This window comes from Chitinimonas arctica (assembly GCF_007431345.1).
GTDB lineage: Bacteria > Pseudomonadota > Gammaproteobacteria > Burkholderiales > Chitinimonadaceae > Chitinimonas > Chitinimonas arctica.
Window position 1 is genome coordinate 5,197,515 of sequence record NZ_CP041730.1, and the last position, 57,671, is coordinate 5,255,185.

At 60.4% G+C, this 57,671-nt stretch carries 49 protein-coding genes (2 of these 49 cut by a window edge); 18 read left to right on the forward strand and 31 right to left on the reverse strand.

Features of this window, described 5'->3' with window-relative positions:
• Nucleotides 1-23: the 3' end of a methyl-accepting chemotaxis protein gene (locus FNU76_RS23505; RefSeq protein WP_144280459.1), read on the forward strand. Its footprint begins 1,846 nt before the window's first position; 23 of the gene's 1,869 nt are visible here — the last part of the coding sequence; the start codon falls outside the window, past its left edge; the stop codon is at nucleotides 21-23.
• A gap of 147 nt (nucleotides 24-170) precedes the next feature.
• Nucleotides 171-1,214, forward strand: coding sequence for a GGDEF domain-containing protein (locus tag FNU76_RS23510; protein ID WP_144280460.1), 1,044 nt, complete (start codon nucleotides 171-173; stop codon nucleotides 1,212-1,214).
• A 138-nt stretch (nucleotides 1,215-1,352) separates the two neighbouring features.
• Here FNU76_RS23510 and FNU76_RS23515 read toward each other — a convergent pair whose 3' ends face one another.
• From FNU76_RS23515 to FNU76_RS23575, 12 genes are all read right to left on the reverse strand, one after another.
• Nucleotides 1,353-2,192, reverse strand: coding sequence for a hypothetical protein (locus FNU76_RS23515; RefSeq protein WP_144280461.1), 840 nt, complete (start codon nucleotides 2,190-2,192; stop codon nucleotides 1,353-1,355).
• Between the two features lie 306 nt (nucleotides 2,193-2,498).
• On the reverse strand, nucleotides 2,499-3,134 hold the full coding sequence (locus FNU76_RS23520) for a hypothetical protein (protein ID WP_144280462.1): 636 nt from the start codon (nucleotides 3,132-3,134) through the stop codon (nucleotides 2,499-2,501).
• Between the two features lie 88 nt (nucleotides 3,135-3,222).
• A protein-coding gene (locus tag FNU76_RS23525) for an IS3 family transposase (protein WP_444542064.1) occupies nucleotides 3,223-4,394 on the reverse strand; the annotation gives its coding sequence in 2 pieces (ribosomal slippage) (nucleotides 3,223-4,127 and nucleotides 4,127-4,394; 1,173 coding nt in all).
• Between the two features lie 61 nt (nucleotides 4,395-4,455).
• Nucleotides 4,456-6,027 carry an MrfA Zn-binding domain-containing protein gene (locus FNU76_RS23530; protein ID WP_144280463.1) on the reverse strand — a complete coding sequence of 524 codons (1,572 nt, stop codon included), beginning with the start codon at nucleotides 6,025-6,027 and terminating at the stop codon, nucleotides 4,456-4,458.
• A gap of 56 nt (nucleotides 6,028-6,083) precedes the next feature.
• Nucleotides 6,084-7,255, reverse strand: a protein-coding gene (locus tag FNU76_RS23535; RefSeq protein WP_444542064.1) for an IS3 family transposase whose coding sequence is annotated in 2 segments (ribosomal slippage) — nucleotides 6,084-6,988 and nucleotides 6,988-7,255 — 1,173 coding nt in all. Because the reading frame shifts where the segments join, the coding sequence is not laid out codon by codon here.
• 21 nt (nucleotides 7,256-7,276) lie between these two features.
• A complete protein-coding gene (locus FNU76_RS23540) occupies nucleotides 7,277-10,978 on the reverse strand; it encodes a DEAD/DEAH box helicase (RefSeq protein WP_144280464.1) in 3,702 nt (1,233 codons plus the stop codon).
• The gene (locus FNU76_RS23545; RefSeq protein ID WP_144280465.1) at nucleotides 10,947-14,426 is read right to left on the reverse strand and encodes a hypothetical protein; all 3,480 of its coding nucleotides are present in this window, start codon (nucleotides 14,424-14,426) and stop codon (nucleotides 10,947-10,949) included. The genes FNU76_RS23540 and FNU76_RS23545 overlap by 32 nt, the downstream gene beginning before the upstream one ends.
• Before the next feature lie 69 nt (nucleotides 14,427-14,495).
• Nucleotides 14,496-14,705, reverse strand: coding sequence for a phosphoribulokinase (locus tag FNU76_RS23550; RefSeq protein WP_144280466.1), 210 nt, complete (start codon nucleotides 14,703-14,705; stop codon nucleotides 14,496-14,498).
• Nucleotides 14,706-15,975: 1,270 nt separating this feature from the next.
• Nucleotides 15,976-16,305 (reverse strand): copper-binding protein, encoded by a 330-nt coding sequence (locus tag FNU76_RS23560; protein WP_223879162.1) that lies wholly within the window; start codon nucleotides 16,303-16,305, stop codon nucleotides 15,976-15,978.
• Between the two features lie 20 nt (nucleotides 16,306-16,325).
• Nucleotides 16,326-16,823 (reverse strand): cupredoxin domain-containing protein, encoded by a 498-nt coding sequence (locus FNU76_RS23565; protein ID WP_223879163.1) that lies wholly within the window; start codon nucleotides 16,821-16,823, stop codon nucleotides 16,326-16,328.
• Between the two features lie 22 nt (nucleotides 16,824-16,845).
• Nucleotides 16,846-18,216: a multicopper oxidase family protein gene (locus tag FNU76_RS23570; protein ID WP_144280468.1), complete on the reverse strand. Its 1,371-nt coding sequence runs from the start codon at nucleotides 18,214-18,216 to the stop codon at nucleotides 16,846-16,848.
• 16 nt (nucleotides 18,217-18,232) lie between these two features.
• Nucleotides 18,233-19,660 carry a TolC family protein gene (locus tag FNU76_RS23575; protein ID WP_144280469.1) on the reverse strand — a complete coding sequence of 476 codons (1,428 nt, stop codon included), beginning with the start codon at nucleotides 19,658-19,660 and terminating at the stop codon, nucleotides 18,233-18,235.
• A 144-nt stretch (nucleotides 19,661-19,804) separates the two neighbouring features.
• Here FNU76_RS23575 and FNU76_RS23580 point away from each other — a divergent pair, with 144 nt between their 5' ends.
• Both FNU76_RS23580 and FNU76_RS23585 read left to right on the forward strand, forming a co-directional pair.
• Entirely contained in the window at nucleotides 19,805-20,476 is a 672-nt protein-coding gene (locus tag FNU76_RS23580) for a heavy metal response regulator transcription factor (protein ID WP_144280470.1), read from the forward strand.
• Nucleotides 20,473-21,858 carry a heavy metal sensor histidine kinase gene (locus FNU76_RS23585; RefSeq protein WP_144280471.1) on the forward strand — a complete coding sequence of 462 codons (1,386 nt, stop codon included), beginning with the start codon at nucleotides 20,473-20,475 and terminating at the stop codon, nucleotides 21,856-21,858. Before FNU76_RS23580 ends, FNU76_RS23585 begins: the two co-directional genes overlap by 4 nt.
• A 10-nt stretch (nucleotides 21,859-21,868) precedes the next feature.
• On the opposite strand, the gene chrA is transcribed toward FNU76_RS23585, so the two are convergent.
• From chrA to FNU76_RS23630, 9 genes are all read right to left on the reverse strand, one after another.
• Nucleotides 21,869-23,074, reverse strand: a complete 1,206-nt coding sequence (gene chrA / locus FNU76_RS23590; protein ID WP_144280472.1) for a chromate efflux transporter — start codon at nucleotides 23,072-23,074, stop codon at nucleotides 21,869-21,871.
• 19 nt (nucleotides 23,075-23,093) lie between these two features.
• Nucleotides 23,094-24,509, reverse strand: coding sequence for a pyruvate kinase (pyk, locus tag FNU76_RS23595; protein ID WP_144280473.1), 1,416 nt, complete (start codon nucleotides 24,507-24,509; stop codon nucleotides 23,094-23,096).
• Nucleotides 24,510-24,589: 80 nt separating this feature from the next.
• Nucleotides 24,590-25,528: a GNAT family N-acetyltransferase gene (locus tag FNU76_RS23600; RefSeq protein WP_144280474.1), complete on the reverse strand. Its 939-nt coding sequence runs from the start codon at nucleotides 25,526-25,528 to the stop codon at nucleotides 24,590-24,592.
• 44 nt (nucleotides 25,529-25,572) lie between these two features.
• The gene (gene tadA / locus FNU76_RS23605; RefSeq protein ID WP_144280475.1) at nucleotides 25,573-26,052 is read right to left on the reverse strand and encodes a tRNA adenosine(34) deaminase TadA; all 480 of its coding nucleotides are present in this window, start codon (nucleotides 26,050-26,052) and stop codon (nucleotides 25,573-25,575) included.
• Nucleotides 26,053-26,064: 12 nt separating this feature from the next.
• The gene (locus FNU76_RS23610) at nucleotides 26,065-27,066 is read right to left on the reverse strand and encodes an ABC transporter substrate-binding protein (protein WP_179958271.1); all 1,002 of its coding nucleotides are present in this window, start codon (nucleotides 27,064-27,066) and stop codon (nucleotides 26,065-26,067) included.
• Between the two features lie 101 nt (nucleotides 27,067-27,167).
• Nucleotides 27,168-28,826 (reverse strand): DNA repair protein RecN, encoded by a 1,659-nt coding sequence (recN, locus tag FNU76_RS23615; protein ID WP_144280477.1) that lies wholly within the window; start codon nucleotides 28,824-28,826, stop codon nucleotides 27,168-27,170.
• Nucleotides 28,827-28,886: 60 nt separating this feature from the next.
• Complete coding sequence (locus FNU76_RS23620; RefSeq protein ID WP_144280478.1) at nucleotides 28,887-29,765, reverse strand: NAD kinase; 879 nt, start codon at nucleotides 29,763-29,765, stop codon at nucleotides 28,887-28,889.
• 55 nt (nucleotides 29,766-29,820) lie between these two features.
• Complete coding sequence (locus FNU76_RS23625) at nucleotides 29,821-30,093, reverse strand: helix-hairpin-helix domain-containing protein (RefSeq protein ID WP_144280479.1); 273 nt, start codon at nucleotides 30,091-30,093, stop codon at nucleotides 29,821-29,823.
• Between the two features lie 11 nt (nucleotides 30,094-30,104).
• Nucleotides 30,105-30,872 carry a transporter substrate-binding domain-containing protein gene (locus FNU76_RS23630; RefSeq protein ID WP_223879164.1) on the reverse strand — a complete coding sequence of 256 codons (768 nt, stop codon included), beginning with the start codon at nucleotides 30,870-30,872 and terminating at the stop codon, nucleotides 30,105-30,107.
• Nucleotides 30,873-31,214: 342 nt separating this feature from the next.
• On the opposite strand from FNU76_RS23630, the gene hrcA reads away from it, so the two are divergent.
• The 3 genes from hrcA to FNU76_RS23645 all read left to right on the forward strand — a co-directional run bounded on the left by hrcA (nucleotide 31,215) and on the right by FNU76_RS23645 (nucleotide 34,507).
• Complete coding sequence (gene hrcA, locus FNU76_RS23635) at nucleotides 31,215-32,231, forward strand: heat-inducible transcriptional repressor HrcA (RefSeq protein WP_144280480.1); 1,017 nt, start codon at nucleotides 31,215-31,217, stop codon at nucleotides 32,229-32,231.
• A gap of 48 nt (nucleotides 32,232-32,279) precedes the next feature.
• On the forward strand, nucleotides 32,280-33,350 hold the full coding sequence (mltB, locus tag FNU76_RS23640) for a lytic murein transglycosylase B (RefSeq protein WP_223879165.1): 1,071 nt from the start codon (nucleotides 32,280-32,282) through the stop codon (nucleotides 33,348-33,350).
• A 77-nt stretch (nucleotides 33,351-33,427) separates the two neighbouring features.
• Nucleotides 33,428-34,507, forward strand: a complete 1,080-nt coding sequence (locus tag FNU76_RS23645) for an IS630 family transposase (RefSeq protein WP_144280546.1) — start codon at nucleotides 33,428-33,430, stop codon at nucleotides 34,505-34,507.
• A gap of 62 nt (nucleotides 34,508-34,569) precedes the next feature.
• Here FNU76_RS23645 and FNU76_RS23650 read toward each other — a convergent pair whose 3' ends face one another.
• The 5 genes from FNU76_RS23650 to pmbA all read right to left on the reverse strand — a co-directional run bounded on the left by FNU76_RS23650 (nucleotide 34,570) and on the right by pmbA (nucleotide 40,032).
• Complete coding sequence (locus FNU76_RS23650) at nucleotides 34,570-34,923, reverse strand: type II toxin-antitoxin system PemK/MazF family toxin (RefSeq protein ID WP_144280481.1); 354 nt, start codon at nucleotides 34,921-34,923, stop codon at nucleotides 34,570-34,572.
• Entirely contained in the window at nucleotides 34,923-35,165 is a 243-nt protein-coding gene (locus FNU76_RS23655) for an AbrB/MazE/SpoVT family DNA-binding domain-containing protein (protein WP_144280482.1), read from the reverse strand. Before FNU76_RS23655 ends, FNU76_RS23650 begins: the two co-directional genes overlap by 1 nt.
• Nucleotides 35,166-35,453: 288 nt before the next feature.
• Nucleotides 35,454-36,788 carry a DUF1501 domain-containing protein gene (locus tag FNU76_RS23660; protein ID WP_144280483.1) on the reverse strand — a complete coding sequence of 445 codons (1,335 nt, stop codon included), beginning with the start codon at nucleotides 36,786-36,788 and terminating at the stop codon, nucleotides 35,454-35,456.
• Nucleotides 36,789-36,831: 43 nt separating this feature from the next.
• Nucleotides 36,832-38,346 carry a DUF1800 domain-containing protein gene (locus FNU76_RS23665; RefSeq protein WP_179958272.1) on the reverse strand — a complete coding sequence of 505 codons (1,515 nt, stop codon included), beginning with the start codon at nucleotides 38,344-38,346 and terminating at the stop codon, nucleotides 36,832-36,834.
• A 336-nt stretch (nucleotides 38,347-38,682) separates the two neighbouring features.
• Nucleotides 38,683-40,032 (reverse strand): metalloprotease PmbA, encoded by a 1,350-nt coding sequence (pmbA, locus tag FNU76_RS23670; protein ID WP_144280485.1) that lies wholly within the window; start codon nucleotides 40,030-40,032, stop codon nucleotides 38,683-38,685.
• Between the two features lie 126 nt (nucleotides 40,033-40,158).
• On the opposite strand from pmbA, the gene yjgA reads away from it, so the two are divergent.
• Both yjgA and mog read left to right on the forward strand, forming a co-directional pair.
• Nucleotides 40,159-40,743, forward strand: coding sequence for a ribosome biogenesis factor YjgA (yjgA, locus tag FNU76_RS23675; RefSeq protein WP_144280486.1), 585 nt, complete (start codon nucleotides 40,159-40,161; stop codon nucleotides 40,741-40,743).
• Nucleotides 40,730-41,305 carry a molybdopterin adenylyltransferase gene (gene mog / locus FNU76_RS23680; RefSeq protein ID WP_223879166.1) on the forward strand — a complete coding sequence of 192 codons (576 nt, stop codon included), beginning with the start codon at nucleotides 40,730-40,732 and terminating at the stop codon, nucleotides 41,303-41,305. Before yjgA ends, mog begins: the two co-directional genes overlap by 14 nt.
• A gap of 246 nt (nucleotides 41,306-41,551) precedes the next feature.
• Here mog and FNU76_RS23685 read toward each other — a convergent pair whose 3' ends face one another.
• Nucleotides 41,552-42,397, reverse strand: coding sequence for a PLP-dependent cysteine synthase family protein (locus tag FNU76_RS23685; RefSeq protein ID WP_308418587.1), 846 nt, complete (start codon nucleotides 42,395-42,397; stop codon nucleotides 41,552-41,554).
• Nucleotides 42,398-42,755: 358 nt separating this feature from the next.
• On the opposite strand from FNU76_RS23685, the gene FNU76_RS23690 reads away from it, so the two are divergent.
• The gene (locus FNU76_RS23690) at nucleotides 42,756-44,564 is read left to right on the forward strand and encodes a DUF885 domain-containing protein (RefSeq protein ID WP_144280488.1); all 1,809 of its coding nucleotides are present in this window, start codon (nucleotides 42,756-42,758) and stop codon (nucleotides 44,562-44,564) included.
• Between the two features lie 31 nt (nucleotides 44,565-44,595).
• On the opposite strand, the gene FNU76_RS23695 is transcribed toward FNU76_RS23690, so the two are convergent.
• Both FNU76_RS23695 and FNU76_RS23700 read right to left on the reverse strand, forming a co-directional pair.
• Nucleotides 44,596-44,925: a hypothetical protein gene (locus FNU76_RS23695; protein ID WP_144280489.1), complete on the reverse strand. Its 330-nt coding sequence runs from the start codon at nucleotides 44,923-44,925 to the stop codon at nucleotides 44,596-44,598.
• A 65-nt stretch (nucleotides 44,926-44,990) separates the two neighbouring features.
• Nucleotides 44,991-45,359 (reverse strand): PEGA domain-containing protein, encoded by a 369-nt coding sequence (locus FNU76_RS23700; protein WP_144280490.1) that lies wholly within the window; start codon nucleotides 45,357-45,359, stop codon nucleotides 44,991-44,993.
• Nucleotides 45,360-45,436: 77 nt separating this feature from the next.
• On the opposite strand from FNU76_RS23700, the gene FNU76_RS23705 reads away from it, so the two are divergent.
• Together FNU76_RS23705 and FNU76_RS23710 are read left to right on the forward strand one after the other, a co-directional pair.
• A complete protein-coding gene (locus FNU76_RS23705) occupies nucleotides 45,437-47,155 on the forward strand; it encodes an Lnb N-terminal periplasmic domain-containing protein (RefSeq protein WP_144280491.1) in 1,719 nt (572 codons plus the stop codon).
• Between the two features lie 22 nt (nucleotides 47,156-47,177).
• The gene (locus FNU76_RS23710; RefSeq protein ID WP_144280492.1) at nucleotides 47,178-48,659 is read left to right on the forward strand and encodes an amidase; all 1,482 of its coding nucleotides are present in this window, start codon (nucleotides 47,178-47,180) and stop codon (nucleotides 48,657-48,659) included.
• A gap of 13 nt (nucleotides 48,660-48,672) precedes the next feature.
• Here FNU76_RS23710 and FNU76_RS23715 read toward each other — a convergent pair whose 3' ends face one another.
• Both FNU76_RS23715 and FNU76_RS23720 read right to left on the reverse strand, forming a co-directional pair.
• On the reverse strand, nucleotides 48,673-49,818 hold the full coding sequence (locus FNU76_RS23715; RefSeq protein ID WP_144280493.1) for a glycerate kinase: 1,146 nt from the start codon (nucleotides 49,816-49,818) through the stop codon (nucleotides 48,673-48,675).
• A 260-nt stretch (nucleotides 49,819-50,078) separates the two neighbouring features.
• Nucleotides 50,079-50,483, reverse strand: a complete 405-nt coding sequence (locus tag FNU76_RS23720; RefSeq protein ID WP_144280494.1) for a hypothetical protein — start codon at nucleotides 50,481-50,483, stop codon at nucleotides 50,079-50,081.
• A gap of 88 nt (nucleotides 50,484-50,571) precedes the next feature.
• Between FNU76_RS23720 and FNU76_RS23725 the strand changes: the two genes are divergently transcribed.
• From FNU76_RS23725 to FNU76_RS25110, 6 genes are all read left to right on the forward strand, one after another.
• Nucleotides 50,572-51,336: a TetR family transcriptional regulator gene (locus tag FNU76_RS23725; RefSeq protein WP_144280495.1), complete on the forward strand. Its 765-nt coding sequence runs from the start codon at nucleotides 50,572-50,574 to the stop codon at nucleotides 51,334-51,336.
• A 4-nt stretch (nucleotides 51,337-51,340) separates the two neighbouring features.
• On the forward strand, nucleotides 51,341-52,405 hold the full coding sequence (locus tag FNU76_RS23730; RefSeq protein WP_144280496.1) for an efflux RND transporter periplasmic adaptor subunit: 1,065 nt from the start codon (nucleotides 51,341-51,343) through the stop codon (nucleotides 52,403-52,405).
• Nucleotides 52,402-54,231, forward strand: coding sequence for an efflux RND transporter permease subunit (locus FNU76_RS23735; protein ID WP_144280497.1), 1,830 nt, complete (start codon nucleotides 52,402-52,404; stop codon nucleotides 54,229-54,231). The genes FNU76_RS23730 and FNU76_RS23735 overlap by 4 nt, the downstream gene beginning before the upstream one ends.
• Before the next feature lie 73 nt (nucleotides 54,232-54,304).
• Nucleotides 54,305-55,939, forward strand: coding sequence for a recombinase family protein (locus FNU76_RS23740; protein ID WP_263405640.1), 1,635 nt, complete (start codon nucleotides 54,305-54,307; stop codon nucleotides 55,937-55,939).
• A 321-nt stretch (nucleotides 55,940-56,260) separates the two neighbouring features.
• A complete protein-coding gene (locus tag FNU76_RS23745; protein WP_144280499.1) occupies nucleotides 56,261-57,187 on the forward strand; it encodes a transglutaminase family protein in 927 nt (308 codons plus the stop codon).
• Between the two features lie 3 nt (nucleotides 57,188-57,190).
• Nucleotides 57,191-57,671, forward strand: partial view of an RHS repeat-associated core domain-containing protein gene (locus FNU76_RS25110; protein ID WP_144280500.1) — the 5' portion only. 260 nt of this gene lie beyond the right edge of the window; 481 of the gene's 741 nt are visible here — the first part of the coding sequence; the start codon lies at nucleotides 57,191-57,193; its stop codon lies off the right edge, out of view.

Here is a 57,671-nt window from a genome sequence, read left to right on the forward strand (position 1 = left end):
TGTTCGCAAAGTTCAAGCTGTGAGTAACTTTTCAAGGCGGTGCTCGGCCGCAAGCCAGGCCCTGCCTGGAATGGCTTGCAGGCTGGCCTGACCGGTGGTCGCAGCAAGGAATCATTGATTGCTTTGTCATATAACTCCCCTATGCTGGAATTCAGACCAGGGGAGTTGTTATGCCCGCGATTGCCAACCAGGCTGAAGAACAGCGGCTACGCTCGTTATACCAAAGCGGTTCGCTGGATTCCCACCAGCATGCCGATTTCGATTTCATCGTGCGCGCCGCCGCCCGCTTATGCGATGTGCCGCAAGCCTTCGTCGCCTTCGTCGATCGTGGCATGGTGTGGATCAAGGCTTCGGTCGACTTCCTGCCTTTCAAGCAGCTGCCCCGCAGCAGCAGCTTTGCCGACCTCGCCTTGACCGGCGAAGCACTGATCAATATCGCCGATGTCAGCGTCGATCCCCGCACCGCCAACCACCCCCTGATCGAATCCGGCTTCGGATTCAGCATGTACGCGGCCACCCCCATCTGCGCGCCCAACGGCGATGCGATCGGCGTGCTGAGCCTGCTCGACAATCGGGTCAGGCTTCTGAATGAGGAAGAGCGCGACTGGCTACTGCAGCTGGGTAGGCAAGCTTCCGCCCTGGTGGAGTGGCGGCGGGTACGCAAGGAGCTGGAAAACGCCCTGCTCGAACAGCAGGAAACCCGCCACCTCGACCCGCGAACCGGCCTACCCGGCCGTCCCTGGTTGATGGCTCGTATCGAAGAGGAATGCCATCGCGCCCAGCGCTTCGGCCATGCCTTCTCGCTGATCCTGTTCGATCTCGATACCTTGACCGAAATCCATGCCCAACTCGGCCGCGACTGCGGCGCCAGCGCCCTGGCGCGGGTGGGCAGGCTGCTGCGCCAGACGCTGCGCGGCACCGATAGCGCCGGCCATTTGTCGGAAGACCGCTTCGGCATCGTCCTCCCCAATACTACGGCCGATGGCGCCGCTACCTTGGCCGAGATGCTGCGGGGCAGGATCGAATCCAAACCCAACCCGCTGGAACCCGCCCTGGCCGTCACCGCCAGCTTCGGCGTCGCGGCCAGCAACGAACGCGGCCTGGACAACGCCCACAGCCTGCTGGCCGCCGCCGGCGCCGCGCTGGATCAAGCCCGCGCCGAGGGTCACAACCGCGTCGCCGTGGCCTTGCCGGCCATGCCGGAGTTACGCTGATTGGCGTGCAATACCTCTGAATTCCCGGCGTAGTTGCCCCTATTTTAACAGTGACGGACACAAAAGCTGCCCCACGGCCTATGCAAAAACAGACACCTGCACCATGCACGGCCGTCCGTGTCACTGCAGCCCGCCCAGTTAAGTTTCACTTGTGCCCGGAGGCCGATGGCTTCGAAGGTGCCCACGCAACGGCCCCTCTTTTGGGAGGAAGCTCATCGCTTGTTCGAGCGGTAGTTGCGGGCTGTCCAAGCGTGTGATCGCTAGGCGACGTATCTGGACATTTGAGGCGCGATAGGCCTTTAGCTTGTGATGTCCGTCCAGAATAAACTCTGACCAGGCACCTTTGGACGAAAGTGTAATGACGGTCGGTCGAATGCCGGCCTCAATAGCCTGAACGTACTCCTCAACTCTCTTTGAGGACATAGATGGCTCGAACTGAGTTGCCACCATTGCGCCAAAGCCTGGGTAGAAATTGGTCACTTCGAGCAATGGAATTTCAGCCAGTGCGATCTCCACGACATACGAGTCCGATGGGATGTCCTCGAGCACCAACAAGTACTGGCCGGTCTCTAGTAGCAAGAGGATTTCAGAAAAGTGAGATGCCAAGGTAGACTGAGGAGGAATCTCGCTCTCCACTGACTTCCGGAATCTCTGAACTGAAGCCAGAGTGCTCGTTGCTACAGAGCGAACCAAGTTCTGCCCAACGCTTCCCGCGCAGTCGCACCAATGGTACACCGCGATCTGACCATTGACGATTAGAGCTGCTTCGAAATCACCACCTCTAACACCCAGGAAGCACTGGGATCCTGTGATGTCGATGGTTTCCGACCGAAGAGTAGTCACTTGTAAAATCCAACGCTTGAGATAAGAGGCGCCGAGCGCTTGGACAGATGGGAACTGGCCCTCCCTTTCGATAGTGCACCCACTGAAAGTAGCTCCGACAAACCTTGCGCCATTTGTTTGCTCCTTCGAGGTCAATCCTCAGTGCCTTCGCCCGGCACCGGGACTCCTTGCGTTCTCAGCGGTCCACGCCAAGCATACTACGCCACTTCGGGAATGCTGGATTCTTTGGCCAACTTCGCGACCGAGGCGTTCTCCGGCGGCATCATCCGGCGTAAAAGCGCTTCTTTTCTTTCTTGGGGATAGCGACTGGTGTTTTCTCCGCCCCCGGACCAACTCAGACAATTCAGGAGACGCGACAACTATTCTGACACCGGGGGTTTATGGCTCGCTCAGCTGGGGGCGGGTCAAATCCAACCAAATCCAGGCCAGCGAGTACATTCGCTATGGACGGCGGTAAAAAATGCGAGTCTCGCTTCTTTCATCCATGAGGTAGTCGATCCCGCCGGTTAGGAAGAAGCGATGCAGTGTTTCACACCCGTCATCAGCAATGATCGTGGCATCCACCGTCCGGTCATGAAAAGTGCGCCCGCTCTCCTTAAGACGGCGAACCTTAACATCGCTGCTTAACAATCTCAGCGAGGCTAATATGTCATCAAGATGCCTCTCAACATCCAGATGAAATTCCACGTCACCATCCTTGTCTCGATATTCCTTGCAGTGGATGGCCACATGCTCGATGTGTTTCGCTAACGCACTGATGGCATATAGGAAGGATCTGAGCTTACCCCGATTCGACTTTGCACCACAGTATGGATCCCAGATGGTCAAACACTTAATCTGACTTCCTGCGACCACGCTGAATATGCGGTCCAAGTCGCGTGCCTCACCTGCACGCAGCTCCCACATCGACATTCTCTCCCCGTCCTTCAGTACATCCTCCGGCAGCAATACCGAGCTGGACAGGAGTTGATGCAGTTCCGTGCTAAGTGTTTCGTCGACGGCTCCGATATCAGCCGGCGCAGCGATGAGCCCTTCCAGGAGGGGTTGAACGGCGAAATGCTGTCGGATGGCGGGCATGCCGATATCACTACCAACAAAGACCTTAGGGAGCTGGCTCCAATCCAGACGTGAGGTTGGGCGCGGTTTCCGGATACCAACGTAGCAACTAAGCTGCCATTTTCTGCTCTGCCATCGACTCAGCGTATCGCTGCGCCGGAGTTTGATAGCCAATGGACGAATGGCGCCGTTTGCGATTGTAAAACACCTCGATGTAATCAAAGAGGTCCTTGCGCGCTTCAATACGCGTCACGTAGCTTCGATGGAAGACGCGCTCGTTCTTCAAGCTATTGAAGAAGCTTTCCATCGGCGCGTTGTCCCAGCAATTGCCCTTCCGGCTCATCGACGCTTGCATGCCGTACTCCGCCAACAGGGCTCGGTAATCATGGCTGCAGTATTGGCTACCTCGGTCGGAATGATGAAGTAGTCCTGGCTTCGGTTTGCGTCGGAAACGCGCCATTTGCAGGGCACGGATGACCAGCTCCCGTGTCATTCGCTCGTCCATGGCCCACCCGACGATGGCCCGCGTGTGCAGATCCATGACGACCGCCAGATACAGCCAGCCCTCGCGGGTGGGAATGTAGGTAATGTCCGCATTCCACACGGTGTCCGGTGCCCTCGTGCTGAACTGTCGATCCAGCACGTTGGATGCAAACGGTAGGGAGTGCTTACTGTTGGTTGTCGCTTTATAACGCCGCTTGTGGCGCGCACGAATGCCGTGTTTTTGCATCAAGCGCTGGATGCGGGTTTTGCTGACTGGATGCCCTCGGGATTTGAGTTCCTGGAAGATGCGCGGTGAACCATAAGCCCCCTGGCATTCAGCATGCACGCTACGAATCAGCGCAAGCAACTGCATGTCAGAAAGCCAGTGGGTCGGGCCACCACAGGCCTGCCAATCGGCGAAGCCGCTCGTGCTGACGGACAGCACTTTGCAGAGCGACTGCAAGGGATAGTGTTTGCGCATCTGGTCAATCACGGCGTACTTCACTGCGACTTTTTCGCGAAATACGCCGTGGCTTTTTCCAGAATTTCGAGCTCCATCTTCAGGCGGGAATTCTCGGCACGCAGGCGTGACAATTCCATTTGCTCTGGTGTGACGGGCTTGCCGGAACCTGTCGCCATCTTCCCGGCCTTGTGGGCCTTGCGCCAGTTGGCAAGCGTCTGCTCGGATATGCCCAAGTCGCGCGCTACTTGAGCAGGGGTCTTGCCTTCGACTTCGACCAGGCGGACGGCTTCTTGCTTGAATTCGGTGGTGTAGCTTTGTCGTGGAATTTTGTACATTCGGAACCTCTGTAGACCAGTTTACCCGGCTACGGTTGGTATCCGAAATCCACACCCAAGCTCAACGGTCCTCGGCGGATATTTGATACAGGCGCAACCGTCCTTCCTGCACATAGGGATGCAGACGTCGATAGAGGGATAGTGGAGCCTGGGTCTTGGGCCTTTCTTCGAGCTTGTTGACCAAATGGACATGTACGGTCTTGCCTGCTTGCAGCCATTGCAAAAGCAGGTTGAGGCTCTCCTCGGAATAGTCCGACTGTTCCACCAGGCTGCGCGCGACCAGATGAATTTGGGCGTGATTAACCAGGCGCTCATTTAGGCCCGCCAGACTTGGCTTGGCCCAGCGCACGTAGTTTCCTATACCGATCTGCTGCGTGTTCGGGTCGAGCAGCGTGTCGATCCAGGCAAGGGAGGAGAGACGATCAAAGCTGTCCCAATAGCGTTGGTTGCCATAGTCGCAAAGGCACGCACGGCAACCGGAGTCGCACTGCGCCTTGCAATCCAGGCGATCACGGGTCCGGCGAAGCAGTTCCTCGAACGAAAAGCCCGGTTCGCCCAAGTGCGCGCAATAACCCGCTCCACCTGGCACAGCATCAAAGAGCACCAACTCCAGGGTGTTGCCCGTAACGCCGTAGAGCCGGTAAATGGCGCGGACCTCGCCGGGTTGCACCTGCAACAGGTTGATGACCGCCAGGCGCAATGCCTCGGCCAGGGTGCGCGCCAATCTTTCGTGAAAACACCGTGCAGTAATGTCAGCGCGCTCTGGTTCGGGAAGCGGCTGAAGAAATCGGAATAGGCGCACATCGGTGGCGAAGCGATGCACCAAATCCAAGCCAGGTCTAGAAAACTGTTCGTTCGGACAATGCAGCCCGGTGAGCGGATCGTGATGCGCAAGCTGAATACCGTTGCCACTCGACTCTGTCTTCTTGCCCCTCACCGCTTTCCTACCACCCGGCGGCTTGATCGTTGTAGCAAAGTTGCAGCGCGGGCATCGGTCATACCCCTCACCATAGACGCCTCTATTGGCGATGAACAAAGTGCCGCATAACCCATCCTCCTCCCGACCACGCGGTTTCAAGAGGGTGGTGCGCAGGAAGGGAAGATCGGTTTCCGAAAAGGCCTCATCTCGCGGTGATGCAATAAGACGAGCCTCGTCCGCAGACTTGACCCGTCGACGATTGTTGCCAGGGTCGCGCCCCTTACGGTCGGCATAGCTGGTCACAAAACCATGCGGCTCAATGAATCTGCGCTTGCGTCTGCCCTCGATGGAGCCACAGTTTGAGCACGCTACTGGCAATTCCTCCTTCGTGTCGCCGATGTCTACATGGAAGCACTCTGGACAGGCTATATACCAACGCTCCGGCATGAATGCTTTGGGATAGTGGGCAAGACCATAGCTGGTCCAGATGCGACCGTTCGCCACTACCTCTGCACCGGGTGCGTATTCGCTGATACCTAGACTTGCATCTCGGGTAAGTGCGACATCTGCGGCGCCTCTGGTCTGTCCTTGCTGCTGTCGGTTCTCCTGAATCACCTCTAGACTTAAGGAATGCACTGGGAAGCTATAGGTAGGAATTAGACCTCGGCCGGAAAGTTGATTGACAAGGAATTGGCCCATGTAGTCATCGCGCATATTTTCCCAGAAAGCAGCTTGAGGTTGGGCGCGGTTTCCGGATACCAACGTAGCAACTAAGCTGCCATTTTCTGCTCTGCCATCGACTCAGCGTATCGCTGCGCCGGAGTTTGATAGCCAATGGACGAATGGCGCCGTTTGCGATTGTAAAACACCTCGATGTAATCAAAGAGGTCCTTGCGCGCTTCAATACGCGTCACGTAGCTTCGATGGAAGACGCGCTCGTTCTTCAAGCTATTGAAGAAGCTTTCCATCGGCGCGTTGTCCCAGCAATTGCCCTTCCGGCTCATCGACGCTTGCATGCCGTACTCCGCCAACAGGGCTCGGTAATCATGGCTGCAGTATTGGCTACCTCGGTCGGAATGATGAAGTAGTCCTGGCTTCGGTTTGCGTCGGAAACGCGCCATTTGCAGGGCACGGATGACCAGCTCCCGTGTCATTCGCTCGTCCATGGCCCACCCGACGATGGCCCGCGTGTGCAGATCCATGACGACCGCCAGATACAGCCAGCCCTCGCGGGTGGGAATGTAGGTAATGTCCGCATTCCACACGGTGTCCGGTGCCCTCGTGCTGAACTGTCGATCCAGCACGTTGGATGCAAACGGTAGGGAGTGCTTACTGTTGGTTGTCGCTTTATAACGCCGCTTGTGGCGCGCACGAATGCCGTGTTTTTGCATCAAGCGCTGGATGCGGGTTTTGCTGACTGGATGCCCTCGGGATTTGAGTTCCTGGAAGATGCGCGGTGAACCATAAGCCCCCTGGCATTCAGCATGCACGCTACGAATCAGCGCAAGCAACTGCATGTCAGAAAGCCAGTGGGTCGGGCCACCACAGGCCTGCCAATCGGCGAAGCCGCTCGTGCTGACGGACAGCACTTTGCAGAGCGACTGCAAGGGATAGTGTTTGCGCATCTGGTCAATCACGGCGTACTTCACTGCGACTTTTTCGCGAAATACGCCGTGGCTTTTTCCAGAATTTCGAGCTCCATCTTCAGGCGGGAATTCTCGGCACGCAGGCGTGACAATTCCATTTGCTCTGGTGTGACGGGCTTGCCGGAACCTGTCGCCATCTTCCCGGCCTTGTGGGCCTTGCGCCAGTTGGCAAGCGTCTGCTCGGATATGCCCAAGTCGCGCGCTACTTGAGCAGGGGTCTTGCCTTCGACTTCGACCAGGCGGACGGCTTCTTGCTTGAATTCGGTGGTGTAGCTTTGTCGTGGAATTTTGTACATTCGGAACCTCTGTAGACCAGTTTACCCGGCTACGGTTGGTATCCGAAATCCACACCCAAGCTCAGCTTTCTTGTGGCTCAACTGAGCAGCGGCCTCTATTCTCTCTTGGTATCGCACCCAACGTTCGCTGACTTCTGCTGCGAATTCTCGCAAATTACCCACAAACCGTTGCATGAGATCAGCGCCGCTTGCTCCGATCGCGCGAAGCTTTAGCGGCAGCCGGTTGCGCAAGGCTTCGGCTTCCTGTGTCGCACGGGCGCCTTCTTCGCTTTCCATCCACTGCATGAGTTCGTCGGTGAATGCGCTTAGCGCTTCCTCTCCAAAAGCCTTGCCGAACAGGTGTTTCAGCGAGGGGGCATTGATGTCGTGATCGGTGATTTTCCGGCGCAGGAAATGCGCCAGCATAATCGACTGCTGGTGGCGCCAAAACAGGTCCGGATTGTCCAGATGAATGAACGGTGTGCCGGGCGACGACGCGAGGTAGCCGCTGAAATCGCGGAAAACGGATTGGTCATAGTTGGTATTGCGTGCCACCGTCACACAGAACGGAGCCGCCTGGGCGCGGCGCCCAGCGCGACCAGTGCGCTGCTGGTAATTGGCGATGCCCGGCGGCACATTGAGATTCACCACCGCTTCCAGGTCGCCCAGGTCTACCCCCATCTCCATCGTCGTGGTACAGGACAGGACATTGATTCGGCCTTCCGCGAAATCCTTCTCGATGGACTCGCGTAAGTCTGTCGATAGGGAAGCAGTGTGTTCCCGCGCCCGCACAGTGACATGGTTGGGTTCCTCGTAGGACACGAGGTAATGATTGCGAGCGCGCATTACTTCGCGCTCCGCCATGCAAATCTCTTCCACCTCGCCACGGCAGTGGAACGCAGTGCAACGCTCGTTCAACGCATGCGACTGACGCAGGCCACAGCTCTTACACATGTATAGCGGCTGCTGCTCACCGGAGGCAATGCGGATGCCTTCTCCATCTAAGGCGAAACCGGGGTTGTGCTCCCTCACTATGGCGATCGTAGGATTGACCATGGCTTCCCAAAACCGGCGCAGGAATTCAAGGGCTTGGTCGCGAGGTAGGCGCAACTGCTCAACTAGATACCAGGTGCGCCGGTTATGTCGCTTCGGTGCCGGAAGCCATTTAAACCTTACGTTGTCGTCACCGCCTTCAATGTCGAAACTGCGATGCTGGTTATAGTGCCCCCAAATGAATTCATTCCTCAGGTCGACGCCATAGAACATGGCCAAGGCCTTTTCCCGCCGGATGTTTTCCAGAAGAAAGTGGATCAAAGCATCCACGCTGGCTTCATTCGTAGGTAACTCCGCTGGCCAGAAGCCTTGCACCTTCTGGCGCAGCAACTCGACCCGGTTGGGCTCAAAAGTGACACGCACCACGCCAAGGGCTTCCAAGGAATTTCGCCGACCAGCAGGGGTACAGAATTCCGCACCGATTGCACCTAACAATAGGTTGATCATATCTTGACGGTCGATTCGGATATCGCCATTGGCATCCAGCAAGATGGGTTGACGTCCGTCGCGTTGCCAATGCTGGCAAACCTGCTCAGCCAACTGCCGCGCATCTAAGGGTTGGTCACGCTCCTTCAAAACCTGACGGATAGCGCTGCGCAAGGCTAGTTCGGCGGCGGTGCGCTCGAAATACGGCGCGAAAAACGCAGCGTCCTGACGGTTATCCGAGAAGCTGAGTAGGTTACGCCCCTGGGCCGGGCGCGGATCATGGTGGTCAATCTCGGCACCCGGAAGGGCTTCCAACACACGTTGTGTTACCACGCTGCCCAAGGCCTCGTTGCCAGGATGCATTCGGGTGATGACTTCCGCCTCCGCACCGCTGGCGCGACCGCCACATGCCGGACACTTGCGCACGTACCAGGCCTTTTCTTCTTCATCGTGTTCGGTCTGGATGGCAAACAGCGGTATCGCCCCTTCGCCAGCAGCCAAGGTACCGGTTACGGGATTGAGCCAGGTGACGTATGGCGAGGTCACTGCCTCCTCGCCCTCGTCCGCCTCATCATCCACATGATCGGAAGGTTTCCCTAGCCAATACACCCGTCGCTCAGCACGACTTTCGCCCTGGTCAGGTCGACGCGGATGTAGGTGATCCGCTTCTTCAAAAGCTTCCAGATAAGGCTGGCCACATTTGCGACAGACCATCAACGGGTAGAAATAGCCGGCTTGATGGTCGTGGTGGTGACGAGCTGTCTTGATGTCGCGCCATCCCTCACCCTCTCCATCGGGGCGCACGGCTATGCCTTCGATGCTGTTGACGGCGATGTGATAGCGCCCGGGCAGTAGTGGGAAACTCTCCTCGTCCGTCCGCGCCAACATACCCATGCGGATCACCGCGCTGAGCGCCTGATAGCGCTCATTGTCGCTGAAGGAATCCGAAGGGGATGGGGAATCGGAATCGAATACCAGCCGTGCCAGTGCGCGGAAGTCCTTGACTCCGGCCTGATCCAGCGACTCGGCGACAAGTCGTATTTCCCGATTGGCGGCAAAGCACGCTTCTAGGAAGGTGCCTAGGGGTAGGCCTGACTCCACCAAAATTTCGGGCCGATCCAGATTGTTGACTGCTAGGCGGTCGTTCCAGGTGTTCGTCTGACGATTCGCATCATGGGTACGGGACACATCTTCTAGCACCCCTCCCATCTTGATCCACTCCACTACGGATAGAGAAAACACAGGCGCCACGGTCTGCCGTAAACGGTCATGCACGATGCGCTTGCCGCGCACCACCACATGTATCTCCTCGGCGAAGAGGTCTCCGGCGAAGGCCTTGAGCTTTGCGTCCGCATCCGTGCCCTCGGCCAGGCTGGCACTGGTACCGAAGACTTGCAATGGAACTTCGATTCCTAGCCGGTTCTTGAGCTTGCGCAGCAGAAAGGCCACCTCGGTCGCCTGCGCCCCGCTGTAGGTGTGAATTTCATCCAACACAATGCAGCGCAAGGCGTTAGCGGAAAACAACGGTGCATTGCGCGGCAGCAAGAGCAGATGCTCGAGCATCGCGTAGTTGGTGATCAGCACCTTGGGCGGATCGTTCAGCATCTCCTCGCGCGTGAGCATCCAATTGGCCGGGATGTGGTTGTCCAAGGCACGCATGAGCTTAGGATTGTGGCGAAGACGATTTTCTTCCACGCTACGCTGGGTATTCGCCTTCACTTGGCTGGTATAGCGCCCGAAAGTGATACCACGGTCTTTCAGATGGTGCCCGAACAGCGGGGCGATACGGTAATACAGCTGGTCGTTGGCCAGCGCGTTCATAGGGTAGATGAGCAAGGCCCGCACACCTGGTTTGTCGGGTTCTGGATCAGTGAGCAGCATATGAGCGATCGGGTACAGAAAAGTCTCGGTTTTACCGCTGCCGGTACCCGTGGCAACCAGCAGGCTCTTACCGTCCCGCGCAGCGTGTTCCAAAGCACGCTGTTGATGCAAATGCAATTGCCGGCTTGCGGTGGGGAGCGCCGCAAGGGCATCGTGCAGAAAGCCGCCCTGGCCTTGGGTCAGTTCCGCTAGGCTCGCCCCCTTCTCAAAATCCGGGAGCGCTTCCACGTACGGTCCGTCTACCAGACACTGTTTCGACAATTCCGTACGAAAGCGCTCAGCCAGCAGCGGGTAGCGGCGGCTAATCGGCAGAGCCGTGGCAATGTAGCGCCCAAGTACCAACTTGAGTTCCTCAACGAGGGCAATTGGATTGGACTCGTTCATGATCTTTCTCTCTGTAGTCAGCTGTTAGGACCAGTTCCCACAAAAGCAGGTAGTAGGCGAACAACGCTTCGCCAATCTGAAGCAGGAAAGCCAGCGGCTTGTCGAGTGGGATATCGGCGCTGTCAAGCTGGTTCAGGTGACGCTGTAAGGCACCGGGCTGGCGCGCCTCCTGACGACAAGCGAAGGCAAGGCCAGCAAGGAGGTGGGCGATATTTCCCAGATTTTCCCGTTCCTGAAGGACCTGGTCGTCAACGACTTCATCGGGGCAGGCTGGCCAAGGAGTGAGATGTGGAGCTTGACCACGCCAGGCGAGTGGAACACCACGTTCCCCAAGGGTAGGCATCATCCGGTGAGCGTGTTGGGCCAGCCCGATTCCTTGCCCTCGCCAGATGTCATTGCCCACCAGCGTACGCTCGTAGGCTACTTCCAGCGCACGCCAGGCATGGCGGTAGTGCAATGGTCCCAAATAGTCCTTAGGTCCCGGCAGGAAAGCATCGTCGCTGATCTGGTAGACATATCCCAGTTCGGGCACGCCACACATGGCGTTTACATATCGTTGCGGGTCGAACCCTTTGGGCGCGGATCCCTGGCTAGAGATAGCCGCAAAATTGGCGCAACCGGCTGCCGGGGCAAAGTGAAGGAGATCAGGGAACAGCATCGGCCACTGCTCATATATGCCCCCCATCGCCCGTAGCGCACGCGAGAGTGGATGCGGCTTTTCATGCACCCGTCTGTATTCCTGCGCCGGTAGAGCGAACAACCCAGGCAATGCCGCCGTAATCACAAGCTGGGGTAGCCAACTCGCCGACGTCTCCTCCGGCGGCGGCATGGCAGCCAGGTCGGCAAGCGGAGTGAGCACTTGTGCTTCCCGCCCCCGCCATCGTTCAGTCAATGCCTTCCAGGTGGCGGCCAACCAGGTTAAGTTATCCCAAGCCTCTTGTGCATAGCAAACTAGCAGGGCGACATGGACCCGCTGCAGCAGCCGACACGCGGGCAAATCCTCTAGTCCGTTCACCAAACCCAGCCATTCCTTCTGGACCAGAATTTGGCCGCCGTTGCCTAACAGTAAACCGGCGGCGAATACATCCTGACGACTATTCTCCAGATGTCCCCACACGCCCCTTATCTGACCATCCAGCTTGAATAACCAGGCCCCAGCTGGCCAGAAGCTCAGGTTGATATAAAGCTGCGCATCATGGCCGCCTTCTTTTCCGTCCAACACCATGAGCCTGGCGCGTCCAAAGCGAGTGTTTGTCCACTCACCCGCGTTGGCGTGCAACTTGAAGAGATCGTCGTCTCCGGACAACAGTGCCGTAGCGTGTACCGACAGCGCCTCCAAGTGCTCCGATACATGAAATCCCATAACGAATTGACCGCTTTGCACCTGGGCCGAGAATCGGCTGACCGCATGAGGTTGCGCCAGCCGCAGCAGAGCGTGTTCCACGCCGGTGTTCTCGTTCACATAAACCAGCGTGTGAGACTGCGGCGTAAGGCGGCTTGCCAAGAAGGTGGCGGGCAGCACCTTAGTAGCTCGGTGAGCGAAACCCACCCGCTCCGACCATTCTCCAAGGCGCAGAATGCCGTCGTCGCTGGCGATGACCACGATCTGTTTGGTGGAGGTAAGGGAGACAACTTCCGTACTACCTAAGGTTCGTCGGAGGCGGTTGCCTATCCCTCCCTCGGCTACGTCCTCCACCTCCACAAATATGCCGGGCACGTTCCAAGTCAGGCTTTGTTGGCGTTTTTCGCCTAAGGCAAAAACCAGTCGCACGACGCGCGCGTTGCTGTTTCTGAGTATCAAGTCATCGCCGCTTCGCTCCACGTTCTCGCTAAACTCGAGTCTCAGGTTTTCGGGCCAGGATGTGCAGCGGAAGCGCATCCCCTGCCTGATCTCCTTCAAGCCTAGCCAGTACAGACTGGCACAGCGTAGCAGCACCCGTGGTTCTCCAGCGCGTCGCAGCTCAACTAAGATGTGCATTAGGCCGGGCTTCCAACCTGCGTGCAAAGCCTGGCCGGATATGCTCACCGTGTCCTGGCCCGCCGAATCCAGGTCGAGCGAGACTACCCGTGCTTCACCTCTGTCGCCGGGCAGCAGCGTGAGCTCATAGCGTGCAGTTGTGGTCAGCCAGTCGGCAGGCATTTCCACCACCAGATCGAGCGCGCCGTGACGGAACTCCATACCTTCCTTGCTAGCATGGAGATCGCCTAGCCAACGGGCCAAGGGTTGGCTGTCCGCGTGTACGTGCAGCTGCGCTGGTCCGTTGCTGATGACGCAGTGTTCGCCAGGCCGCAGAAGTAGTGAAAAGGAAACCAATCGCGGATCATCCGAAATCTCTTCGGTATCCAATCCAGTGGGTTCGAAACGAGCCAGCGCTGTATAGGCACCAGGCGGCAGCGTTAGAGGCTCCGGCTGCGCAAGTTGACCACGGCCTGCCAGACGCCCGGTGTCAGAAAATAAGAGTAGCCGGTTGGTTTTGCAGTCATCCCACAAGGAGGCTAGCAATTTTTGCCCACCAGAATGGCCGTGTACCGACAGTAGGCGCGGAAGAGACTGGCTAATGAGGAGAAATCGATCCTCGGCTCCGGTGCGGTATTGCCGGGTGGCGCCATCCACATCCACCGTCCATTCCTGCTCTTCGCCTCCGGGAAAGAACACACCCAAATAACCACTATGGAAGACCACGCGTGGCAGTGTGGCGCGGCGCAATGTGGATGCCTCGCCATTTTTGAACGCTTTTGCCATTGCCACTTCGAGCTGGTTGGTCTGGCCCTGTGGCTGCCCGCCCGCGGCATGCACCCTCAAGAAGACGCGCGTATAGAACCCGAACCGATCAAATTCCAGCGCCTTGCGCGCTGTCTGACTAAACGGCAGGTCCAACTTCGCATCTAGAGCAGCTTGCCAACTGCCGATGGCTTCGGGATCATCGTCGTCCGGCAAGCCGACCCTGCGGGCGAATGACAACATCCTCTGTGCCAGATCGTCCACGAAGGGAAGAGGCACCCCGGCTTGACGGAGATACTCATTTGCCATGTAGTGCGGGCCGGACATGCGTGACGATGGCTCAAGACCAAGATGCAGCAATGCCCGACGGAAGGCCTGCCAAAGCCGCTCGCGTTCAGCCTGACCAGGTTCCACATTCAGACGCAAAGCTGTTTGAATGTGCGGATAAAGTGAAAAACGCCCGCTTTGTCCCATCCCGCGCATCACATGCCATGCCAGATTGACCGCAAACAAAGCGGGGAATTTTTCAAGGCGATGGACGTATCCTTTCACAGTCGGCTCTTCGCCAATCGCCTTGTCCATCGCTTGGCGCATCTCCGTAGTCAGCGTCTCCCCCAGCAACCCCAAGAAAGGGATGTCACTTTTCCGGATCGCTATCAAAACCGACTTCTCTGACTGGGAGAGCCATAGCCAGAGACGGACTTCATCTGAAGATTGGATAGGCATTTCTTATTCCTAACCAAAGCAAACAAGCCGCCAAATACACAGTTTTGGCAATTTGACAACGTTGGTCGATCATATCGGCAACCCAGCCCGCAACATCTTCTCTCGCAGCTCTGTCGCTCGTACGGGGTCCAGTGTGTTGTTGAACAACGCCCTAACCTCAGCAGTCTTGGCGTCGAACTGTTCCACGAGGTCTTTGATGCGATAGCCATGCCGAGTCAGCGTCGGTTCCAGGTCGTCGATCTGGCGCGACAGCACGTTCTCGACCACTTCGGCGGGCATCCACCTGCTCTTCTTCCCAGTCCATAATCCCCTGAAAGGTGTGGTTTAGCACGATCAGCTCGGAGGACAACATCACGTTGGAGTTACCCGCATAGGCTCGCCACGCGGCATGGAAGCGTTTATTGCTACCCCCGCGAATTTCCGCAAGGTGCTCCTCCATGCGGACCAGCCAATTGCGGCTGGTTATTCCAATGTAGAAAACCTCGTCTAGGACACCCTCGTCATGATCCATGAAGACGATGCTGTGCGCGTAACCCTGATGGCCCTCGGCTACATCGCCATAGCCGACCATGAGCACCTGAAGCGGTATGCTGATAACTCGTGTCGGCCGGCCTCTTCCTTGACTTGGATATGCAATACAACCCTCTGTTGCCCCTCAGGGCGGGCGAATTGAGGGTGCTCGAAGTACGCCTTCCATTGTATGTCCGTGCGCTTGGTCTTTGCGTCATAGCTGAAGACGACGACAGCATCGATCTGTGCCATTTCGCATACGTGGAGCTTGCGCTCCTGCTGATTGTGTTCCAGCAAGCGCCAAGGGATGCTACCGACTGCGGGGGAACAGTTGCACTCGGAATTCTTCAGGAACGTCTCTAGCTGGAAGTATAAGCAGACACCGGCAATGACCCGATGCGGCCGTGCCCAATATGCCCGAGCAAATGATGCATGGCTTTGAGCTCAAGGTACTGCAAATGCGCTGAACTAGGTACCCTCTTTGCGGGGAGCAATTTCATGGATGCACCTACGTCCTTCTTGCTTTGGCATGTGTCCAAAGACAGCCTGGCGAACCATTGGCCCGACGCGCTACAGCACTGCTAAATCATTTGCAAATAGCCTGTGCCGGCTGCGGTGCAATGCAAGCTGAGACGACTGAATGCAAGCTCGTTTGCAGCGGTGTGAGTTTAGACCATTGATCAGTAGCATCTAGTCTGAGCTGGCAATTGCATCCAAAGCGAGCCGGACTGGTTTCAAACGCAAGTCGCTACAACTATGGTGGCCGTTTGGTACGTTTAAATATCGGTCTGGAAAACCCCCAAGATCTTATCGCCGACCTACAACAAGCATTCGAATTTTCTGGTGTTGGGTCCAATTGACCTCGTAGCACGGCCAATGGCGCTGCTACCTTTCCTTGGCCGAGATGCTGCGGGGCCGGATCGAATCCAAACCCAACCCGCTGGAACCCGCCCTGGCCGTCACCGCCAGCTTCGGCATCGCGGCCAGCAATGGACGCGGCCTGGACAACGCCCACAGCCTGCTGGCCGCCACCTGCCCCTCATTGCGCCGCATCGGCGGGCTGGATGCTGGTCACCACAAACCCCTCGGCCCGCTTCTCCACGCTGAAGCGTATCTTGTCGCCGGGCTTTGCCGAAGCGAGTAGCGCAGGGTCGCTCACCTTGAACACCATCGTCATCGGCGGCATACCCAAGTTTGCGATCTCACCATGCTTGATGGTGATCTTTTTCTGTTCCGGATCGACTTTCCTGACCTCGCCATCGGTCAAGGCCTGGGTGGCAGACGCGCCTGTTGCGAGCGCGGGAGCGTCGCCCGAAGCAATGGCGGCACCGGTCATCAGTAGCGCGGCGACAAAGATGGGCTTGATCATGGTAATGCTCTCCTGAGTTTTCATGGCTTGCTGGGTACGACGGTGATGCGGCCAACCATGCCTGCCTCGAAGTGGCCAGGAATCAGGCAACCGAACAGGAACTCGCCGGGTTGATTGAATTGCCAGTTGATCACCTGCTGTTTGGCCGGAGGAACGTGCGCCATATAGGGTTCGTCGTGTTCCATGTCCGGAAACTTCTTCATGACCTCGGCGTGCTCCTGGAGTTTCCGCGCGGAACCGAGGACCAGTTCATGCATAAGCTTGCCCTTGTTGGTGAGCACCAGGCGGATGGTTTCGCCCTGTTTCACGGTCAATTTGTCGGGGCTGTAGCGCATGGTGTCGTCCATGCTGATCTGGATCGTGCGGCGGACCTGCTTCGGGTCGCCTTCCCGGCCGAAGTCATGCTGGTCGTCCGAGATGGCTGCCTTCATTTTCTTGTCATGTTCTTCGCCGCCATGTGCCCAGGCCGGGACTGGCAGAAAGCTTGCGGCCAACAGTAAGGCAGATAGGGATTTCACGGTTTGCTCCGACTGGGTAAGTTCAATGGCCACCGTGGCCACTGGGTTTGATAACGGTGACGGTCTTGTCGTCCGCCTTGGCGGTGCTGGCGCGGGTGGGTTCGGCGAGCTCGCCGGTCCACTCGTAAGCCACGGTTCCCTTGGGGTATTGGTAGGGGCCGGGATCCTTGTAATCGCCGGGTTGGAGCTTGTCGCGCACTTTGAAGGTGGTGAACATCCCGCCCATCTCGATGGGGCCGAACTGCCCCATGCCGGTCATCATCGGCAGCGTATTGTCCGGCAGGGGCATCTCCATTTCCCCCATGTCCGCCATGCCGCGGTCCCCCATGACCATGTAGTCGGGCACCAGCTTCTGGATCTTGTCGACGATGCCCCGGTGATCGACGCCGATCATGGTGGGTACATCGTGGCCCATGGCATTCATCGTGTGGTGCGATTTGTGGCAATGGAATGCCCAGTCGCCGGGCCGGTTGGCGACGAACTCGATGGCCCGCATCTGGCCTACCGCCACATCGGTGGTCACCTCGGGCCAGCGGGCCGATCTGGGTACCCAGCCGCCATCGGTGCAGGTGACTTCGAAGTTCACCCCATGCAGGTGGATGGGATGGTTGGTCATGGTCAGATTGCCGATACGGATGCGTACGCGTTCATTGGTGCGCGCCACCAGGGAGTCGATGCCGGGGAAGGCCCGGCTGTTCCAGGTCCACAGGTTGAAGTCGGTCATCGTGTTGATTTTCGGCGTATAGCTGCCAGGGTCGATGTCATAGGCGTTGATCAGGAACACATAGTCCCGGTCGACCCGCATGAAATCCGGATTCTTCGGATGAACCACCAGGAAGCCCATCATACCCATGGCCATCTGGGTCATCTCGTCGGCATGCGGGTGGTACATAAAGGTGCCGGACTTGGTCATTTCGAATTCGTAGACGAAGGTCTTGCCCGGCTTGATCTGTGGTTGGTTGAGGCCGCCCACGCCATCCATGCCATTGGGCAGCAGGATGCCGTGCCAGTGGACCGTGGTGTGCTCGGGCAGCTTGTTGGTAACGAAAATGCGGACCTTGTCACCCTCCACGCATTCAATCGTCGGGCCCGGGCTCTGGCCGTTGTAGCCCCACAGCCTGGCCTTCATGCCGGGAGCGATTTCGCGCACCACGGGTTCGGCGACCAGGTGGAATTCTTTCCAGCCGTTCTTCATACGCCACGGCAGGGTCCAGCCATTGAGCGTTGCCACCGGCTGGTAGGGGCGGCCGCTTTGCGGGTGCTGCGGAGGCTGCATGTCCGCGCTGGACCGGGTGGCCGCCTCCGGCAAGCCGGCTGCACCGGCCCGCGATACGGTGGCGGCGCCGAGCAGGCCGGCGGCGGCGCATTGCAGGAAATCGCGTCGATTCGTCATTGGGTTCCTCGGTGCATCAATGTCCGGCCGAGGCCGGGGCGGACGATATGGCGGTGGCCGTGCCGCCGGATTCCGGCGGGCTGCCCGCCGTCTCGGCCATGGCCAGATTGGCATCGGCCTCCCAGAAGGCGCGCAGCGCTTCCAGGTAGGCATTCACGCTGCCGACCTGCTCGCGCGCGTCGGCCAGCAGTTCGAACACGCCGATCAGCATGCCGTTGTAGCGCAGCAGGTTTTCCTCGGCGATGGTCTTGCGCAGCGGTACGACCTGATCGCGATAATGCTTGGCCAGGTCGTAGTGGGTGCGATAGCCGTGGTAGCTGCCGCGCAGCTCCGACTCGGCATGGATGCCGATCTCGGCAGCCTTGTTGACGGCACTCAGATAGACCGCCTCCGCCCGGGCGACCTTGGCATCGCCCCAGTCGAACAGGGGGATCCGCAGTTCCAGCTCGTAGCCGCGTGCGCGGTGCCCCTCCTTGTCGCTGTTGCGCAGGTAGGACGTTTCGAGGGCATTGATAAAACGGGTCGTCCGCGTTAGACCCAGCGACCTGGACAAGCCATCCAGCTCGAATTTCGCCCGCTGCAGATCATGGCGCCGGCTGGCCGCCTGCTGCACCGAATCCGCGAAGTCACGCGGGCTGGCGGGTAAATCGGGGAGCCTGGCCGGCAGCGTCAAGCGCTGGGCGTCCTGACCGGACAGGCCCAGCAGCCTGATCAGCCGCTCCCGCGCCTCGACAGCCGCCTGCCGGGCATGTGCCAGCTGGGCCGTGGCGTCGGCGTAATAGACCTGTTCGCGGGCATGGGCCAGCCTGCTGAAGTTGCCGGCTTCCAGCATGCGCTTGGCCAGCAAGGCGCTCGCCTCCGCAGCCTCGTTGACGTCGGCCAGGTAGCGGGCCGCCTGACCGGCAGCCACCGCATTTATCCAGGCCTTGCGCGCTTCAAGGGCAATCCGTGCGATATCCCCGGCTGCCTGCAGCTTGGTGCGCTCCAGCTGACGGGAAGCAATTTCCTGCCGCCAGGGGATAAACAGCACCCCGAGGATATCGATCTTGAAAGCCCGCTCGTACTCGACCGCATCGCCGCTTGTGACGCGGGCAAAGGAGAACGCCGGGTTCTCGATGCGTGTCGCCTGCGCCAGTTCGGCCTGGGAAACCCCCAGTTCGGCCAGGCTGCTTTGAACCGACCGATTGTTGACCATGGCCAGTTCGACCGCGCCGGCCATATCGACCGGTTGGGACAACCGCTGCCGGACGATGTCGGCTCGCGCTTGCTCGTCTGCCGGGCTACGCACGTACCGAACCGGCTGGCCACCATGGGCAACGAGACGCTGGTTCAGCTCGTCGATAGCCGAATCCGGATTGCTGGCGGCACAGCCCGCCAAACCGGCGATGGCCAATGCCAAGCCGGCACGTTTGAACGGATGCAGGGAAAAGGCCTTGCGCTTCATGGCTTCGGCAACTCCTATATTCAATACCTCCCACTTTAGGCAGCTCGCACCAACAGCAAGCTGACAAATACATTACAAAACTGTCAGAAAGCGGATTTTTCGCGCCAAGCACCTTACGATGACCGGAAATGGAGGATGGGAAGCATGCGCATATTGCTGGCGGAAGATGAAACACACGCTGGAGAATATCTGGTCAAAGGCTTGGGCGAAAATGGGCTGGTGGTGGACTGGCTGCGCAACGGCCTGGATGTGGTGCATCAGGTCGGGGTGACCGAATACGACCTGGTGATTCTGGATGTCGGCCTGCCGGGGCTGGATGGCTGGGGAGTCATCAAGCGTATCCGCCAGCAGCACGGCATGCCCGTGCTCTTCCTGACCGCGCGCGACCGCGTTGAGGACCGGGTGCGCGGCCTGGAGCTCGGCGCGGATGATTATCTGATCAAGCCCTTCGCGTTTTCCGAGTTGCTTGCCCGCATCCATGTACTGCTGCGCAGAGGCATGCAGCAGGAGAGGGATACCATCACCCTGGGCGATTTGCAGCTGCAGCTGCTGCGGCGCCGGGTTGAGCGTGCCGGCAAGCGTATCGACCTGACCGCCAAGGAGTACGCGCTGCTCTTGCTGTTTCTATGCCGGCAGGGTGAAGTGTTATCACGCACCGTGATTGCCGAGCAGGTATGGGACATGAATTTCGACAGCGACACCAATGTGGTCGAAGTCGCCATCCGCCGCTTGCGCGCCAAGATCGATGAACCGTTCGATACGCCGCTGCTCCACACCGTGCGAGGTTTCGGCTATGTATTGGAGTCGCGCCCGTGAAGCGCGGATGGATGGATACCGACAGCGTCGCCTTCCATCTGGTGGGCCTGTTCACGCTGGGCTCGGCCCTTATCTTGCTGGGAGTGGGCTATACGCTGTATCACGCGCTGGCCATGCAGGTGGAAGCGCGTGACCGGGCGGAAATCGACGGCAAGGCCAAGGTCGTCCGCCATATCCTCATGGGGATTGCACGTCCCGAACAACTTGCCACGCACGCGGCCAAGATCGCCGAGATCAAGGTAGGCCATCCCCACCTCAGCCTGGGTATACGGACAGGTGGCATCTGGCTCTTGCGGCCCAGCGCGGTCATCGCCAATCGCCTGGCCACCTCCGCGCTGCCGGCGGCTGATCGCATCGAGACATTCCGCATCGGCGACGAGGAATGGTGGGTGCGGCGCATTGCGCATCGTTGGCCCGGCATCAGCCCAGCCGAGGTGGACGTCTACGTCGCCGTCGATATCACGGATTCGCAGCGGCTGCTTCGGCAACACCGTGATGTCGCCATGCTGGCCGGACTATTAGGGGTGATGCTCAGCGGCATGGTGGCCTATCTGGTCACCCGCCGCAGCCTGTTGCCGCTGGGCCTGTTGGCGAAGCAGGCCGGACAGCTGACCGCCGACCGGCTCGGCGCGCCGCTCGATGTCGCGCAAGCACCGACGGAAGTACGCGGGTTGGTGGAGAGCCTGAACGGCATGCTTTCGCGCCTGAACAGCAGCTTTCGCAGCCTGGAGCAGTTCTCCGCCGATATTGCCCATGAACTGCGCACGCCCCTTAACAATCTGATGCTGCAAACCCAGGTCACGCTTAGTCGCGACAGGGATGTGCAAAGCTATGTCGAAGCCCTGCACTCCAATCTCGAAGAGCTCGAACGCATGCAACGCATGGTGACCGATATGCTATTCGTCGCGCGGGCGGATCGTGGCTTGCTCACGCTGGCGCAGGGGGCCGTCGACCTTCGCCAGGAGGCGGAAAGTGTCGTGGAATATTTCGAGCTGGCTGCCTCGGAGAAGGCGCAGTCCATCAAGATCCACGGCGAACTGACGGTTCCGGGGGACCGGCTTATGCTGCGCAGGGTGCTGACCAACCTGCTATCCAATGCGGTCCGCTACTCGCCCGCCGGCGCCGCGATCCAGCTGACGCTCCGCAACGATCCGGATCGGCGTGAACTGACAGTAAGCAATCCGGTCGGCCAGATGGTACAAGGGGATCTGCTTCACCTGTTTGCCCGCTTTACCCGCGGCAATCCCGACAGCCAGCGGGACACGGACGGCGTGGGGCTTGGCCTCGCCATCGTCGATTCCATCGTGCGGCTCCATAAAGGCAAGGTTTCGGTAAAACTGGAGCGCGGGGCGATCCTGTTCTGCGTGCATTTTCCGCACTGACCCGCTGTCATTACCGCACCGCGCCCGACAACCAGCCCACGGCGCCACAGCCCACCACGACCAGCCACGGCGGCAGCTTCCAGCACATCAGCGCAAGCAGCGCCACAAGGGCCAAGCCAAAATCGTGCGGCGCGTGAATCGCGCTGGTCCATACAGGCTGATAGAGGGCCGCCAGCAGCAGGCCGACCACGGCAGCATTGACGCCTGAGAGCGCCGCTTGCGCGCGGACGCTTCCGCGCAGGCCCGCCCAGAACGGCAATGCCCCCGCGACCAGCAGGAAGGATGGCGCGAAGATCGCCAACAGGCAGATCAGGCCACCGAACCAGCCGGAAGGGGCGACGGTCATCGACGCCCCGAGAAATGCCGCAAAGGTGAACAGGGGACCAGGCACGGCTTGTGCGGCACCGTAGCCCGCCAAAAAGGATTCCTTGCCGACCCAGCCGGTAGGCACGACCTCGGCTTGCAGCATGGGTAGCACGACATGCCCGCCACCAAATACCAGCGACCCGGCCCGGTAGAAAATATCCACCATCGACAATGTCCGGCTCGGGAACAAGGCGGACAGAAGAGGCAGTCCAATCAACAGCGCAAAAAACAGCAGCAACGCGCACAGGCCAACTCGACGGCTGACCACGATCGGCAAAGGGTCATGCGCTGCGGCTTGCCGGGGCTTGAACAGCAAGAGGCCAAGCACTGCCGCGGCCGCGATTACCGCTACCTGGCCCCAGGCTGACGGCACCAGTAAGACAAAGCAGCACGCAGCCACCATGATCGTGATGCGCGGCGTATCCGTACATAAATTGCGCGCCATCCCCCATACCGCCTGGGCCACCACCGCAACCGCCACCACCTTCAAGCCGTGCAGCAGGCCGGACGGCATCGTCTCGCCGTACCTGGCCATGCCTAGCGCAAACAGGAGCAGGGCAATCGCCGACGGTAGCGTGAAGCCCGTCCACGCGGCCAGCGCCCCAGCGTAGCCGGATCGGGACAGCCCGAGCGCGATCCCCACCTGGCTGCTGGCTGGCCCGGGCAGGAACTGGCAGAGCGCGACCAATTCCGCATAGCTGCGCTCGCTCAACCACCTCCGCCGCGTCACGAATTCATCGCGGAAGTAGCCCAGATGGGCAATCGGGCCGCCGAAAGAGGTCAGGCCCAGTCGGAGAAAGACCAGGAAAATAGCCCAAGGGCTGCGGTCAGCCTTGGTGCAGCCGATCATGGTCGCGTCCCGATTGTCGTTACGCCACCCGCATGATCTTCATGGTATTGGTGCCGCCGATCTGCCCGGCGGTATCGCCCACGGTCACCACGATCAGATCGCCGGGCAGGACCAGGCCCTGTTGCAGCAGCATGCGTTCGGCCGAAGCCAGCAGCGACTTCTGTTCGGCATCGTGCGCCAGCGCCATGGGATAGACATCGCGGAACAGACATAGCCGGCGATAGGTGCTCAACTCAGGCGTCATGGCGTAGATGGGCACCCCGCAGTTGACCCGGCTGATCCACAAGGGCGTAGCACCGGTCTGGGTCAGTGCGACGATGGCTTTGACCTTGAGATGGCTTGCCGTGAACAGGGCGGCCATGGCGACGGCCTGGTCCACCCGGACGAATTCGCGGCCCAACAGCGCGGTATTAAGCTGGTAATCGGAAGATTTCTCGGCTTCCAGGCAGACCCGCGACATGGCTTCGACGGTTTCGAGCGGATATTTGCCGGCGGCGGTTTCGGCCGACAGCATGACCGCGTCGGTACCATCCAGCACGGCGTTGGCCACGTCGCTGACTTCCGCGCGGGTGGGTACCGGGCTGCTGATCATCGATTCCATCATCTGCGTGGCGGTGATGGTCAACTTGTTCTTGTCGCGCGCCAGCCGGATCATGCGCTTTTGCAAGGCGGGCACGGCGGCATCGCCCACTTCGACCGCCAAATCGCCGCGCGCCACCATGATGGCATCCGATGCCTCGATCAATTCTTCCAGGTTGGTGATCGCCTCGGTCCGTTCGATCTTGGCCACCACCTGGGCCTTGCTGCCGGCCGCCTGCAATAGCGTACGGGCCATATACATATCGGCACCGTTCTTGGGGAAGGAAACCGCTACATAGTCGGCCTCCAGGCGGGCAGCGACCTTGATGTCGTCCATGTCCTTGGCGGTCAAGGCCGGGGCAGACAGGCCGCCCCCTTGGCGATTGATGCCCTTGTTGTTGCTCAGCACGCCACCGACCCGCACCCGCGTCAAGATGGCGCTGCCCTGCACGCTTTCCACGTCCAGCACGATACGGCCATCATCGAGCAGCAGGATACTGCCGGCACTGACATCGCGCGGGAGTTCCTTGTAGTCCAGGCCGACCTGCTGCTCGTTGCCCAACTCGCAGGCCGCATCCAATATAAACGGCTGGCCCGGGTCCAGGGTGACCGAGCCGTGTTCGAATTTGCCGACCCGGATCTTGGGTCCTTGCAGATCGACCATGATGGCGACCGGCATCCCCAGACGCTCGGCGGCATCGCGCACCATCTTGGCGCGGGCGACATGGTCGTCGGCCTTGCCGTGGGAAAAGTTCAGGCGGACCACGTTGACGCCTGCGGCGATCAAACGGGTCAGTATCTCCGGCTCATTGGTGGCGGGGCCCAGGGTGGCGACGATCTTGGTACTGCGTTGCATGTTGTAACACTCCGAGACTTGGGTGGATTGCCGTGTTTTTTATGTAGTAATAATACAGGCCAAATGCTTTGAAGGTCGTATCAATCTGGCGACACTAGCCTACTCACCATACGCTGATGCACGATCCCCGCTTCGACGAAAGTTTCGCCTTCCGTCACGAATCCCGATTTGCGCCAGAATCCCACCGCGTTCGCTTCCGCCGCCAGGCGCACATCGGTCCAACCAAGGCGACGTGCCTCCGCCAGCGCAGCCGCCACCAAACGGCTACCGGCGCCACGGCCACGCCAATCCGGCACGACCGCCACCCGGCCCAGGCTGCCGTCCGGCAGCAGGCGGGCACAGGCAACCGCCCTGCCCCACCGGTCCCAGGCCACCAGATGGATGGCGTCGGCATCGCGACTGTCCCGCTCGAACTGCGGCGGCACACCCAGCTCGCCCTGGAATACCGCTTCCCGTACCTGATAAGCCGCTCGCGCCAAATGGTCGGGCAAGGCGCGAATGACCAACTCCTCCGCGCTGACGGGCGCGGCGGCATCTTCCAGTATAAAGACCTCGCATCCCGTTTCGACGAGATCGAATAATTCCAGCAGATCGTCCGGCTGCATCCGCACACAGCCGTGCGAACCAGGCTGGCCGAACACCGCTTCGCCATGGCTGCCGTGCAGATAGATAAAGCGCCGCTGGCTATCCACCCGGCCAAAGCGATTGAACTTTGCTTGTGTGCCGCTCAACCAAAGTATGCGCGTCAATATCCAGTCCCGCTCCGGCAGCTGGGCGTGCAGTGCGGGAGTCCAGATCTCACCGGTAGGCCGGCGCGCCACGAACACCGCATTCAGCGGCTGCCCCGCGCCTATCTTGGCCCGGATGATATGGCGGCCGCGCGGCGTGCGAAAACTACCGCTTTCCTCACCGGCGCCCAGCTTGGCGCTGGAGATCGGATAGCGGCGCAATAACTGGCTGGCGCCGTCGTACAGGCTGAGCGATTGGCTGGCGAGATCGATCTGGATGGATAGCGGCATGGCTTAACCCGGGTTGAATCTTTTAACTTTAACGACTGGCACGGTCAGCCGGCCAGTTTCCGCAGCTTGGCGGCGCTGCGCCTGGCTGCAAAGAAATCGCGCAGCAGTTGGCTGGACTCATCGGCCAGCACGCCGCCTTGTACGACGGTATGGTGATTAAGCTGAGGATAGCCGAACAGATCGATGACGCTACCGGCAGCGCCGGTCTTGGGATCGGCGGCGGCATAAACTACCCGTGCCAAACGCGCATGCATGATCGCACCCGCGCACATGGCGCATGGCTCCAGCGTGACATAGAGTTCGCAGCCGGGCAGACGGTAGTTGCCCACCAGCTCGGCGGCGGCGCGCAGGGCGCGCATTTCTGCGTGCGCCGAGGGGTCGTGCAGGCCGATGGGGGCATTGCAACTCTGTGCGAGCACCTGCCCGTCCCGTACCAACACCGCACCGACCGGTACTTCGCCGTTATCGGCGGCTTGCTGCGCCTGCCGCAAGGCCAGCCGCATAAAAAAATCGGGATCGGTCATCGCAAATACAACTTACTTCGAGGCAGCCAGCGCTCGCTCAAAAGCGGTGGATTGAATCAGGCTTCTTGCTTCCGGCTCGGTCTTGCTGAGGCCGGCTTCGCGCATAAAGCGCAGGACAGCCCGTACATGGTATTCCAGGCCGCCCAGATTGCCGTGCCGCTTGAGCGCCTCGGCATTATTAGGGAACTTGATGCTGGCCAGCGCACCCATGGTCGATGCCTCGCCTTCCACCAGGAAGCCCTGGTAGACCACGCTGTCGAGACCGCCACGGAATTCGGACCACTTCATATTGCCGCCGCGCAAGACCGCCACGGCCTTGATCCAGCCACGATAAAAGCGTATCCATTGCTCATCGGGAATACTGACGAGCGACTTGTTGTTGGCGGCGAACCCCTCCGTCACCAGGCCTGGATAGGTTGCACTGTCGGCCCCGATCACTGCACCGGCAGTCCGATAGATAAATAGGGCTTGCGGATCGGGCAACACCACGATGGGCAACTGTCCCTTGCCGAAATTGGCGGTCAGTTTTTCCGGGGTGCTTTCCTGAATTTTGAAATCGCTCAATTGCCGGCCATTGGCGCTGAGGTAGCGCGACACCAGGAATAGCTGTCCTACCTGTTTTTCGCCTACACCCAGGGCCTGGCCATTGAGCCGCGTCACTTCCAGGCCGGATTTCAGCAGGATTTTGACACTGCCGTTGGAGGTATGGGTTTCCGCCGTCAATTTGATCGGCGCCCCTTCCATGGCCCAACCGACGAAATTGGCGGTGAGATCGCCCGCAACATCGATATTGCCCTCGGCCAGCGCCTTCATCTGGCTATGGCTATCCGCGAAGGGCACCAGTTGGACCTGTACGCCCAGCTCCTTCCAATAGCCCTTGCTCTCGGCGATATCGAGCGGGGCAAAGCCGATATTCGGCAAGTAACCCACCCGCAGCGCGGCGGCATGGGCCGTCGTCCCCAACAGCAACAGGCCCAGCATGGCTGCCCGGCAGCATCCAATCAATTGCGGCATACCCATTCCCTCTATCTCGCTCTGCGGCATTTGCACCGGGCAGCCCAAGCCGGACCGGCACGTTTATTCTCTTGGTCGCGCCTGCAAGGCAGCGCCGACCGCTACTCCGCCCCCAATAATTCCGCCGCATGCCGCCGGGTCGTATCGGTAATATCCACGCCGCCCAGCATGCGGGCGATCTCTTCGATCCGTGCGGCACCGTCGAGCTGGGCGATCCGGCTCAGCACTGCGTCGCGCGTCTGCTGCTTGCTGACCTGGAACTGATGGTCGGCGCTGGCCGCCACTTGCGGCAAGTGGGTAATACACAACACCTGATGCCGCTCTCCCAGCTTCTTCAGCAGCTTGCCGACGATTTCCGCCACGCGGCCGCCGATGCCCACGTCCACTTCGTCGAATATCAGCGTAGGGACTTCGGCAACCTGGCTGGTCACCACTTGCAAGGCCAGGCTGATGCGGGACAACTCACCACCGGAGGCCACCTTGGCCAGCGAGCGGACTGGTGCGCTCGCGTGCGGCGCGACCTGGAACTCCACCTGTTCAAGGCCGAATGCAGCGGGTGTTTCCACAGCTTGCAAGGCAATCTCGAAACGACTGCCGGCCATCGCCATGCTCTGCATTTCAATACTGACCGCCTTGCCCAGTTTTCCGGCGCTCAGCCGCCGGGCCTTGCCCAACTGCTCGGCTACGCGGCGGTAGGCCTGCTCCGCCTGTCGGGCGGACGCTTCCAATCCTTCCAGACCCTCGCCGCCGCCGAGTTCATCCAGGCGGGCCTGCCAGGCGGCCAGCTTGTCCGCCAACTGCTCCGGTTCGATACGGTATTTGCGCGCCAGCCGATAGATATCGTCCATGCGCCGTTCCAACTCGGCCAGCCTGGCCGGATCGAGTTCCACCCGCTCGGCGTAATGGCGCAAGGCGTGTACGGCCTCGGATAGATTGGCATCGACCGCACCCAACAACTCGACCGTTTCGGCCAAGGCGGGATCGACACCGGCCAGGTCCGCCAGGCGGGAATGCACCACCGCCAGCAGGGACTGCACATTGGGTTCGCCGTCCGCCAGCGCCTCCAAGGCGCTCTGCCCACCCTCGATCAGGCTGGCGGCGTGGTTCAATCGGCTATGTTCGTTCTGCAGGTCCTGCCATTCGCCAGGCAGGATCTTGAGCGTGGCGATCTCCTCGATCTGCCATTGCAGGCGCTCGCGCTCCACGGCGAACTCGCCGGCATGCTTGCTGGCGGACAGCAGCTTTTCTTCGGCTTTCTTCCATAGCGTAAATGCCTGCCGCACGCTGCCGGCCTGCTCGGTCTGGCCGGCATAGGCATCCAGCAGATTCCGCTGCGCTTCGCTACGCATCAGCGATTGGTGGGCGTGCTGGCCATGGATATCGACCAGATATTCGCCGACCTCCTTCAACTGCGCCAAGGTGGCGGGCTGGCCATTGACGAACGCACGGGAACGGCCGCCGGCATCGATGGTACGGCGCAGCAGCAGGCTGTTTTCGTCGCCTTCCAGATCATATTCGTGCAAGCGCTGCAGCAGCTCACCCCGTCCGGTCAGATCGAATGCGGCCGAGAGATCGGCCTTCTCGGCGCCATGACGCACCACGCCGGCCTCGGCGCGGGCGCCCAGCAAGAGCGAAAGTGCGTCGATCAGGATGGATTTCCCCGCCCCCGTTTCACCGGTCAGTACGGTAAAGCCGCCGGCAAAGGCCAGTTCCAGTTCATCGACAATGACAAAATCGCGCAGGTGTAGGGACAGCAGCATGGTGAAATGGCAAGGGCTCTTGGTGGGGAAGGCGGAAAACCGGATCGGACGGCGGCAGGCTCAGAACAATCGCTCGCCCCAGTGCAGCTTGTGACGCAGCATATCGTAATAGTTGTATCCGACCGGATGGAGGATACGTAAGGAGTTGCGATAGCGCTTGATGGTCACCCTATCCATCTCGCGCAGATCGAAGTGCGATTGACCGTCGAAGTGCACCTTGACCTCGGAACCGCGCGTCAGCATGAACTCCACCGTGGAGGCATCGTTGACCGCGATGGGGCGCGCCGTCATGGTTTGCGGGCAAATGGGCACCAGCGCGATCGCCGGCACCGTGGGATGCAGGATGGGACCGCCCGAAGCCAAGGCATAGGCGGTGGAACCGGTGGGCGTACTGACGATCAAACCGTCGGATCGCTGGCTGTAAACGAACTGGTCATCGATAAAGATCTCGAACTCGATCATCGATCCAAGCGAACCACGGCTGAACACCACATCGTTGAACGCCAGCGCACCATGCACTTCGCGCTCGTCGCGTATCACCTTGGCGGCCAGCAGCATTCGCTCTTCCGGTACAAAGTCGCCGTCGAGCATGCGGGGGATGATGGATTCGATATCGTCCACGCCGACATCGGTCATAAAGCCCAGCCGCCCCTGGTTGATGCCGACCAATGGAATCCGGTAAGGCGCCACCAGGCGGGCAATGGACAGCATGGTGCCATCGCCGCCCAGCACGATCACCAGGTCGGCCACCTTGCCGATCTGGTCCGGCGGCACCACCTGGGCGTCCGCGAGCGGATGTTCGGCGGCGGTATCGGCATCCAGGATGATGCCGGCACAACCCTGCTGGTGCAGGACTTCGGCCAGGCGGCGCAGCGGCCCGCCAATATTCGGACTATTGCGCCGCGCCACCAGGGCGATTTTCTTGAAGAGCGTGCTCATGGCCGAGATTTAACATGAAAGGCCGCGAAATTGCCAATGCAAGCCTTGCATGCGCTCACAACAGTGTTTTGCGCTCGGCCGTAAACGTCCACCAATTACGCGCTTCGCCAGTGCCGGCAAAGTGCACCGCGGCCATGAAGACATCGGCCACGCATGGATCGTGGCGCTGGCCGGTGGCAAGACAGAGTTCATGGTACAGGGCGATGGGGTCGCGCCCTACCAGTTCGGCCGGCTTGCCGATTCCCAGCGAACGGAGGTCGGCGGCAAGCGAGGGACCCACGCCTGGCAGGTCCTCCAGCCGTTCCATACCATGACGTTTTGGCGGCATGGCGTCTTGTATCAATAGATATTGAAAATAAAGTACTTACGCTGGGTTTCCTGGTAGATACCGTTATCCAGCACGGTCGCCAAAGCCTTGTCGAAGCGGGCTTTCAGCGCCTTGTCGCCCTTGCGCAAGGCAATGCCCTGGCCTTCGCCGAAGAACTTCGGATCGACCACCGCCGAACCGACCAGCTCGAAACCCTTGCCGCTCGGGGTTTGCAGGAAGCCGTAATAGCCGGCCACCACATCGTCCATGGCCAGGTCCACATCGCCCTTGGCCAGCGCGGCATACAGCTCGTCGGCGCTCTTATAGCGCTCGATGGCCGAGGTCTTGGCGTACTTGGCGGTCAGGTAGCGATCATAGGTGGTATCGACCTGCACACCGATCTTCATCCCCTCGATCCGCTTGGGCGAAATAAACACATAAGGGACCCTTTTCGCCTTGGAGAAGAAAAAGGCCGGCGTGTTGGCATAGCGGTCGGTGAACTCGACCAGCTTCTTACGCTCCTCGGTGATCGACATCATGGCGACGATGGCGTCCACTTTCTTCTCGTTCAATGCAGGAATCAGGTCGTCCCAGTCGGTACGTACCAATTTGCATTCGACCTTCATTTCCTTGCAGAGGGCCAGCGAGATATCGATATCGAATCCCTTCAGATTGCCCTTGGCGTCCACTTCGGAAAACGGCGGGTATTTACCTTCAATGGCAATGCGCAGGGTTTCGGCGCGCACGGCGGGCAGGCTCAGCAGCAAACACAGTGGCAGCAACAAGCGTAGAAATTTCATTTACATACTCTCCGTTAATCATGAACGATTGCGAATCAGGCTAGCCGATCCACTGCCGAGCCCAGGCGGGGCGGGCCTGAATCCGATCTACGACCCTGCTTGTGCGAGGCACTTCAAGCGGGGGTGCTTCCTTGCGCCATATAAGCAAATACCACTTTAGTACAAGCGTAGACCAGGCAGCCTACGCCACGGGCTTGAAGGCAACAACCGCCGCATACCGGTCTGTTGCGTCGCAACAAAATAATCCACGTACAAATGCAACAAAACAGGTGTACCGGCAAGGCCGCCACGGCAACGTTACATATTGCTTGTCTCAGGACAATAGCGCGTTAGAATCGTTTCATGCTAAGCGAACGCGCCCAAATTCTGCTCAAAACCCTGGTCGAACGCTACATTGTAGAAGGGCAACCGGTCGGTTCCCGTACCTTGTCGAAGTTTTCCGGCCTGGAACTGTCCCCGGCTTCCATCCGCAATGTGATGGCCGACCTGGAAGACCTTGGACTGATCACCAGCCCCCATACTTCGGCAGGCCGGATTCCCACGCCACTCGGCTATCGCCTGTTCGTCGATAAACTGATCACCATCCAGCCCCTGCAGCAGGTGGAAATCCGTGAACTGCAGGATCAGTTGCAGCCGGACAACCCCACCCGCGCCGTGGCGGCCGCGTCCAACCTCTTGTCGCAACTGACCGAATTCGCCGGTGTGGTCATCTCGCCCAAGCGGCGCGGTATTCCGCTCGCCCAGGTCGAATTCGTCCGGCTGGGCGAGAAGCGTGCCCTTCTGATCCTGGTGACCGCCGATGGCGATGTACAGAACCGCATCCTGATCACCGAGCGCGACCATACCAGCGCCGAGCTGGTCGAGGCCACCAATTTCCTGAACCAGCATTGCGTCGGCAAAACCCTGGAAGAAGTCCGCAATGTGGTCTACCAGGACCTGCGCAATCTGCAGAGCAATATCTCGGCCTTGATGAACGTGGCCGTCGAAGCCGGCAGCCAGGCCATGGCCGAGCAAGCCGTCCCCATGGTGATCAGCGGCGAAAGCAATCTGCTGCGGGTGGACGATCTGTCCGGCAATGTCGAGCGGCTGCGGCAATTGTTCCGCGTCTTCGAGGATAAGACCGCCCTCCTGCAGCTGCTGGACCACGGCAACCGCGCCGCCGGCGTCCAGATATTTATCGGCCAGGAGGCCGGTATTTCACCGCTGGATGAATGCTCGGTGGTCACCGCGCCTTACAAGGTCAATGGCCAGATCGTCGGCACCCTGGGGGTGATCGGCCCGACCCGCATGGCCTATGAACGCATTATTCCCATCGTCGATATCACCGCCCGCCTGCTATCGTCCGCGCTCTCGCATTAGCCTAGCCAGACGGCGGCGCCCCGCCCCATACAGAAACCGGAATCCGTTTTGATCCTGCGCCCCCTGCTCCTTACCTTGGCCGCCCTGTGCTGTTTGGCCGACGATGTCTCCGTCGCCAATGACGAGCCGGCTTTTACCCAACGTGACGATGTCCGTGCCTTTATCGAGGAAATGGTCGCCCAGCCGGGCTTCGAACGGGATACGCTGACCGAGCAGTTGAACCAGGTCAGGCTCAAGCCCAATATCCTCGCCATCCTCGACAAGCCTTCGACCAGCCGGCCCTACCATGCCTTCCGGCCGGACTTCGTCAACGACACCCGCATTCGCCTGGGCGTGGCCTTTTGGCAGGACAATGCCCGCACCCTGCAAAAGGTGTCGGACCATTACGGGGTCGAAGCGGAGTATCTGGTTGCCATCCTGGGGGTGGAAACCCTGTGGGGCCGCGATACCGGCAGTTTCCGCGTCATGGATGCCCTCTCCACCATCGCCTTCGGCTACCCACGGCGGGCCGACTACTTCCGCAAGGAATTGCGGGAGTTCCTGCTATTGGCCCGCGACGAGCGTCTCGACCCTTTCGAGTTCAAGGGCAGCTATGCCGGTGCGATGGGGGCCCCGCAATTCATGCCCTCCAGCTTCCATGCCTACGCGGTCGATTGGGACGGTGACGGCCGCCACGACATCTGGCGCAACACCGGCGATATTCTCGGCAGCATCGCCAATTACTTCGCCAAGCATGGCTGGAAAAAAGGCGAGCCGCTGCTGGTGCCCGCCACGGTCGTGGGCGAGGCCTACACGCCGCTGGTGGAAGACAAGTTCAACCTGCACTACAAGGTCAGCGAGCTGGCCGCCTTTGGCGTTACGCCGGCAGTGCCGCTACAGGGCGATCCGCTGGCGGTGCTGGCGCCCCTGGAGCATGAACCGGGCGTCACCCGCCATTGGCTGGGCCTGGCCAATTTCTACGCCATCACCCGCTATAACCGCAGCACTTTGTACGCCATGGCGGTGCATGAGCTGGCGGGCAAGATCAAGGCAGCTTATCTTGATCCGTCGCTACTGCCACCGCCGCCGAAACCGGCGAAGGCAGTAAAGGCTGCAAATAGACAAAAACGTAGACGCTAGTGTGGTGTCTCAAAAGTAGAATTAATTAAATATTTGGTATAATTGTCGTAGTTCAATAGCTCATGGAGACTATGACGATGACCAGAACGGGCCGCCCGATCAAGAAGCTGGAACTATCCGAAGAGCAGCGCAGAGAGCTGAATGCACGTTTGGCGCTGCGCAAGGCGCCGGCCGATGAGAAGCTACGAATTCAGATTGTGCTCAGTTGTGCTGACGGCGAAGGAGGCAAAGAGATCGCGAAGCGGCTGGATACCACTGCGCAGACCGTCTCAAGGTGGCGTCGTCGGTACGAGTCGTATGGTCTGGCAGGGCTGACCGATGCACCGAGGTCGGGGCGGCCTCGCACGGTGCTAGACGAACACGTTCAGGCGGTGATTGATCGTGTCCGGAACAGTAAGCCTACTGACGCGACGCACTGGAGCGTGCGCACGATGAGCAAGGCAACAGGCGTGTCGGCGTCCACAGTGCAGCGCATTTGGCACGCGTTCGGGCTCAAGCCCCATCGGCTGGAGACGTTCAAGTTTTCCACCGATCCGAATTTTGTCGATAAGGTCCGCGATGTGGTGGGCTTGTACCTCGCCCCGCCGGATCGTGCCTTGGTGCTCTGCGTGGATGAGAAGAGCCAGATTCAGGCACTGGATAGAACGCAGCCTTCACTTCCGCTTACGTTCGGCAAAGCAGAAACCCGGACACACGATTACAAGCGGCACGGGACGACTTCGCTGTTCGCAGCTCTGGATGTGGCCACTGGCAAGGTCATTGGCCAACTCAAACGTCGCCACCGGAGCGTCGAATTTCTGCAGTTCCTCAATACCATCGACGCAAGCGTACCGGCAGACCTGGATATCCACCTGATCATGGACAATTACGGGACGCACAAGACGGAGAAGGTGCGTGCCTGGTTCGCCAGCAGGCCACGCTACCATCTGCACTTCACGCCAACTTCGGCCTCCTGGCTCAACCTTGTGGAGCGTTTTTTCTCACAAATCAGTGAGAAGTGGATCAAGCGTAGTGCCCACAGCAGCGTCGCCGATCTAGAGCAGTCAATCCGCCACTACTTGGACATCCACAACACCAACCCGAAGCCCTTTGTATGGCGCAAAAGCGCAGATTCAATCCTTGAGGCCATTGCTCGTGCAGGCAAAGTTATTAATTAATGCTATTTCAGGTACACCACACTAGGGTTGTTACCGCACTCGCTACCGGTCGCTTCGTCCGCTTATTCGCCAAGCAAGATGGCTTCAATACGGGCCATCGCATCGGCGGTAATGAAATCGGGCGCGCGCTCGACCAACTTGGCCTGCCGTGACTGCCAGTCCAGCGACTTCAGCTGGTGGCAATGAATGTTGCCGACGACCTTGGTGCCAGCACCCAGCAGCGATACCAGCGTGCCGTGTGAGCGCTCTGCCGGCGCGGCGCCTTGCGAAACCGGGCAAATAACGGCCAAGCCGCGTTTGTTGAACAGCTTGGGGCTGACCACGAAACCATAATGCGGCCCCTTCATTTCGTGGCCCGCTGCCGGGTCGAACTGCAGATGCACGAGGTCGCCGCGCTCCGGGATGTAGGCCGCCATCAAGCCACTTCCCGACCAACGGGCGGCATCTCGTCCCAACCATCGACACGCGGCAGTTCGCCCGGCATCTCGGCCAGCAGGTCGGCCAGCTTGTAGCGGGGCTTGGCGGAGGTCAGCGTCAACGTTTCGCCCTGGATGGTCGCGTTTAGACTGCCGCCGACCGCGACCTTGAGTTGCTGCAACAAGGGCGCGGGGATAACGACCCCGGCGCTGTTGCCGATCCTGCGGATAGGTAGTTCCATGAAGCCCTCCATACTGTTGTCACAATATTATTACTTTACCCTCCTAGCGCCAAGCAAGACGTAATAACATTGTTGCCACTAACTCACATCGGCGAACGTCTGCTGCGTGTATCCGGGCTGAGCGCGCCACGTGGCCCGGCCTGCCGGGTGGGACGGCCAGTAAATTGGCGTGATACATGTGCAGAAAGCACACCCATAGCGAGGCTGTGAGCGTTTGGCAGGACCCGCCTTACGAGATTGACGGCAGGCTATTGCTTTGCCGTCAGGAGCGGCTGAATGGTTCGCCTGCTAAGCCATAAACCCCAAATTGGTCCTGGGGAAATTCCCCAACCCCGGAAAGACCGTGGGCAAGGCCGCGGCTGGTACGCCGAACCAGCTGGCGAGGGTGGCGCCATACTGCTGCACCGAAGTCGTCGGCAACCAGCGGCCTTCCCGGCTGATATCGTCCGGTCCGCCCAATAACAGTTTCGGGAAGGTGCCATAGGTACCGCCCTTGACCGCGCCGCCCATGACCAGATGGTGATTGCCCCAGGCATGGTCGCTACCGCCGCCGGAGGCCGGCTTGAGCGTGCGGCCGAAATCGGCCTGGGTAAAGGTGGTGACCTGGTTCAAGGCGCCCAGCTGGTTCAAGGCGTCGTAAAAGGATTTTAGCGCCGGGCCCAATTGATTTAGCAGGTCGGCGTGGCGCACCAGGTGGTTCGAGTGGGTATCGTAGCCGCCGTGGGAAACGAAGAATATCTGCCGGTTCTGCCCCAGGGATTGCCGCGCTTCGATGATACGCGCCACCTGCATCAGTTGCTTGGCCAGGCTGTTGTTCTGGCCATTGAACAGCGAGGTGATGCTGGAATTGCCGCCCAAGGCATTGGTCAGCGCCGCGCTGGCGTTAACGGCGCCGTTCATGGTGCCGACCGCCGCCTTGTGCAGCTCGTTACCCTCGTCCAAGGCGCGTAACTGGTTCATCGCCTGGTACATGGCATTGCTGGCCGGCGTACCGCCAAACCCGCTCAAACTCATTCCGCCGCTATTGGGAATAGCCAAAGGCGTGGTGGTATTGCCGACGGTGAACAGCGCATTGCCGCCGGTCGAAATAATCAGCGGCAAGGTGCCGCCATTGCCGACCAGATCGGCGATGCGGCCGCCCCAGCCACTGCGCGAAGGACCATTGCTGATGGCCGATTCCCATTGCGCCTGCTGGTGCGGATGCGAAAACAGGCTTTGCGGCCGATTGGACAGCACCGCATAGTCCGCCTTGCTCATAGGCCGGTTGAGCGTACCGACATTGAACTGGATGGCCAGCTTGCCGGCGTTCCAGATAGGCTGCAAGGGCGCCAGGCTGGCATGCAGCCCATAGGGCACGCCGTTCAAGGGAACCAGGCTGGATTGCGACAGGGCTAGCCCACCGGCGCTGCTGCTGCCGCGCGCAGCCAGGTAATCGGCGTAGCCGGCGGCATCGGTCGGCACAACGGTGTTGTTGCCATCATTGCCGCCGAACATGAAGATGCATACCAGCGCGCGGTAATCGTTGCCGGCCAAGGGCGCCGCCAGCGCCTCCAGTCGGCTCATTTGTTGCAGCATCGCCAGGCCGGCGGCGCTTTTCAGGACTTGTCTACGGCTGATGGCCATGGTCGTCTTCTCTATTCGGTACGCGCAATGGCGTGGCGCCTGCTCAGCGCTGGATCTGGAATTGCGGCGAGGTCGCTGCCAGGTAGAGGGCGGTACGCGCGCGGTTGTAGCTATCGGTGACGGAGATCGCGTCGACCGCCTGCTTGATGGTGCCGCGCATGGCTTCGCTCATGCTGCCGTGGAACAGCAACTGGTTGATGCGGTCGAGCAGCTTGCCGCTGTCCGGCGCCAGCGTCAGCCAGGGCCCCCATTCGATCTTGGTACCGAAACTGGCCGGTACCGACGCATCGGCGCTGATGCCGTTTGCCGCCAGCAAGGCATTCACGAAATTGGCGCGGGCAAACGCGGTGCTGGCGTTGTAGATGCCGAACTGCGGACCCTGCAGGCCGCCCACCAGGTAGTCGGCCGGGTAATAGTTGAACACCGAGGCAGGCGCATAGACATCCTGCGCCATGGTCGCGGTTTGCGAACGCAGGTAGCCGCCATCGCTGCGGCCGCCCAGCGTGCGCACCAAGCCCGCGGCGAACACGGCCGGCTCGCGCAGCTTGCCGTAGCCGGCTTCGCTCTTGCGATCGCCGCGCACTTCGCTGTCGAGCAGGATGGCACGGAAAACCGCCTTCATATCGCCCCGGACGCCGGCGCCGTTATCGTTGAAAGCAGCGCTGACACGTCCGACATAGGCTGGGCTGGGATTGCTGGTCGTCAGATGCTGGATCAATTGGCGGCCGATGAAAGGTCCCACATTCGGATGCTGGAACAAGCTATCGACGGCGGCCGCCAAGTCCTGCTCGGGGCTTTGACCTGCCGGCAAAACCTTGCCGTCCAGTAACTTCTTGCTGCCGCCATCGTGCCGATCGGCAAAAGGCACCATGCGGGCGCCGTAATTGCGCGGATTAGGCCATTTCGAAGCAACCCCGGGGCGTGGCGGATAGGTCCAGCCGGTCAGGGCATGGGCAAAGCCCTCGACCACTTCCTGGTCGTAGGCGGGAATGGGTGCGCCATGGCCGTCCAGCTGCTGGCTGCCGTCCGGATTGAGCTTCCAGACCCCGATGGAAAACAGCTGCATGACCTCGCGCGCATAGTTCTCGTTCGGCTCGGTACCACGCGTGGGATTGGGCTTGTCGTTGTTGACCATGTCGAGGTAGTCGCCCATGGCCGGACTGAGGGTGACCTCGTTGAGGATGTCGCGGAAGTTGCCGAAAGCATGGTTGAGCATGATGTGCTGGTACGGCGCCATGCCATAGGGCTGGTTGACCTCCATGCCCGATGCCACCAGGATCTGCGACAGCGCGAAGGCGGCCCGCTGGCGCAATTGATCGGGACCGGCAATCGCATTCTGGAAGAAGCGGTGCTGCAACAAGAACATGGTGTAATTGTCGCGATAGCAGGTACTGCCCGAGCCGGCCGGGCAACCCACCATGGAGTTGCCGTCGAGATAGGGAAACGTACCGTAGCCAGTGGTCGGCTGGGCGAACTGCTTGTCCAGAAAGCCGGCCAAACCCAGTCGCTTGACCTCGGCCAGGGACGCATCGGTCGGGCCGAAGCTGGACTGCTCCAACAGGCGCAGGGCATCCGCCTCGCTGACGTCGGCGACCGGCGGAATGGTCGGCGGGACCGTTGGGGCACCGTGGGAGGAACGGTAGGCGGCACCGTGGGGGGCGTGGTGCCGCCGGTCCCGCTGTCGCCGCCACCGCCGCCGCAGGCGGAAAGAGCCAATAGCAGGAACAGGGCCGCCAAACGTCTGGGCGCTTTTATCGAGTGCATCGCAATCTTCAATTATCCGGCTTAACGATGGGCACGGATTATGCCGTGTTGGCGGCAAAAATCATGACGCAGACATAAAAATAAAATGACAGCTGCGTTTTTTGCCTACGCCAAGCCGGCTTGCTACCGTCTACTCACCGGCAACCATCATGTTTTCCACCAGGATGGAGCCCACGCGTTTGCTGCCACGCATCTCCCTATCCGAACCGATGGCCACGATGGCGCGGAACATCTCCTTCAGGTTGCCGGCGATGGTGATCTCTTCGACCGGGTGGACAATGCGGCCGTTTTCCACCCAGAAGCCTGCGGCGCCCCGCGAATAATCGCCGGTAATACCGTTGATGCCCTGCCCCAATAGTTCGGTGACATACAAACCGGTGTCGAGCCGCTTGAGCATATCGGCGAAACCGCCTGCGGTCGGCGCGACAATCAGATTGTGGTTGCCGCCGGCATTGCCCGTGCTCTTCATCCCCAGCTTGCGGGCGGAATAACTACCCAGGAACCAGCCGTTCAGCACACCATCGCTGACCAGTTCACGCTGCCGGCAGGCCACGCCCTCGGCGTCGTACGAGGAACTGGCCAAGCCGCGCGCCAGGAAGGGATCTTCGCTGATCTGCACGATGGGCGAAAATACCTGCTGGCCAAGCGAATCCAGCAGGAAGCTGGCCTTGCGATACAGACTGCCGCCCGACACCGCGGATACCAGGTGGCCGATCAAGCCCGCCGCCAGGCTGGGATCGTACAGAACCGGGTAGTCGCCGGTCTTGATACGGCGGGCGCCCAGGCGGGCGATGCCGCGTTCGCCGGCGGTACGGCCGACCTGCTCCGCCGCCTCCAGATCGGCGGCCGCGCGTGCCACGCTGTACCAGTGGTCGCGCTGCATGGCTTCGCCTTCCTGGGCGATCACCGCACAGGAAATCGAATGGCGCGAGCTGACATTGAGTCCGATAAAGCCGTGTGAATTGCCATAGATGGATTGGCCGACATGGCTCGATACCGTCGCCCCCTCGGAATTGCTGATGCGGCCATCGACCGAGCGGGCCGCGTCTTCGCAGCGGCGGGCCAGGTCGATGGCGGTCTCGACCGGCAGGTCCCAAGGGTGATAAAGGTCCAGTTCGGGAAACACGCTAGCCATCTGATCCGCATCGGCCAGGCCGGCTGCTTCGTCCTCGGCGGTGTAGCGGGCGATGGCCAAGGCCGCCCCCACCGTCTGCGCCAAGGCTGCCGGAGAAAAGTCCGAAGTACTGGCGTGGCCCTTGCGCTGGCCGACATACAGCGTGACGCCCACTCCCTTGTCGCGGTTGTACTCTATGGTCTCCACCTCGCCCAGCCGCACGCTGACGCTCTGGCCTACCCCTTCGGATACGTCCACATCGCAACTGCTGGCGCCTTGACGCTTTGCTTCGGCCAGCACATTTTCGACCAGTTCGCGCAACGCGGCCTGGCTGTAGGAAAAACCGGGTTCAAGGGATTGGGTCACAGGGATCTCAGTAAAAAATAAAAACGGAAAATGGCGACCGGAATGGCGCAATCGTGTCGCGCGATTGGGTGACCGACGCGGCGGTCCGGTATCATATCAGCCCGCACCACTACCAAGCCGGCCGCTATGTCTCACAAGCCCCAATCCGATCCTGGTCTCGAAGCCGATTTTGACGACGAAGACGACATCGAATATGTCAGCAAAAGCCAGCTGAAGCGCGAAATGAACGCGCTGCAAGCGCTGGGTGTTGCCCTGATGGAACTGTCCAAGGCGCAACTGAAGAAGCTGAATCTGCCCGAAGAGCTGCAGACCGCCATCAAGGATGCGCAAAAGATTACCGCCAACGGCGCCATCAAGCGACAACGTCAATATATAGGCCGCTTGATGCGAGATGTCGATCCCGCCCCCATCCAGGCCTTCCTGGCCAGCCTGCGAGGCGAGAACAGCCGCCAGACCGCCTGGTTCCATCAATTGGAGCGGACCCGCGACGAGTTGCTGGCCGACGATCAAGCCGTTGCCGCACTGATCACCGAGCATCCGCAGATCGATATCCAGCAGTTGCGGCAACTGGTGCGCAATGCCCGCACCGAACGGGCCGCGCAAAAGCCGCCCAAGCATTTCCGCGCGCTGTTCCAGTTCCTGAAGGAGCTGTATCCGGAACCCGCCTTGCTGGAGAAAGACGCGGACGAAGCCGAGGATGACGATGAATAGCACCCTGCGTATCGGCCTGGTCTCCATCAGCGACCGCGCCAGCGCGGGCGTTTATGTGGACCGTGGCCTGCCTGCCTTGCAGGATTGGCTGGCGGCCACCCTCAGTACCCCTTACGAAACGCTGGAGCGGCTGATCGCCGACGAACAGGACCTGATCGAGCATACGCTCAAGGCCCTGGTCGACGAGCACGGCTGCGGCCTGGTCCTGACCACGGGCGGAACCGGCCCCGCGCCGCGCGACGTCACGCCGGACGCCACCCTGGCGGTGGCCGACCGGGTCATGCCCGGCTTTGGCGAACAGATGCGCCAGATCAGCCTGCGGTTCGTCCCCACCGCCATCCTGTCGCGCCAGCTTGGCGTCATCCGCAAGCAGGCGCTGATCCTCAACCTGCCGGGGCAGCCCCGGGCCATCCAGGAAACACTGGAAGGACTCAAGGATAAGGATGGTACGGTGGTGGTGCCCGGTATCTTCGCCGCCGTGCCCTATTGCCTGGACTTGATCGGCGCCGCCCGGATCGAAACCCGGGAAGAGCGGGTAAAGGCCTTCAGGCCTAAATCGTAACGATTGGACACGATATGTGCGGTGTGCCAATGCGACATGCCGCCGTCCAGTAATACCGATGCATGATTTTCTTGAAAAACAGATTGAGTAAAAGCCCGCTTTACGCCAGGCAGATAATGGCAAAGCGTCGGTAATTATCCGAGCATGTTTGATTTCATTCTTTGGTTGCACGGCTCGGTGGCTTACCGCGGCGAGCGCCAGGCGCATGAGTATCCAGCTCAGCGCCCGGCAACCCTGCCTCACCCCTTAACTACCCAATCGCTCCAACACCGGCAACGCGCCCCCCGCCACCGCCGCGGCGACTGCGGCGTCCGCAGCGACGGTATCGATACCGCGCTCGGCATACCACGCCTCGCGATAGTAGCTGTGGGCATAACGCTCACCGCTATCGCACAGGATGGTCACGATGGAGCCGCTTTCCCCCGCCGCCTGCATCTGCTGCGCCAAGGCCAGCACGCCAATGAAATTCGTGCCGGTCGAGCCGCCCACGCGCCGGCCCAGCCGTTGGCTGACGTAGCGCATGGCCGCCAAGCTCAGGTCGTCCGGTACCTTCAGCATGGCTTCCACGCACGATGGGATAAAGCTGGGCTCCACCCGTGGCCGTCCTATGCCTTCGATGCGCGAGCCGCACGGCAGGGTCAGGCTGGTGTCGGGCGCACCGCTCAGTTCGGTACGGTAATAGTCGAAAAACACCGAGGTTTCCGGGTCCACGCACAGGATGCGGGTACCGTAGCGGCGGTAGCGCACGTAGCGGCCCAGGGTGGCGCTGGTTCCGCCGGTACCGGGACTGCAGACGATCCAGGCCGGCACCGGGTGCGGCTCTTCGCTCATCTGCTTGAAGATGGACTCGGCGATATTGTTGTTGGCCCGCCAATCGGTCGCCCGTTCGGCATAAGTGAACTGATCCATGAAGTGGCCGCCCAGCTCGCGCGCCAGCCGGGCCGATTCGGCGTTGATGGCGCCGGGATCGTCCACCAGATGGCAGCGGCCGCCGTAGAACTCGATCGCCGCGATCTTGTCCGGCGAAGTGCTGGCAGGCATCACGGCCACGAAAGGCAGCCCCAGCAGGCGGGCAAAATAGGCTTCCGACACGGCGGTGGACCCGCTGGAAGCCTCGATGACGGTACTCCCTCGCGCAACCAGCCATTGGTCAGGGCATAGAGAAACAGCGAACGGGCCAGCCTGTGCTTGAGACTACCGGTCGGATGGCTGGATTCGTCCTTGAAGTACACATCGATGCCGGGTAGCCAGGCAAGGTTAGTGGTATCAGATGGGTATCCGCCGAGCGGTTGAAGTCGGCTTCGATCTTGTGGATGGCATGGGCCAACCAGTCGCGTTGGGGCATGAGGGGTGTCGCTTTCATGGCATAGGATTGCAATCTTACACTTTCGAGTCGCCGCGGCACCGTTCAAGCTGGCAGAATGCCCCGCTCTAGCGAGGAGGAGCTGACATGAAAAAAAAAGCATGGCTGATCGCGGCGGGCCTGACCATGGCCATTGGTGGAGCGGTGGCCAACACCGTCTATTTCCGTCCCTGGTCCATCAATACGTTTTTCAATCGGGTATCCCTGACCGAAGGCCTGGATTCGCCGCAGATTCTGTCCGATCTGCGACTGTTCGAAAGCTGGGGTTTACGCGGACATAACGCCAAGCTGGACGATATCTCGGACGCCCACGAGGCCAGCAAGCTGGCCCGGGCAAGACGGGATCTGGATACCCTGCTGGGCTATCAGCGGGCGAAACTCTCGGCCGAGGAGCAACTCTCCTACGACACCATGCGCATCGCCCTGACGCACCAGTTGGCGGGCGAAGCTTTCCGTTACCACGATTATCCGATCAACCAGCTTTGGGGCGAGCAGCTCACCCTGCCCAACTTCCTGGTCAACACCCACCAGATCAGCGACCTGACCGATGCCGAACACTATGTAGCCCGCCTGCGCGCCATCCCGGCCAAATTGGCGCAAGTGCGGGCCAAACTCGCCGAACGCGAGCAACGCGGCATCGTCGCGCCGCATTTCGCCCTGGCGAAGTCCCTGCTGGGCATGAGCGAATTCGTCGCCAAGCCGGTCGAGCAGAACCCGCTTTATCTCAGCTTCGCCGACAAGCTGAGCCAGAGCAAGGATATAACGGTCGAGCAAGGCCAACAGCAGCTGGCCCTGGCCCGCGACGCCATCGTCCAACAGGTCTACCCCGCCTACCGCCAGCTGATCGCCGATACCGAGGCGCTGGCCCGCAGCCATCACCGCGACGATGGCGTTTGGGCGCTGCCGAACGGCGAGGCCTATTACGCCTGGAAGCTCAAGGGGCACACGTCCACTTCGCTGACGCCCGAGCAGGTCCACCAACTGGGCCTGAAGGAAGTTGCCCGTATCGAAGGCGAAATGCGCACCATCCTGCTGGCCCAGGGCGAATCCGCCACGGATGTGGGCGCCGCCATGAAGAAACTGGGCGAAGACCCGCGCTTCCAGTACAGCGATAACGAGGCCGGCCGGCAAAAAATCCTGGATGACTACCAGCGCATCCTGCAAGAGACCCAGGCCGCGCTACCGAAAGCCTTCGGCCATATCCCCAGCGCCACGTTGACGGTCAAGCGCATTCCCGCCTTCGGCGAGAAAACCGCGCCCGGCGCCTACTACGAAGGCCCCGCCACGGACGGTAGCCGGCCGGGGGTATTTTTTGCCAACCTGTACGACATCAAGGGTTCGCCGCGCTGGAGCATGCGCACCCTGGCCTTCCATGAGGGCGTGCCGGGGCACCACCTGCAGACCGCCATCGCGCGCGAACAACGCGACTTGCCACTGTTCCGCCGCTTCACCTGGCATACCGCCTATGGCGAGGGCTGGGCTTTGTACGCGGAGCGGCTGGCGGACGAGATGGGCCTGGCGCCCGACCCTTATGACAAGCTGGGCCGGTTACGCGACGAATTGTTCCGTGCCACCCGCCTGGTGGTGGATACCGGCCTGCATGCCAAGCGCTGGACGCGCGAGCAGGCAGTCGAGTATATGCAGAGCCATACCGGCATGACCGAAGGCGATGTGGTCATCGAAATCGAGCGCTACCTTGTCGATCCGGGCCAGGCCTGTGCCTACAAGATCGGCATGCTCAAAATACTGGAACTGCGCGAACGGGCCAAAACCCGGCTGGGCGAGGGCTTCGATCTGCGCCGCTTCCATGACCTGGTCCTGCGCTCCGGCCCGCTGCCACTGAGCTTGCTGGAAAGCCAGGTCGATAACTGGATCGCGGCCGGCGGAAAAGCGTAAGCCCCATTCCGGCGCCGTTCCCGGCACATCCCTATTGGCAGGCCACCCGTCGCGCCTGCCAATCCCGTGCCGGGTAACGTGCCAGCCACGCGCTGGCGAAATCGAACGGCGCCGGATTGTCGCGCCACAGCTGGAGTATTTCCTTCCGCCATGCCGGCTGGTCGGCTTCGGCCACATCGGCCATGCAGGCCAGTTCCGGCACCACCAGCTTGCCGTTGTCCAGCAGGTCCCGAACGATCCATGGATGGCTTTCCAGCAGATAGCGACGCATATCGAAAGCGCGCTCGCGCACGGCGTCCGCCTGGCAGGGACTCGCCAACAGGAGCAAGCCCAGCAGTTTGACCAGCAACACGATACGCATGGGCTTCCCCCAAAAGACAAGGCCGCACAATTGTGCGGCCTTGTCTTCAAATCGAACAGCTATGCTTACTTTTCCAGGCGGATAAAGTAGGCGTTCGGGCTGTATTCGCGCGCTGCGCCGGTAGCGGCATCGGTGGTGGAACCTGGCAGGCCGCCGATGATGGCATTGCCCCAGAAAGTGGTGTTCAGCTTGGTGGTCAGTTCCAGCTTTTGGGTCTTGTAACCGTCCAGCGAAACCGACATCTGGGCCAGATCCTGGCGCTTGATTTCCGTTACCAGCGGAGTCTTGCCACGGCTTTGGCCATTGATCGTCACTTCAGCGCCAGACGGCTCGGATTGCACGGTCAGCTTTTGCGTGGTGCCGTCAACAATGCTGGCGCAACCGGTGGACAACAGAACAAGCAGCAGGGCGGCAGCGGACGAAAACTTTTTCATTTGACTTACTTTCGAGGAATCTTGGTAGTTAAAGTCGCGCCAACAAGCGCGAGGACGCGGAATATATCAAAAGACTAATGCAAAAAGAAACCAAAATATTCAGATACATACTGGCTTTTTGGCTGAATTTTCCGCTGCAGGCCGCGCCGGTAAACGATCTCGGCATTTTTAAAAAAGTTCCCCAGCAGTGGGCGCAGCTACTGCATTTTTCCGAAAATTCACCCTCCTCCCTGCCGGAATCGAAAACCGGCCCCTTCTACCTGAGCCCCGGTGCCATCCCCCAGGATGAATGGCAAGCCTTTGGCGAAGCATTGGCAAGATCCCCCCAGGCGACGCGCTGCCGCTTCCCCGCCCGCTGGTGGCAATACGCGTTGCAAACGGGCGGACAACCCAGCCTGGCAGCATTGGCCGATTGCGCCGATCTGCAAGCCTGGCTGCGCCCGTTGCCGAATCGGCATATCGCGCTGGTGTTCGCCGGTGCCTATATGGGCAATCCGTCCTCGCTGTTCGGCCATACCTTCCTGGTGGTATCGAATCGCCGACCGTTTGGGGCTGCTGCCACCGTCATCGACTTCGCCGGCGAGGTGGACGCCGATGTCGGTGCGCTGAGCTATATCTCGCGCGGTATCGGTGGCGGCTTTCGCGGCCATTACACCTTGCAGCCGTTTTCGGCCAAATGGTTCGACTACGCCGTGCGCGAAGGGAGGCCGCTGGAGATCTATCCGCTGGCATGGCGTTCAAGCGAAATCGATCTGCTCTGGCTGCACCTTTGGGAGCTGCGCCAAGCCGACTTCGACTACGCCTTCTTCCGGCAGAATTGCTCTTACCGCATATTGGCCCTGTTGGCCGCCATACGCCCCGAGCTGGAATTCCGGCCCGACTTCCCGCGTGTGACGCTGCCGGGCGATACGGTGCACTGGCTGGCGAATCGAAACCAGCTGAGCGAACCGGAGGCGGTGCCCGCACTCAGCCAATTGGCGGAACGCCGCGCGCCTTCGGACCATATCGATCTCAGACTGGCCAGGCACTACAACTTTCGACCGGGCCGCGTTCGGCCGGGCCGCGATCGGCAGGATAAGGAAGCCGACTGGCGTGAACTGGCCCAAACTGTAATTGCCCAGCCGGCTACGACCGGACCACACCACAATGTCCTTGCCGCTCACGGCCCCTCGCGCTGGGTAATCGGCATGACGGGCGGACAAACACGCACGACGGGCCTCGCCGTGGGCTGGCGGGCCGGCTATCACGATGGCCTGGATCCGCCCGAGGGTTTTCTGGCCGGCACGGCAATCGAGCTGCTGGGTGTGAAATTGAGCGTTCAGGACAAACGTGTAGCGCTCGATGCCCTCACCTTGCTGCATCTACAATCGTCGCCCAGCAACAGCCTTGCGGAAGACCGCAGCGCCTGGGAGCTGGGGTGGTCGCGCGAGCGCCGCCTGCAAGCGGATCGCAGCCGCCGCTTACAAAGCGCCCTCCGCCTGGGTTATGGCCTGAGCCGGCAAACAAGCAGCTGGGGTTGGCGCGCCGCAGTCGCGCTCGAAGCGCGGGATCGCCCTTACCTCTCCTTGCGTGGCGTGGCCGGGCTGGACCTCGAAATGGCATGGCACCATGCTGCGTTCAATTCGCTGCTGCGGCTGCGGCATGACCTGCTCGGTGACCGGCAAAGCCGACTGGAGTGGGGGAATAGCTGGGCGATGAACCGCGACAACGCCTTGCGCCTTGAACTCTACGGCGAAAGCAACGGCGCGGCCTACACGCCCTACTGGCGCGCGGGATGGGCACACTACTATCGATGACGACTCCACCGAACCGGACCCCATGAACGACTATCTCGACCACGATGCCACTTCCCTGTCCCAATTGGTCCGCCAGGGACAGATCCACCCTAGCGAGCTGTTGAATGCCGCGATTGCCCGCTGCGGCGCCGTCAATCCCGCCCTGAACGCCGTGATCGTGCCGCTTTTCGAGCAAGCCGCCACCGCCGCCGCCGGACCGCTGCCGGACGGCCCCTTCAGCGGCGTGCCCTTTCTGCTGAAGGATCTGCTGGCGGCCCTGGCCGGCGTGCCTTTGTCCAACGGCTGCAAAGCCATGCGGCACTTTGTTCCCGATGTCGATTCGGAATTGGTTCGGCGCTTCAAGGCTGCGGGGCTGGTGATATTCGGCAAGACCAATACCCCGGAACTGGGCCTGCTCGGCTACACCGAACCCATCCTCTGGGGGCCGACCCGCAACCCCTGGTCAGCGGCCCACTCGCCAGGCGGTTCATCGGGCGGCGCGGCAGCGGCCGTGGCCGCCGGCATCGTGCCGATGGCCCATGGCGGCGACGGTGGCGGCTCCATCCGGATTCCCGCCTCGAATTGCGGCCTGTTCGGACTCAAGCCTTCCCGCGGACGGGTGCCGCTCGGCCCCTTGATAGGGGAAGCCTGGCAGGGGGCGGTGCAAGAGGGTGTGCTGTCGCGGTCGGTGCGCGATTCCGCCGCCATGCTCGATTGGATCGCCGGGCCGGATAGCGGTTCGCCCTATGAAATCGCCCCGCCGGCGGCCGGTTTTCTGGCGGCATGCACCCGCCCGCCCGGCGCGCTGCGCATAGGCTTCGTGCGCACCGCGCCGGCCGGCCCCCTGCATGCCGATTGTGTTGCCGCCCTGGACGATACCGTCACCCTATTGCAGCGTTTGGGCCACCATGTCGATGAAGTCGCTCTCCCCTATGACTTCGAATTGCTGCTGGAAAGCTACCTGACCATGTATTACGGCGAAATCGCCGCCGATCTGCGCTGGATAGGGCAGTTGTTGGGCCGGCAACTGCGCCGGGACGATGTCGAACTGGAAACCTGGGTGATGTCCCGCCTGGGCAACGCACTATCGGCCGCCGACTTCAGCAGCGCCAAGCGCGGCTGGAACCAGCTGGGCCGTGAAATGGGCCGCTTCCATCAGCAATACGACCTGCTGCTGACGCCGACCCTGGCGACACCACCGGTGCGCATCGGTGAATTACGCACCCCGGGCACGATCCGCTCTGCCCTGCGCACGGTCGATACCTTCGGCGGCATACGCCTGCTGCGCGGCGCGATCCATGCCGAAGCGCGGCGCAATTTCAGCCGCATGCCCTTTACCCAGATCGCCAACCTGACAGGCCAACCCGCCATGTCGGTCCCCTTGCATTGGAACGCCGCCGGCCTGCCGATCGGCAGCCAGTTCATCGCTGCCATCAACCGCGAGGAGTGTCTCTTCAGCTTGGCCGCCCAGCTCGAGAGCGCCCGCCCCTGGGCAATGCGAAGACCGGCGCCGCCTCAGGCCTGAAACGGGCCGCAGGCTAGGCGCCTATCGGAAAGACGCTGCGCGCCCATCGTTCGCTTCTATCCGCCACCAGGCGGGCCGCATCGCGCATCGCTTCATCCTGGCTGGTCACGCCGTCGCACAAGGCCAGACAAGCGTGGAAGTGCGGCTTCAGCACGGACAGGCTGGCGTCGTCGAGGCTCCCCGACAGCAAGACCGTCGGCACGCCGAAATGCGCGGCACGGGCCGCGACCAGGCAGGGTACCTTGCCCAGCAGGGTCTGCGCATCGGAGCGCCCTTCTCCGGTCAACGCCCAGCCGGCCTGCGCGAGGTCCCGATCCAAACCCTGTAATTCGGCGATCCGCGCCGCCCCCGGTACCAACTTCGCACCCAGGATGCGCATGGCCCAGCCCAGCCCGCCGGCGGCGCCGCTGCCGGGCTCGGCCGCGTAGGCCGCGCCCCGGGCCGCATCGCCCAAGTCGCCCAGCCGGGCAAGATAGCCGTCGAATCGTGCAACTTCGGCCACCGCCACGCCCTTCTGCGGACCGAATACCGCCGTAGCGCCCTGCGGACCGCTCAGCGGGCTGGCGACATCGGCCAATCCAAGCAGACTCAGGTTCTGCAAGCGCGGGTCCAGTCCGCTCAAATCAATGCTCGCCAGGTCGGCCAGTCCAGCTGGACCGGCCCCGATCGCCTGCCCTTGCGCATTGCACAAGCGCGCACCCAGGGCTTGCAACATACCGGCGCCTCCGTCATTGCTGCCGGTACCGCCCAAGCCGATCAGCACCCGCCGAAAGCCTGCCGTCAGCACATGGCCCAACAGCTGACCCAGCCCCGTCGAATCGCGGCGCGCGGCCTCGCTATCGCCGGCCCGCCCCAAGCCGATGACTTCGGCCGATTCCAGCACCGCCGTGCCATCCGCCAGGCTCAACCAGCGCGCCTCGACCGGCTTGCCCGCCAGATCCACCACCGTGCCATGCCGCCACTGCGCCGAAACGGCCGCTGCAATGGCTTCCAAAGTGCCTTCGCCGCCATCCGCCATGGGATGCATGCGCAGATCGGCTTGCGGACGGACTCGGCGGATACCGTCCGCCATGGCGTTCGCTACCGCTGTGGCGGACAGCGTGCCTTTGAAGGAATCCGGTGCCAGAACGATGGCGGAAGCGAGGGAGGCAGTCGGCATGGGTCCGGATCTATCGGGATCGGGTAGCAGGGAATGTCCGCGCCGCGTGGCGGCAAGCACCCTTCGTCGGCAAAGAGAAAGCAGTAATACAACAGCTTATATATTTTTTCGAAAGCAAAAAAAATCTACTGGTCATAGATTCGCGGCCTTTAGTGCAAAAGCACCACCGCCGCAAGCCATCGGAGTATGCACCGCGTCCACGGACGCGGCCGGGCGGATACCCAACCCAGCGAGCGTCCAGACCGTGCTGCCCACCATGCTTAAGCAAGCAAGGACCGCCCAAAAACCAGAACGGCCCAGCCCACGGCGCTCCAGGCCGCAATCCCGGCCGTCAGCCATGCCAGCAAAGGGCGCCATGGCAGACGGAAGGCCACGCCGATCAGTACCGCCAAAGGCCCACCCGCCAGCAGCACGCCCAATAAACCCAGGCCTGGCGCACCGTAGCGTTGCGCCAGCTTATAAGCCAGGCCGGTCTGCTTGCTCGGCATCCACCGCATCAGCGGCTGTGCCAGCAGGAGCGCCGCGATACAGCCCAGCCATGCCCCTACGCCGCTTGCCAATGCCACCGAGGCGGCCGGCAAACCCAGCGCCGCACCCAATCCCAAGCCAGCCCAAAGTTCCAATGCGCCACTTGCCGCCACGCTTATCAAGCTTGCCACACTCATCAACCGCACTCCAAAGGAATCAAACATGTTGCGATCATAATGTACTATTTGTATACTAGCCAGTATTCTTTTAACACTCCAAGCAGAGATGAAACGCGAAACCATCCTGTCTGCTTTGCGGCGCCTGGCGCACAAACTTCCGCACGACAAAATCGGCTATAGCGATATCGCAGCAGAAGCGGGCGTGTCGTGGCAAACCGTGCGGCGCCATATCGGCGATAAAGAGAACATCGGCCCCTTGCTGCGCGAGATGGGCGACGCGCCCGAAGCGGACACCGGAACCCGCATCCTCTTGGCGGCGGCCGAGCTGTTCGGCCGCAAGGGCTACCACCACGCCACGCTGGATGAGGTGGCGGCGGCGGCGGGCGTGTCGAAATCGGCGATCTATTGGCGTTTTTCCAGCAAGAACGAATTGCTGCTGGAGTTACTGAGCAGCCAGAACCGTCACCTGCAAGCCGACGCGGCACGACTGGCCGAGCTGGCCCGCGAACCGCGGCAAGGACTACGCAAACTGATGGCGGAAACCCTCGACAAGGAATTCGCCGATCCGGATCTGATCCGCCTGCTGATGGAATTCGTCGGCCTGAGCCGGGACGAGGACGTTCAACTGCGCTTGCGCCAGTTGATCGCTTCGTCGCACGGCCATACCGCCACGCTGTTCACGCAGTTGGCGGAGCAAGGGGTGATCAGCAGGCGCCATCCTCCCGAGGTGTACGCCATCTGGTTCGAAGCGCTGCTCGACGGCCTGCTGCTGGCGGCACTCGTCGGTCCCGGGGCCGAACATATCGAGGCTCGCTTCGACGCCTTCGCAGACATCTTGTGGCGCGGCTTAACGCCCGCCCTTCAGGAATAAAAACATGAAACGAACTCTCTCCCTTGGGCTCAGCGCCCTGCTGGTCGCTTGCGGCCAACCGCCGGCCACGGCCAAGCCCACCCCGCGCGTGCTGGTGGAAACCCTCGGCGACACCGCCACGCACAGCACCTTTATCTATAGCGGCGAAGTTCGCGCGCGGCATGAAACCCCGTTGGCCTTCCAGGTATCCGGCCGCGTCCGCGAACGCCTGGTGGAGCGCGGCCAGCACGTCAGTGCCGGGCAGGCCTTGCTGCGGGTGGACCCGCGCGACCTGGATCAGGCGATGGCGCAAAGCGCTGCCGGTCAAATCGCCGCGCGGGCCGATTTCAAATTGGCCGAACGCAATCTCGCCCAATTCCAGCCCTTGTTCAAACAAGGTTTTGTCAGCCAGGCCGAGCTGGATCGGCACCACGCCAATTTCGAAGACGCCAAGGCCCGGCTGCAACAGGCCGATGCCGCCTTGGCCGTGGGCCGCAACCAGCGGGAATACGCCACGCTGCTGGCGCCCCACGATGGCGTCATCGCCGAGGTCAATGCCGAGCCGGGCCAGGTCGTATCGGCCGGCGCACCGGCCGTCGTACTGGTCCGCGAAGGCGAGCGGGAAGTGGAAATCAGCGTGCCCGAGCAGCGTGTCGAAGCCTTCAAGCAAGCCAGGCACTACCAGATCGGGATCTGGGCCCTGCCCGGCATCAAGCTGACCGGCAAATTGCGCGAGATCAGCCCCTCGGCCGATCGCCAGACCCGCACCTATGCCGCCCGCCTCGGACTGGTCGATGCGCCGGCCGCCGTGCAGCTGGGCATGACCGCCAGCGTCACCAGCGCGGAAGGCACCGCCCGCGCGCTTACCGTACCGCTGACAGCCATCTACCAGAAGGAAAGCCAACCCAACGTCTGGGTCGTCCGTGCCGCGAAAGCCGTCCTGGTGCCCGTCACGCTGGGCGCGCCGCAGGGAGAACGCGTAGTGGTCCGTACCGGTCTGCAGGCCGGCGATCAAGTGGTGGTGGCAGGTACGCATAAACTGGTTGCGGGCATGGCGGTAGAAGGCATTAGCGGATCGGCGGCGCAATGAACAATCGATTCAACCTCACCGAATGGGTGCTGGCCCACCGCCAGCTTGCCTGGTTCTTCATGATCCTCACCCTGGTCGCCGGCCTGCTGGCCTACCAGAAGCTGGGGCGCGCCGAAGATCCCGATTACACCATCCGCGACATGGTCGTCACCGCCTATTGGCCGGGCGCCACCGCGCGCGAGATGGAGGACCAGATCGCCGACAAGCTGGAAAAGAAACTGCAGGAAACCCCGGGCCTGGAAATGATTCGCAGCTATTCCAAGCCGGGACAAAGCGTGGTGTTCATCACGCTGCGCGACGAGATCGCGGGCGACAAGGTGCGCGCCACCTGGGTGAACGTCCGCAATGCCGTCAGCGATATGCGTCACACGCTGCCCGACGGCGTGTACGGACCGTTCTTCAACGACCGCTTCGACGACACCTTCGGCTCCGTCTATGCCTTGACCGGTGAGGGTCTGGACTACGCCACCCTGCAGCGCTACGTCGATATCGCCCGGCAGCGCTTGCTGGGCGTGCGCAATGTCGCCAAGGTCGAAGTGGTGGGCCCGCAACCCGAGCGCATCTATATCGAAGGCGATAGCGCCAAGTTCGCGCAACTGCAACTCGACCCGCAAGTCGTCGTACAAGCCCTCAAGAACCAGACCACCATCAAGGATGCCGGCATGGTCGAGGGTCGTGGCGACAATGTCCATATCCGCATTTCCGGCACCTTCGAAACCTTGGAGCAGATACGCAATATGGGCATACAGGCGGGCGAGCGCAGCTTCCGCCTGGGCGATATCGCCCGCATCAGCCGCGGTTATGCCGAACCGGCCGAGCCGCGCATGTTCTTCAATGGCAAGCCCGCCATCGGCCTGGCGGTCAGCATGGAAAAGGGCGGTAATGTGCTCAAGCTGGGCAAGGCGCTGGACGTCGAGATTGCCGCCATTCGCGCCAATCTGCCGCTGGGCGTGGAACTGCACCAGGTATCCAACCAGCCCAAGGTGGTCAGCGCTGCTATCGGCGAGTTCATGAAGACCCTGATCGAAGCCGTCGCCATCGTGCTGGCCGTCAGCTTTATCAGCCTGGGCCGGCGCCCGGGCATCGTGGTCGCGCTCTCCATTCCCCTGGTGCTGTGCGCGGTGTTCGTCGCAATGGACGCATTGCGGATCGACCTGCACAAAATCTCGCTCGGTGCGCTGATCATTGCCCTGGGCCTGCTGGTGGACGATGCCATCATCGCGGTCGAAATGATGGAATTGAAGCTGGAACAAGGCTGGGACAAGGTCAAGGCGGCCGCCCATGCCTATACCGCCACTGCTTTCCCCATGCTGACCGGCACCCTGATCACCGCCGCCGGCTTTCTGCCGGTAGGGATCGCCGCCGGCGGCGCCTCGGAATACACCGGCTCCATCTTCTGGGTGGTGATGATCGCCCTGCTGGTCAGCTGGGTGGTAGCGGTCACCGCCACGCCCCTGCTGGGCACCTATCTACTGAAAGCGCACGCCGGTGGGCACGGCCAATCCGACAGCGAGCACGAAACGGTTAAACAGTCGCGCTTCAATACCGCCTTCCAGGCCTTGCTGCAGATATGCCTGCGCTATAAATGGCTGACCTTGGCGATCACGCTGGCTGCCTTTATCGGCGCGCTCTCGCTCGATCCGTGGGTGAAAAAGGAATTCTTTCCCGCCTCGACCCGGCCGGAACTGATCGTCGATATCAATCTGCCCGAAGGCAGTTCGCTCAAGCAATCCCAAGTCGTCGCCGACCAGTTCGCCGTCGCGCTGAAGGGCGATCCCAATATCGTCAACTATGTCAGCTATGTGGGCGCCGGCTCGCCGTCGTAAATTCCATATATACTCCGCTCTTCTTCGACCCACATAGCCTCTGAAATTGGAAAAGCCTAAAGTATACAGTTACTTGCGATTCTCTGATTCGCGCCAAGCTTCCGGAAATAGTGCGGATCGCCAAATCCTCTACGCAACGAAGTGGGCAACTGAGCGTAATCTTTTGCTTGATGAGTCGTTGTCTCTTAGGGATGAGGGGCTGTCTGCCTTCCATCAAAAGCATGTCAGTCAAGGCGCGTTTGGTACTTTTTTGGCAGCGGTAGATGAGGGACGCATTGCACGTGGCTCCTGCTTGGTTGTCGAGGGGTTAGACCGACTTAGTCGCGCCGAGCCACTTCTAGCACAAGCGCAGCTCACTCAGATTATCAATGCGGGGATAACCGTCGTAACGGCAAGCGACGGTAAAGAATACAACCGTGAACGGCTGATAGAACAGCCGATGGACCTCGTCTATAGCCTTTTGGTGATGATTCGCGCGCACGAAGAGTCGGCCACCAAGAGCAAACGTGTAAAGGCGGCAATCCATAAGCAATGCGAGCTTTGGGAAGCCGGGCTGTGGCGAGGCCGGATACGAAATGGAGGCGATCCAGGATGGTTAAAATGGACGGGAAAAGAATGGGCTCTTGTCTCTGATCGAGCGGAAGCAGTGCGCTTTGCTTATTTAACTTTCTTGCAAGGCCATGGGGCACTTTACATCGTACGGGCGCTTTCAGAGCAGAAGCTTTCCATCTCGGGTAGGGCGAATGTATCTACGAGTCACCTCTATAGGGTTCTGCGCATGCGTGCCCTTGTAGGTGACAAGATACTGCGTGTGGATGGGAAGGAATACCGGCTTAAGGGATACTACCCTGCGGTCCTTTCTGAACTCGAATTCGAGGAGCTTCAGCAAGTTATTTCTCGAAGAGCACGGCAGGTGGGTAAGGGAGAAATCCCAAGCGTCATTACAGGGGTTGGAATGACTTATTGCGGATACTGTGGAGCGTCAGTAGCCAGTCAAAATATTACGTCGCGCAAGAAGACCCCTGAGTCCCTTGTGAGGGATTGCTATCGGCGTCTTATTTGCACGGGAATATCAGAAGGTCAGGGCTGTAGCGGTGGAACCGTAAGTGTTGCACCCATTGAAAAAGCACTAATGAATTACTGTTCCGACCAAATCAATCTAAATTCGTTGCTCTCAGGAAATCAGGCCGTCGAGGCTTCAAATTTGCGCCTTATGCAAAGCCGCCAGAAAGTAGAGGCTCTATTAAATCAAATTGAGCGAATCACGACAGCGATTGTCGAGGCTGAGGGGGAAGGCATCCCATCGTCGTTCCTACGTAAGGCGAGGGAGTTGGAGGCCGAATTAGAAAAGGAAAAGAAACAAGAGCAGCTCGCGGAAAATGAAGTTTCTGCCCTGAGTAACCAAGCGATTCCGGCATATGCGGACGCATGGGCGGAGTTAGCCGACGGGGTTCTGGGGCAAGACTATGATGCCCGGATGAAGGCTCGCCGACTTGTTATCGAGACATTCGAGCGCATCGTCATTTATGCGAGTGGCTTGCAACTGGAGGTTGGGCACCAGCGGCCAGTAGACGTGCTGTTGGTCGTCAAAGGCGGGCGCACTCGGCTTTTGCGAATTGATCGCCGCACAGGCGCTTGGAAGGCCACCATTGACGTCTTCCCCAATGCCCTCACCGTGCGCATGCCATTGGTGCATGAAATCGCATGATTGCTGCCTTCGCCGCCCCTGCCGCTTCCACAGGTAGCGGCAGGCGGGAAGGGGCGCTTGCGAATGCATGAATAGAGCCCAATGAAGCGGGCAGGCGTGGCGGGGATACGAGCGCGCGCAAACGGTGCCGGGTAGGCATCTTCCACCTGGGAAGCGGGCCGACGGACTCTCTACTACCGCAAAAATTGCTTACAGTCTTGCACCGCTGTACAATCGCGCCCGCGCTGTCACAAGCGCAAGCGCAATTTATATTCCTTTTCGCTCGCATAGTTCCTTATCCTCTGCCCTGTGAAAATTTAATCGGCTCAATTTAAGGCCCCCATGATTTTAAAGAAATCAACTCGCCAAGTTTTTATAGGTGCGATACTTTCCCTAATCCTAAACTCATACGGATTTGCTGCCGCAGCTCTTCTTTCTCCTGACGTTGAAAAACTATTTAAGCTACCAGAGCAAAAGATTGATATTGGCATTGCCGCTTTAACTATTGCGAAGGATGTCTATCCCGATATCGACGTGAATGCCTATTCGCGCAGAATTGATCTATTGGCGGAAAAAGTAAAGCGACTAGCCAATGGGTCAACCGATCCGGAACAGCGTATCCGCGCCTTAAATACCGTGATTCGGAATGAAGGCTTTAGCTACGATCATTCATTGAATGCGCGAGGCAACAAGCTGAACTATTTCTTGAACGAAACACTGGATGCCAAGCGCGGAACTTGTTTCACTCTTCCTTTGCTTTATATCGCCATCGGCCAGCGGTTGGGCTACCCCTTATATCCGGTAGCCGCCCCCGACCATATGTTCCTTCGATATTCAGCTTTCCCCTTTGCCAAGCAAAACATCGAAGCAACAAGCGGGGGGAAGTATTTTACAGATCAATCGTATATAGGGCGATTTCGTCCCTCGCCACGCGGCATGGAAAGCGGTAGTTATATGTCCAACATAAATTACCACGAATATTTAGGAAATATCCTTTACGTGAGCGCAGTTGCATTCGATGGTGATAAGGCGCTAAGTCGCGTTGAAAGAGCCGCCGAATTGAACCCAAAATCTGCTGATCTTCAGGACGCCCTGCGGCTCGGGTACTTCGCGAAGAGCAACCACATTGCCAAGAGCAAGTTACCCAACGCTGCGCGCTCAGCTGAGCTATATATGAAAAAATCCCAGCAAGCTGGGAAAAAAGCAATTGAACTAGGTTTTGTCGATCCCGATACCGTCAAGCCGTTGTCCGGCTTACGTGGAGAATAAGTAATGAGAAAGCTACTACTTGCCGTCGTCCTATTTATGTGCGGCATACAAGCCCATGCACAGTATTTCGATAAAGAGACGGGAACGTATTACAACATTCAACGCGATTACGACCCAGCTGAAGGTCGATATCTCCAAAGCGACCCCATCGGGCTAGCTGGCGGTTTGAACCCATATGCATATGTCGCTGGCAATCCGCTAAGCAATATCGATCCCCTCGGTTTGAGTGTAGAAAGCGCGGACTCATCGGCAGGCTATATGCCTACCTATCTTGTAGGTACGCACGTGCATAGTGAGTTTACTAAGCAGGTACGAAAGCTTATGACGTCGGATGGTTATCAATCCAATGTTACGCATGGCATAGGTGACTATCGTCCAGACGCGTTCAGAAGATCAACTGGCAAGGTTTGGGAGCTGAAACCGGCAAGCTGGGCCAGCGGTCCAAAATATGCGGAAGGGGCTAAGCAATTGGCGCAATATTGTC

Coding starts and splice junctions, on each gene's coding strand:
- FNU76_RS23600 (WP_144280474.1), bottom strand. CDS start 25,528: ATGCCGCTATCCATCCAGATCGATCTCGCCAGCCAATCGCTCAGCCTG.
- FNU76_RS23540 (WP_144280464.1), bottom strand. CDS start 10,978: ATGAACGAGTCCAATCCAATTGCCCTCGTTGAGGAACTCAAGTTGGTA.
- yjgA (WP_144280486.1), top strand. CDS start 40,159: ATGTCTCACAAGCCCCAATCCGATCCTGGTCTCGAAGCCGATTTTGAC.
- FNU76_RS23645 (WP_144280546.1), top strand. CDS start 33,428: ATGACCAGAACGGGCCGCCCGATCAAGAAGCTGGAACTATCCGAAGAG.
- pyk (WP_144280473.1), bottom strand. CDS start 24,509: ATGCAACGCAGTACCAAGATCGTCGCCACCCTGGGCCCCGCCACCAAT.
- FNU76_RS23705 (WP_144280491.1), top strand. CDS start 45,437: ATGCAAAAAGAAACCAAAATATTCAGATACATACTGGCTTTTTGGCTG.
- FNU76_RS23520 (WP_144280462.1), bottom strand. CDS start 3,134: ATGCCCGCCATCCGACAGCATTTCGCCGTTCAACCCCTCCTGGAAGGG.
- FNU76_RS23630 (WP_223879164.1), bottom strand. CDS start 30,872: ATGAAATTTCTACGCTTGTTGCTGCCACTGTGTTTGCTGCTGAGCCTG.
- FNU76_RS23545 (WP_144280465.1), bottom strand. CDS start 14,426: ATGCCTATCCAATCTTCAGATGAAGTCCGTCTCTGGCTATGGCTCTCC.
- FNU76_RS23720 (WP_144280494.1), bottom strand. CDS start 50,483: ATGAGTGTGGCAAGCTTGATAAGCGTGGCGGCAAGTGGCGCATTGGAA.
- chrA (WP_144280472.1), bottom strand. CDS start 23,074: ATGATCGGCTGCACCAAGGCTGACCGCAGCCCTTGGGCTATTTTCCTG.
- mog (WP_223879166.1), top strand. CDS start 40,730: ATGACGATGAATAGCACCCTGCGTATCGGCCTGGTCTCCATCAGCGAC.
- FNU76_RS23745 (WP_144280499.1), top strand. CDS start 56,261: ATGATTTTAAAGAAATCAACTCGCCAAGTTTTTATAGGTGCGATACTT.
- FNU76_RS23735 (WP_144280497.1), top strand. CDS start 52,402: ATGAACAATCGATTCAACCTCACCGAATGGGTGCTGGCCCACCGCCAG.
- FNU76_RS23655 (WP_144280482.1), bottom strand. CDS start 35,165: ATGGAACTACCTATCCGCAGGATCGGCAACAGCGCCGGGGTCGTTATC.
- FNU76_RS23625 (WP_144280479.1), bottom strand. CDS start 30,093: ATGCCGCCAAAACGTCATGGTATGGAACGGCTGGAGGACCTGCCAGGC.
- FNU76_RS23695 (WP_144280489.1), bottom strand. CDS start 44,925: ATGCGTATCGTGTTGCTGGTCAAACTGCTGGGCTTGCTCCTGTTGGCG.
- FNU76_RS23730 (WP_144280496.1), top strand. CDS start 51,341: ATGAAACGAACTCTCTCCCTTGGGCTCAGCGCCCTGCTGGTCGCTTGC.
- FNU76_RS23690 (WP_144280488.1), top strand. CDS start 42,756: ATGAAAAAAAAAGCATGGCTGATCGCGGCGGGCCTGACCATGGCCATT.
- hrcA (WP_144280480.1), top strand. CDS start 31,215: ATGCTAAGCGAACGCGCCCAAATTCTGCTCAAAACCCTGGTCGAACGC.
- FNU76_RS23570 (WP_144280468.1), bottom strand. CDS start 18,216: ATGACGAATCGACGCGATTTCCTGCAATGCGCCGCCGCCGGCCTGCTC.
- recN (WP_144280477.1), bottom strand. CDS start 28,826: ATGCTGCTGTCCCTACACCTGCGCGATTTTGTCATTGTCGATGAACTG.
- FNU76_RS23560 (WP_223879162.1), bottom strand. CDS start 16,305: ATGATCAAGCCCATCTTTGTCGCCGCGCTACTGATGACCGGTGCCGCC.
- FNU76_RS23610 (WP_179958271.1), bottom strand. CDS start 27,066: ATGCCGCAATTGATTGGATGCTGCCGGGCAGCCATGCTGGGCCTGTTG.
- FNU76_RS23715 (WP_144280493.1), bottom strand. CDS start 49,818: ATGCCGACTGCCTCCCTCGCTTCCGCCATCGTTCTGGCACCGGATTCC.
- FNU76_RS23710 (WP_144280492.1), top strand. CDS start 47,178: ATGAACGACTATCTCGACCACGATGCCACTTCCCTGTCCCAATTGGTC.
- FNU76_RS23700 (WP_144280490.1), bottom strand. CDS start 45,359: ATGAAAAAGTTTTCGTCCGCTGCCGCCCTGCTGCTTGTTCTGTTGTCC.
- FNU76_RS23575 (WP_144280469.1), bottom strand. CDS start 19,660: ATGAAGCGCAAGGCCTTTTCCCTGCATCCGTTCAAACGTGCCGGCTTG.
- FNU76_RS23650 (WP_144280481.1), bottom strand. CDS start 34,923: ATGGCGGCCTACATCCCGGAGCGCGGCGACCTCGTGCATCTGCAGTTC.
- FNU76_RS23580 (WP_144280470.1), top strand. CDS start 19,805: ATGCGCATATTGCTGGCGGAAGATGAAACACACGCTGGAGAATATCTG.
- FNU76_RS23510 (WP_144280460.1), top strand. CDS start 171: ATGCCCGCGATTGCCAACCAGGCTGAAGAACAGCGGCTACGCTCGTTA.
- FNU76_RS23550 (WP_144280466.1), bottom strand. CDS start 14,705: ATGCCCGCCGAAGTGGTCGAGAACGTGCTGTCGCGCCAGATCGACGAC.
- FNU76_RS23725 (WP_144280495.1), top strand. CDS start 50,572: ATGAAACGCGAAACCATCCTGTCTGCTTTGCGGCGCCTGGCGCACAAA.
- FNU76_RS23620 (WP_144280478.1), bottom strand. CDS start 29,765: ATGAGCACGCTCTTCAAGAAAATCGCCCTGGTGGCGCGGCGCAATAGT.
- FNU76_RS23660 (WP_144280483.1), bottom strand. CDS start 36,788: ATGGCCATCAGCCGTAGACAAGTCCTGAAAAGCGCCGCCGGCCTGGCG.
- tadA (WP_144280475.1), bottom strand. CDS start 26,052: ATGACCGATCCCGATTTTTTTATGCGGCTGGCCTTGCGGCAGGCGCAG.
- FNU76_RS23530 (WP_144280463.1), bottom strand. CDS start 6,027: ATGCGCGATGACTACATGGGCCAATTCCTTGTCAATCAACTTTCCGGC.